The following is a 57005-nucleotide window of genomic DNA, read 5'->3' on the forward strand; positions in this document are numbered from 1 at the left end:
CCGTCTCGCACGTGATTATGAACGGCTGCCCGAAACCCTTGCAGGACTTCATTTCGTGGTCTTCGCAATGCTCATGCTCGTTCACGCAGTGCCAGTACTTCAAAGTGCCTAACACGCTCTAGTGTCGGTTCAACATGACTTCTTCAATGAGTATGCCGATCCTCTGGCTTCAGCCATCGACTCCGCCAGCCGCTTCGTCTTTGAAGGTTTGCCTTTATACCGAAAGCAAGAAGTAGAAGAAGGATTCGAGCAGCTCGCGTTTGATGACCCGATTTTCATGTATGTGTATAAAAAGGGCGAATATTTTGAGTCAGGCCCGACGGTGCACGTGCCGGACTGGGTCGATGGGTTGTACTTTAAAGACAGTGACTGGGCGCTTCACGAAGCGTTCTTCTCGGGAAGCGGAGAACTCTCGGACGGTGAGCGCGATCTTCGCCGAAGCGCTCTGCGTAGCAGGTTGGGGTTGCAGGACGGCGTCGGCTCACCGACAAAAAATACAGCTGACACGACGGCTCTCACCGGCGAAATTGATCGGCTCAAAGCGGAATTGGACGAAGCGAACGCAAAAGCCGCATCGCTGCAATCGGAAGCGCTGAAAGGAAAAGCTCGAACAACAGCGCTGAAGCTGATCGGCGGCCTTGCGATGGTCGGCGCTGAACTCGATATTCATAGCGGTAAGATTGAAGGCATTACTGACGTTCTCCGCGATCTTTCTCTGAAGGGCGTCAACGTGACTGACGACACGTTGCGGGACTATCTCAAGGACGCAGCCAGCGTCATCGGCAAGCCGAATTCTAGATAATCACGTGCCGAAATTGTGGTCCGATACCCGATTTCGGCCTTAGATATGTAGAAATCGGGTAGTGAGTCAGAATTTCGGGATTGCTCCTAATAATCTTCAATAACCTCTAGCCATACACAACGTTTCCCAAATTCGGAGAACAGTATGGCTAGTCCCTCCCAAGCCGCTACCGCGGCACAAACGCTTCCGCTGGTCGGGCAGTCCCGTTGGGCGCAGCTCGAACCGTTCCTGCCTGTCTGTCGCGAGACTTGGCGCACGATGTGTCGGGAAGGCCGCGCGCCGGCCCCGATTCGCCTGAGCGAACGCTGCACTGTCTGGGACAACACCCAGATCCATCGGTGGCTCGCTGATCCACTCGGCTATACCTCGAACGCTTCCTGAGGCGCGCCATGACGACCGCCCAGGGACGCGCCATCCGTTCGCGCCACGCTGCTCATCGGCAGCGCAATATCGGCTCAATCCGACTTCACTCATGGTCGGTCCGGGCCTCTCTCGCTGAAGCGCCTTTGATCGGCCGCCCGCTCGTCGACCACGCCCGTGAGCTGCGCATCCACGCGCTCGGCGATCTGATGTGTGCGGCGAAGACGAAGCCATTTCGGGCCGTTTGCTGGCGCCTGATGCGTGCTGAGATCCTTGCTCGCAGCGAGGCGCAGATTAGCCTTCTGGAAAGCGTGCGGCGGCTTTCGTGATGGCCGATTTACCCCAACCGCTGACGCCGACGGACTGCGATCTGCGCGACTTCACATTTATGCCCCTCGACGTCGTGCGCCTGCGTGACAGCGAAATTGCGGTCGTGTCTGAAGGCGACGAATTCCGTTGTGCGGTTTTGCTCTGGTGTGCGTCGTGGCATCAGGTCCCAGCGGCCTCGGTTCCTGACGACGATGTCGTTCTCGCTCAGTTGGCAGGCTTCGGTCGAGTAATTCGTGAATGGAAGAAGGTCCGCGACGGTGCGTTGCGTGGCTGGATTAAGTGCGTCGATGGGCGTTTGTATCACCCGGTCGTCGCAGAGAAGGCAAAGGAAGCGTGGTCTGGGCGCGTCGCTTACCGAGAGAAGAAAGAGGCGGACCGTCTGCGGAAAGCCGCCGCACGTGCAGCACAGAAGGCGCAGGACGAAGCTTACCTGTCCTCGCAAAATCCGTCGGACAACTCTAGCTTGTCCAGTGGACAACATGATTATGTCCAGCGGACGTCCGAAGAACGTCCAGCGGAAAAGGCTCTGAAAGAGACAGTAGAGAGGGAGAGGGACAGTGGAGAGGGACAGTTAACTACAAACCCTACAAGAGCTAACGCTCTTGCCGCTGACGCGTCGCCCGATCCGAAATCGATGATCTGGAAAATCGGCGTGCGGTTGCTGACGACAGCGGGCAGCAGCGAAAGCAGCGCCCGATCGTTCCTCGGACAGCACGCGAAAGCTGGCGAATCAAAGTTGGCTGAGGTGATCGGTTATCTGGCAGCGAATCCGAAGATTGAGCCCAAGGCGTACATCGCAAAGGCGATGGCGCCCGAGAAGCAGGAGCTGGCATTTTGAAAACTCTCATTGACTATGGCATCGACGTGACTGGCAAGCACGGCGAGGAAGTCAAGACCACGTGTCCGCAATGCTCGTCATCGCGAAAAAAGAAAAACTATCCGTGCCTGAACGTGAACACCGAAAAGGGCGTCTGGAATTGCTGGCATTGCGGATGGTCGGGCACGCTTCAGGGAGGCGAATGGCAAAAGCCCGAACTGCGCAAGGTCTACTCGAAACCGGCATTCGTGCCGGCAGCTGTGCCTAGCGACGGACTTGAATCGTGGTTTGCGAAGCGCGGCATCGGCGCTGAAGTACTCAAGCGCAACCGGATCTCAAGCGGCACCGAGTATTTTCCGCAAGTCGAGGAAGAGCGGAATTGCATGATGTTCCCGTACTACCGCAGCACGGACGTCGTGAACATCAAGTACCGCACGCGTGACAAACTTTTCCGCATGGCAGCCGGCGCCGAACGAATTCTCTACGGCGTGAACGACATTAACCCGGAAATCCTTGTTTGGGTCGAGGGCGAAATCGACAAGTTGTCGGTGGAGATGACCGGCATTCTCAGTTGCGTCTCGGTGCCGGACGGCGCGCCGGCGCCCGATTCGAAGTCCTACAGCAACAAGTTTGATTTTCTCAACGACTCCGCATTGACGCCGGTCAAGCTGCACGTCATCGCAGTCGATGCGGACGCGCCCGGCGCACGGTTGCAGGACGAATTGGTGCGGCGCCTTGGCCGCCACAAGTGCCAAGTGGTGGTCTGGCCGGAGGACTGCAAAGACGCAAACGATGTTCTGCTCAAGCACGGTGCCGACGTTCTGGGTGGATGCATTGAAAGTGCCCGTTGGCTGCCAATCGAAGGGACGTACCAGGTCGATGACTTCCGCGCGTCGTTGCGCGAGCGTTTCGCATACGGCGCACCCAAAGGCGCTTCGACAGGCTGGAAGTCCATGGACCCGTTCTACAACGTCATGACCGGCGAATGGACGCTCGTCACTGGGATACCTGGCTCTGGCAAGAGCGAATGGCTCGATGCGCTAACCGTGAATCTTGCAAAGGAGCATGGCTGGACGTTTGGCATCTTCTCGCCGGAAAACCAACCGCTCGAATACCACGTCGACAAGATCGTCGAGAAGTACGTCGGCAAACCGGTCGAGCAAGGTGCGACCGAGCGCATGACGGTGCAAGAGCATGAAGACGCTATGGATTGGGTTCGAGACCACTACACATTCATCCTTCCCGAATTGCCAACTGTCGACGGGTTGCTTGAGACGGCACAGGCCCTAGTGCTCAGCCGTGGTATCCGAGGTCTCGTCATCGACCCATGGAACGAGATCGATCATTCCCGAGCTGCTGCCATCAGCGAGACCGAGCATATCTCGCAATGCCTCTCGAAGATTCGACAGTTCGCACGTAACAACGGCATGCACGTGTGGGTAGTTGCGCACCCGCGGATCTTGCGTAAGGAGGATGGGAAGTACCCGGTCCCCACGCCTTATGACGTAGCCGGCTCAGCCCATTGGCGCAACAAGGCGGACAACTGCATCACGGTGCACTGGGACCAGGTCAAGGGCGGCGAAACCGTTCAGGTTCACGTCCAGAAGATTCGGAAGAAGCAGAACGGCCGCATCGGCATGGTTGAACTCCGATACAACAAGGTCGTCGGCCAGTACTCGTGTGAACCCAACTATTACCCACTGAGCGCGCGGCGCTGAAGGAGTCTTGCAATGAACCGTATAGAAGGTGTTGTGTCGGTGGACTGGAACATCGTGATGAAGCTTTTCGACTATCAGTTCGAGCGCGTTGGTGGGTGCATGCCAGTGGAGGACCAGACCGCGGCCATCGCGAGGAATTACGCGACGCTGCAACGACAGATTGATGACGGGCTTTGCGAATGGCGGTGCATTGATCCATACGACATAGCGGATTGGGCCTCGGTTCTGACTCCCGTCGAATTCGGCGCATGGCAGGACATACGTTCGGAAGGTCTGCCGCTATGGCCGCGGTTGCCCGTTGGCGACATGGTCGTGAGTTTCGGAAATCCGGCGCTGAAGGTCGCGCTGCAATGTGGTGACGATGAAGAGTCGGCGCGCGTCGCTCATTGGCTATCGCAAACCGGATGGCGCGTGTTCCGGGCGACTGCGGCGCAGTGCACCCGGGTCATGGAGACGCCCGCCGACGTTCGCGAGCGAACCGGCAATGTCAGCGATGCTTACCGGGCCCGTTACCTGGCCCAGACGCTCGCTGGGACGGTTCAGGATCTGCGCCATGCATTGATCGCCGCGGGAGTGCAGTTGTGAACGCCTCACTACTTCACGCCTGGGCCACCGATTTTAATTTTCGACGCCGCGTTGCATACGTTGACGGCAGGTTGAAGTGTGTCGAGCACGCCTTTGCTCAGCCCGGCCACCGCGCTGCTGCGCGTTCGACGCTCGTCGGCAAGATCCGGCCTCTGCGTGAAAATCGCGCCAGCATGTTCGAGCAATTGCAGCGCCAACTTTATCTGAGCAAATCCCGACGCAATCCGCTCAGCGCAATCATCGGGAAGGGGTGCGACCGACCGAATCGTTTCAAAGGATGGTTCGCTCTGAACAATCTCACGCATAACGTCAACAAGCATGAGGTATTCATGAGCCTTGGGATCCGCTTCGAGAAAAGTATCAAGCGTCGTGCAAACATTTCGAATTTTATTTATTTGAAATGCCAGAAGCGGTGCAAGTTGAGCGGCTGCAAGTCTTGCTCGAATGTTCTGATCGCGCGTCTTTTCACGGGATGTCTTAAAGGCAACGAAGAGCGCGACCATGGTGGCCGCGACCGTGCCAAGCGCACTGAGCACCGTCCAGAGATCGGGGCCACCTTCTTTGCGCGTGGTATTCCAACCAATCTGGAAGATCGCCTCCAATGCCAACAGTGCCGCGCATGCAAGCAGCGCGTCCCATGCGAAACCACGTTTCATAAATTTCCCCGTTATGTCTTGTCGCGGGAGATTCTGCCACGGCGCGCTAAGTTTATTGGTTCTCACCACCACTACGCGCGCGTGCGCGCGAGCCTTAAGTCATCAACGCGCATGCTGCGGCGCTTTGGACATTGATCGGGGAACACAAAATGGAAAAGTTCGACAAACAGACAATCGATGAGCAGGCGGAGCGGTGGGTGTGGTGGTGTAACACACGGCGCTATTTTGCGCCAGCCGTAAAGTCCAATATCCTTGCTCGTCTGCAACCTCGTCGGTTGCGCAGTTGCGAACCGGATGCCTTCATGGATGCGGAGATGCCGTACTTCAATATGGCGGTACACGCCCTGTGCGAGCAGCCTGAGCATAAGGTCGAGGCCGCCTGTTTCGTCGGCGTGCATTGGTACAACGTCAACATCAAGGAGCTAGCCCGGGAGCAGGCATGCGCGCGCGGCACCGTCTACAACCGTGCGCGTGCGTTTGCGAAACGTGCCGAGCTACTCTCGCGCACCATACGGCGAGTTCACGAATCAATGACGGCCGAGAAGTGTTCAAATTTAATTGATCAAAATAGTTCGTGCATCGATTGAACACTTCATCTTAAAATCCGCAGTTATTAGTCAGTCTCCCTTATTGCCTACAAAGCCCGCAAAGCGAAAGTCGAGCGGACTTTTTTGTTTAGTGTTTGCACGTGGACAGTTGATCTTGAATTTTGTCTCGACGCTCAGCAAGGGCCTCACGCTGTCCTGGCCACGACCCGTTCATCGTAAGTTCGATCGACTCGATCTGACGTTCCATGAAGGCGCATGGGTCCAACTGTTTCAATTGTTCCTTTAGAGTAACGTTGTCGGCAGCGATTTGCTGTGCGCTTGCGTTCAGTGAGGCATATGATTCGCGCCATTTTCCTATTTGATCTTGGGCGTCTTTCAGCCGCGCCTCACTGATGGTCGCAGCGGACGTTTGCTTTGAAAAATTGTCCCGCAACTCGTTTATTTGGGCTTGGTATTTCTCGCCTCCTGCGTCGATTCCGGTAGTGCGACCAAATTGATACGCGACTGTAGCGAGGCCGAAGGCGATCGTAAGCGCAGCCACGGCGCGTTGCCATGTTGAGAAGAGCCCGCCTTTGTCGTTGCCAACTGTGGGTGACGCCCTTTGGGCGGTTGCGCCGTCGTCTGCCATGGAAAATTCCTCCTGTTTTACCGATATGTTTTATCGGCATCCTTCATTTAGAACTTGAGGGCGGAATCACATCTCCTCGATCGAGGTGGCTTTTTCGTTTACCGCCAGTCAGCGCAGGTCGGCTGCGCAGTGTGAGACGGGCTGGCAATTCTTCCGCAAGCCGTGAGTGCGGTAACCGCGGCAGTCTCGGACGTTCTGGAAGTCGTGGGTCTCCGCCGGCATGCCGGAACTCTGCACGACGCGGGCCGCGGCACCTTTAACCCTTGGAGTGAATGATGAGCGATCCGATTGCACAAGCAGCAGAAGCATTGAGCGCCGCGCCGAGTAGCACTGAGCCGCAGGTCGTCCAAGCTGCTGAAGTCCCAAACGTCGATGTCAGCATTGCGCCCGCTGGTGCTGCTACGCCTGCCAGTACCGGCAATGTTCTGGTGAACGAGGCGCCGACAGTTGACGCCCCAAACGTTGCTCCCGCTGCCGACGCTGGCGCGCCCGAGGCTGGCGCTGCTCCTGTCGGTGGTGGTGAAGAACTCCCGCGCGAATCGCACCTGATGCTGCTTGAGGCGAAGATCGCCGGCTTCCGCTCGAAGCTCGCCAATGCTGAACGTGTCGCGCTCGATGAGTTTGAGGCGATCATCGTGCATGTGAAAGCGGTGCTGTAATGGCCGGTCGCCCGAGCAAGTACAAGGCTGAGTACGCCAAGCAGGCGGCGAAGCTGTGTTCGCTCGGCGCGACTGATGCTCAATTGGCCGATTTCTTCGAAGTGGCAATCTCCACGGTTGCTCTGTGGAAGGTCCAGCACCCAGAATTTTCGGACGCCATAAAGGTTCCGAAGGCAGAGGCTGACGAGCGCGTTGAGCAAAGCCTGTTCCGGCGTGCGGTTGGGTATGAGCATGATGAGGTGGATATTCGCGTTGTCGGCGGTGAAATCGTCGAGACGCCAATCCGCAAGGTATATCCGCCTGACACCGCTGCCGCAATCTTCTGGCTGAAGAACCGGAAAAAGGAAGAATGGCGCGACAAGCTTGATCATGAGCATACGGGCAAGGATGGTGGCCCGATCGTGGTTGCTGCATCGCCGCTAGACGAGCGCCTGTGAAGCTAAACCCGAAGCAGGAAGCCGCCCAGCACGTGCTTGCTGGCGACGCGACGCACATCATGCTCTTTGGTGGCTCGCGGTCTGGCAAGACGTTCCTGCTGGTGCGCAACGTCATCATGCGCGCACTCAAGGCGCCGGCCAGCCGGCATCTGATCGTTCGTTTCCGCTTCAACCACGTAAAGAATTCGATTGTGCTGGACACCTTCCCGAAGGTGATGCGGCTCGCGTTTCCTGGCGTCAAGTACACGCTGTCCAAGACGGACTGGTATGCCGAGTTCGAGAACGGCGCGCAGATCTGGTTCGGCGGCCTGGACGACAAGGAGCGCACCGAGAAGATTCTCGGGCAGGAATACGTGACGATCTACCTGAACGAGTGCTCGCAGATTCCGTTCGGGTCGGTCGGCATCGCTATCACGCGTCTCGCTCAGAAGGTCGAGCAGGTTATCAAGGGCGGCGTCAGCGGTCTCATGAAACCGCGTATGTATTACGACTGCAATCCGCCGAGCAAGGCGCATTGGGCGTATCAGATATTCGTGCAGAAGCGCGATCCTGACACGCGATTGCCTCTGCCACGCGGTGAGGACTACGCGTATTTCCAGATCAATCCGCAGGACAACGCTGAAAACCTTTCTGAGGGCTATCTCGACACGCTGAAATCGTTGAGTGCGCGCCTCCAGAAGCGCTTTCTTAAGGGCGAGTTTGCGGATGCGACGCCAAACCAGCTATTTGCCGACGAGACGATCGACAAGTGGCGTCATATGGAAGGTGCACTGCCTGACATGGTGCGCGTGGTGGTTGGCGTGGACCCGAGCGGTTCCGGTGATGCGGACAACGCGGACAACGACGCCATCGGCATCTGTGTTGGCGGTCTTGGCATCGATGGCAATGCCTATCTTCTGGAAGACTGCACGGTCAAGGCTGGCCCGGCGACGTGGGGAAAGATCGCCGCGGATGCATACGACCGGCATGCCGCTGATGTTGTCGTTGGCGAGACCAATTACGGCGGCGCAATGGTCCAGCACGTGATCCAGACGGCGCGGCCGCGAACCCATTACAAGCAGGTCACCGCGACGCGCGGCAAAGCAGTACGGGCCGAGCCGTTCTCCGCTCTCTACGAGCAGGGCAAGGTGCGCCATGTCGGCGAGTTCCGCTCGCTTGAGGACGAGCTAACGGCGTTCTCGACGGTTGGCTATATGGGCGAACAGTCGCCGAACCGCGCTGATGCATGGATCTGGGTACTGACCGAACTGTTCCCGGGCCTCGTGCGGGCTCCGAAGAAAGAAGCGAAAGCTAAACCGAGAATCAGACACGCCGGCACGTCCGGCACGGGATGGATGGGATAACGATGGAATACACATTGCGTGCCGTGAACAACGGCTGGATTCTGTCTGTGGCGCCCAATCTCAGTGATAGTGCCGCACCGTTCGGCGAGTTCGTGTTTTCCAATCTCCGCGAAGTTGCAACGTGGCTCGCTGAGCGTCACGGCGAACCGATGCCGCTGGAATACTGAACATGGCGCGCAAACGCAAAACCGACGACGCTGAATCGAGCGGGCTGGACCCGATCGTCAAGGAAGCAAAGGAGCGTTTCGCCCGTTGCGAGGACGCTGAGTCATCGTTCCGCAAGCTGTTCGTCGAGGATATGAAGTTCGCAAACGGCGACCCGGATAACAACTGGCAATGGCCTGATCAGATCCGCCAGTCGCGCGACGGTGATCAGCGGCCGTGCCTGACGATCAATAAGGTGCGCCAGCACAATCTGCAGATCATCAACGACGCGAAGCAGAACAAGCCGAGCATCAAGACTTTGCCGATCGACGGACAGGCTGATGTGCAGATCGCCAAGATTCTTGACGGCATCATGCGTCACGTCGAGTACAACTCGCACGCTGAGATCGCGTATGACACGGCGACTGAGTTTGCGGTTCAGGCTGGCTTGGGCTACTGGCGCGTGATCACTGACTATGCGCATGACGGCTCATTCGAGCAGGAAATCTTCATCCGTCGCGTGAAAGACCCGCTCAGCGTCTATATCGATCCGGACATTCAGTCCGCGGACGGTGCTGATGCGAAGTTCGGCTTCGTGTTTGAAGACGTGCCGAAAGAGGAATACGAGGCTCAGTATCCGGACGACGATCCGGCGAGCGTCACGTTTCCGATGGAATCGACTGGCGATCCGTGGCTGGAGAAAGATCACGTGCGCGTGTGCGAGTACTTCTATCGCGCTGAGAAAAAAGACATGCTGGTCAATCATCCGGTCAAAGGACCGATGAAGCTGTCCGAAGTCGAGGACGAGGAGGAGCGCAAGTCGCTGCTTGACGACGACAGCGTGAAGAAGCGCGAGATCTCCGAGCCGCATTTCAAGTGGTGCAAGATTGCCGGTGACAAGATCATCGACCGCAAGGAATGGCCAGGCCGTTATCTGCCGATCGTGCGCGTGGTCGGAGAGGAAATCACGATCAACGGCAAGGTCGAGCGCAAGGGCCACACGCGCAACATGAAAGACGGCCAGCGCATGTACAACTACATGACATCGGCCAACGTCGAATACATCGCGCTGCAGACCAAGACGCCTTACGTCGCGCCGGCCGAAGCCATCGAAGGCTACGAGGACGAGTGGGCGAACGCGAACAAGGACAACAAGGCGTATCTGCCTTACAACGGGGTCACAGAGGACGGCCGTGAAATTCCCCGCCCGCAGCGCGAGCAGCCACCTGTAGGCGCATCTGCGTATCTACAAGCTATGCAGACGGCGCAGCAAGAGTTGATGATGACCAGCGGCCAGTATCAGGAGCAGTTCGGCGCGCCGTCGAATGCCGATGCTGGGGTTGCCATCGCTGCACGTCAACGCCAGGGCGACAAGGCGACGTATCACTTCATCGACAACGTTGCCCGCGCCATTCGATACACCGGCCGCATTATGGTTGACCTGATCCCGAAGATCTACGACACGCAGCGCGTGGTGCGGATCGTCGGTGAGGATGGCAGCGAGGACTTCGCGCAACTGAACCCGGAGCAGTCGCACGCAGTGGGCACGCCCGATGGTTCGCCTGCTCAGCCCTCCAGCGACATGACGCCGGAGCAGGCCGCCCAACTGATCTACAACCCCGGCATTGGTCGCTATGACGTGACTGTCGAGGTCGGACCGAACTACGAAACGCGCCGCCAGGAAGCGTTCCACGCGCTCACACAGATCATGTCGCAGGATCAGGACCTGATGAAGGTGGCTGGCGATCTGCTGTTCAAGGCCGCGGACTTCCCGATGGCTGATGAAGTCGCCGAGCGTCTGCATCGCACGATCCCGGCTGCAATTCTGGGCGAAGGTCCGAGCCCGCAAGAGCAGGACATGGAGCAGAAGATGCAGCAGATGGGCCAGATGATCGAGCATCTGACTGCTGAGCTTCAAAACGCGCGCGCCGGCCGCGATCAGCAGGAAGTAAACATCAAGAGTTACGACGCGGAAACGAAGCGCTTGCAGGCACTTGGACAACCGCTCGATCCAAACCTCGTCGCTCACGTGGCGACAGGTGTAGTGATGGACATGATGCAGACCGGAGCGCCGGAAGGTAGTGCGCCACCTGATCCAACCCAGCAACAGCAGCAACCCTCCAGCCCGCCGAGCGCGGGCTTTTTAACGCCCGCTCAACCTCAATAGGTGCTCGAAATGGCCGGTTACACAGGAATTCTCCAAGACATCGGCAGCACGACGCCGATCATCGGTATGTACCGCATCCTGCAGACGCTCGCGCCAGTCTCAGTGGCAGCAAACACAAGCGCCGAGCAAACGTTCACCGTCACCGGCCTGGCAGTCGGTGATTCGATCGACGTGAATAAGGCATCGCATCAAGTCGGTCTGTCGATCGGAAATGTGCGCGTCTCCGCGGCAAACACGCTGGCAATCCAGTTCGTGAATACGACCGGCAGCCCAATCGTGCCAACGACCGAGCAATACATCATCGGCGGTCAGCGCTAAGACCCAGCAACACAGCTTTCCCGAAGGCCCGTTTCCAGCAATGGAGCGGGCCTTTTTTCATTCAGGAGAGGAAGTTGAACCAAGAAACATGGCGTCAGGTCGTCGGATTTTAGGGCTTGTATGAGGTGAGTGATATGGGCCGAGTTCGCAGGGATGCTCCGGGACAGGCCACCCGAAGCGGGCGCATCAAATCGCAGGTTATCGACAAGGGAGGCTATTGCCGTGTCGGTCTCTCATCTGGCAACCGGAAAACGAGACTGAAGCGAGTTCATCGGCTCGTCGCAGACGCGTTTGGTCTCGGCCTTAAAGATGGCCTTGAGATCAATCACATCAATGGAATCAAGGACGACAACCGAGTTGTGAATCTGGAGGTTGTCACCCGATCAGAAAACGTGAAGCACGCATATCAGGTGCTCGGCGTAAAGCCGAATGTGCCAGGTGTGTTGCCTGAGCGTGATGAAAAGGGTCGCTTTTTGAAGAACGCGTAGCGGTGCGCCTTCACCGCGCTTAAATCCTTGGATACGTCCATGCAAATCGAAGAGAACGCTTCAACCGAAGTAGAGAACGTCACGCCTACGGCCTCCACGGAACAGGCGCAACAGCCCGCATCAGAAGTCAGCACGGAACCGGGCGCCGGGAAATCCGCAGAGCAGGTCGAGCAGACGCAGCAGGAAAAGCCCAAGAACGATTGGGTCCAACGCCGCATCGACCAGCTCACGCGGGAGAAACACGAGGAAAAGCGGCAGCGTGAAGCACTCGAAGCCCAGTTGCGGCAGTACCAGCAGCCGGCGGAGAACTCGCAGCAGTCCCAACCGCGGCAGATGAGCGCCGACGAAATCCGGGCTGAAGCGAAGCGCCTCATCCAGCAGGAGAAGTTCGACGACGCCTGCAACAAGGTGTTTGACGCCGGCAAGGGCGAGTTCGGCAACGAGTGGGATTCGTCGCTGCGCACGTTCCAGATGCTAGGCGGCGCATCACCTGAGTTTCTGGAAGCCGTCACTGCGATGGATGCCGGTCACAAGGTCTTGCATCACCTTGGGCAGAACCCGGAAGTCGCTGAACGCCTGCTGTCCCTTCCTCCGTTGCGCATGGCGCTTGAACTGGCCCGTCTTGAGACGAGCGTCGGTCAGGCGAAACCCAAACCCGTTTCCAACGCCCCCGCACCGATCAACCCGATCGGCGGACGGTCTGCGGCTGTCGAGCCCGAAGAGTTCGCGACCGCAGCAGAGCAGATCGCGTGGTGGAAGAAACACGGCTCCAAATGAGGCTGAAAAATGGCTAATACCCTTCTTAATACCAGCAAGATTCTCGACAAGTCTCTGATGATCCTTGAAAACAATCTGGCCTTCTCGGGCCGGGTGAACAAGGAATATAGCGACGAATTCGCCGTCAAGGGCGCGAAGATCGGTTCGACGGTGAACGTGCGCAAGCCGGTTCGCTTCGTCGGTACGACCGGCCCCGCGCTTGCGGTGGAAAACGTGGTTGAAACCGTCGTGCCCGTCACGCTCGACACGCAGTTTCACGTTGACTTCACGTTCTCGTCGCAGGAACTGACGCTGAACGTCGATGAGTTCGCCGATCGCTACCTGAAGCCGGCAATGGCGACCATCGCGAATAAGATCGACTTCGACGGTCTCGGTCTGTACACGACTGTCGCCAATCAGGTTGGCACTGCAGGCACCACGCCGAACGACATCGCAACGCTCTTGGCAGCCGGCACGCGTCTGGATCAGGAAGCGACGCCGCGCGATGGACAGCGTACGGTCGTGTGGGATCCGGCTGCAAACGGTTCGATGGTGAAGGCTGCTGCCGGCCTGTTCAACGCTCCGCGCCCGATCAGCGATCAGTACGAAAGCGGCATCTTCGTGCCGGCGCTGGGCTTCGACATCGGCATGGATCAGAACATCCGTCAGGCGACCGCAGGCACGCGTACCAACGGCACCGTCTCGGGCGCAGGTCAGACGGGTAGCACGCTGCTCGTGACCGGCTTGGGCGCTGCTGGAACGGTTGCCGCTGGCGATACGTTCACGATCGCTGGTGTGTTCGCGGTCAACCCGCAATCGCGCCAATCGACTCGCGTGCTGCGCCAGTTCACCGTCACTGCGGCTGCGACCGCTGACGGCTCGGGCAATGCAACGCTGTCGATCTTCCCGGCGATCAACACCGCTGCGTCGAACCAGCAGTACCAGACGGTCTCGGCCGGCCCGGCAAACGCTGCTGTGGTTACGTGGGATGTGGCTGCGAACACGCAGTACACCGTGAATCTGGCGTATCACAAAAACGCCTTCACGCTCGCCACGGCTGACCTGCAGATGCCGGAAGGCGTGGACTTCGCCGGCCGCCGCAATCACAAGGGCATCTCCATGCGGATCGTTCGCCAGTACGCGATCGGCACCGACACGTTCCCTTGTAGAATTGATGTGCTTTATGGTTGGCGACCCATATACCAAGAGCTTGCGTGCAGAATCGCAGGCTAGTGGTATTGTGTAGGAATCCATATAGACCGTATACTAGAGGTTAATTCTCTTGTGTGAGGTCTATATGGACACGTGTTGCATTCAGGATTGCAGCAAGCCGGCCAAGTCTCGACAGATGTGTTCCATGCATCTGAAGAGATTGCGTGATGGTCGGCCTCTAAACGCTCCAGTTCAGCAGCAATATCATGGACTCTCGAAGCAAGAGAGATTCGAGAAACGATTCAAGATCGATGAGTCTGGGTGCTGGATTTGGCAGGCATCGTTGAATAGCAAGGGTTACGGGCAATTCAATCTAAACGGTGACCGCGTTATCCCCGCTCATCGTGCATCGTGGTTCATTTATAAAGGTGAAATACCGGCGAATCCGGATAGCGCCTATAACACGCACTATATTTGCCACAGATGTGACAATCCTTTATGCGTAAATCCTGAGCATTTGTTCCTTGGTTCTCAGCAAGGGAACATGGACGACAAGATGTCGAAAGGCCGACATGGATACGGAATTTCTGTCGGCGAGAAACATGGGAATGCTCGTCTTACCGAAGATCTGGTTCGGGAGATTAGGGCAAGCAGTGAAACGGATGTGCAGTTATCCAAGCGCCTAGGAATATCGCGCGCAAGCATTTACGCAGCGCGGCGACGGCAGACATGGAAACACGTCACCTGAGACGCAAGACAAACAAGCGGGCCCACTTCGGTGGGCCTTTTTCATTTCTGGAGCCGAAATGTTTGGAGTTTGCGGCCCATATATTCCGTTGGAGTTCCTGCTGATGCCTTATACCTACACTGAGTTCCCGAAATGGACTAAGCACACATCAGGGAAAGAACAGATCGTGCATTCGCGCGAGGAACTGGAGGCATTGGGCGAAGGCTGGTCCGATGAAAAGCACAATCCGCCGAAGGTGCATATCGACTCCGAAACGTTTCAGCATTACCCGAAGTGGGTCGGAGACAAGCTGGTGAACAGCGCCGAGGAAGAAGCCGCGCTTGCTCCGGTCGAACCGGAAAGCGACGAGCGCACCATGCTGATCCAGATCGCCGAAGAAAAGGGCGTCAAGATCGACAAGCGCTGGTCGGCTGAGAAGATCCGCGCGGCACTGGAGGCAGCGTGACGACCGGAACCGATCTGATCACGCTCGCGCTGAAGGACATCGGCGCGCTCGGTATCGGCCAGTCTATCTCTGCTGAGGACACCGCCGATGCGCTGGCGACGCTGAATATGATGCTCGGGCAATGGGCCGCAGAGCGTCTGAGCGTCTATCACCTGATCGACACTGCGCATCAGGCGAACGGATCGGTTTCGTACACGGTCTATCGTCAGATCGTCAAGGATGCATCGGGCGTCACGATCTGGGATCAGGTTACGGAAGATTCGAACGCAGGGCTCACGGGCAACATCACGGATGCGAAGTTTGTTGCTGGCGTCGATTTCACGCCAGGAACCACGGTAAGCCTGACATTGCCGGTAGCTCCTGGTGCGTCTACCAACATGTGGACCTTCTTCGATGCAGCGTATCAGGCCGATGACCAGATTCTATCGCTGGTAGGAACGGCGCTTACCTTTGTCTCGCCGATCCCGATTGGCGTGCAAGAAGTGAACATCAAGATCGGTACGACTATCGCGGTCGGAACTCCAGGCTCAGGAACGGTCACTGATGCAACGGTCGCGTCGGGCGCGAATATCGATAGCTCGAAGCTTTCGTTCCTTCAGGAGGGTTCCGGCGCCGTCGCGCGCACCGTGCGGAGCAAGCTTCGGGACTGGCTGAGCGTGGCTGACTTCGGCGCGATCCAGACTGCCACTGACAACGCGACCGCTTTCCAGCTTGCCGCAAACGCCTGCAATGCATTAGGTGGCGGAACGGTATTTGTTCCTGCCGGCACATGGAAAATCGCCTCGACGATTACTACATACCCCAACGTTGAGTTTGTGGGGGCCGGGCAGTTCGCGACGTTCATCGTGCCGACTACGAGCAATATGACGTTGTTTTCTCTTGTGAATTCGGTAGTCACACAGACGTATGTCGCTTTCCGTAATCTGTCGATCGCACCGACCGCCTCAGGCGTTACCGGTATCGCACTAACGCTCTGCAACTTTACTGCAATAGAGAACATCGATTTCATAGGCTGCGTTCAAAACTTCGTCATTGATCGCGGTTATTTCCACACTATCACCAAGATTGTTTCGAACGGCGTTCCGGGTCTTCCAGCTGGATCTGCAACGCTCACCAGTACTGTCGACACAGACTACGTTTTCCATGCAAATATCAGCGACTACAAACTTGTTAACAACAGCAGCGGAACGAATTCGACGGGACTTTATATGCGCCGAGCCATCGACTTCGAAGTCGACAACGTGCAGGCATTTGGCGCTACCACGTGTACGGTTCTATTGATTGAGAACGATAGCCAAGGGGTCAAGATTAAAGGCCTTAATGTGGCTGGCATCGCCGCTGGAATTACACTGCAGCAGGGCGCCGGGGTTGCAGTATTCCCATCGTTTACGAGTGTCTCAGCGAGCGGTATTGACCAGCCGACTGCATTCGGTATGCACATTAACGGCGCAACATATACGACTCTTACGGACGTTATGTTTACTCCAAGCGCATCGTTTACCAATATCCCCGCGTTGTTCATGGAGAACGATCTCAATACGATTGTAAACGGTTGCCAATTCTTCGGTTGGTCTTCCTCTCCGAGTGGTACAGGTATTCAACTCTCAGCATCCAAGAATGCGATTGTTCATAACAACGCATTTGACCAGTGTCACATCGGCGTTGGATATGCCAATACACCGACCGGAATATCGTTAAAGGATAATCAATTTACAAATACGCCGAATCCTATAGCTGGGAGTTTTACTGGTTCCAATAACCGTATAGGACCTAGTCAGAACGGTTTGTCTCCGAGTTCATTTGTTACGCCGGTTCCGACATTCCCTGCGTCCGGTACTCCATTCACCAATACGACTGCGTTCAGTTGCCGGGTGTTCATCAGCGGCGGTGCATTCACAGCCATAAGTCTTGCTGGCGTTTCAATGACTGCTATAGGGTCCTGGTTTGGCGAAGTCCAGCCAGGAGAGTCAATTACGATCACGTATACGTCTCTTCCGGCCTGGTCATGGGTCGGCAAATAAGAAATTCACTACGGGGGTTTGTGCAAATGGAACATTACAAGGAAGCCGCTGTTGCAGCAGCTAAAGCATCGCCCGCGTGGCTGGGTGTCTACATCACGCATGCAGCGGATAGCATCACGATTTCAGGCGTCGCGGCTGTTGCAGCAACCATCTATAGCGTCGTGCAGACCTATATCTCGATCCAGCGTTATCGGAGGGGAAATGAGCAATTTCGATGACGCTTTCACAGCCTTGATTGGCAATGAGGGCGGCTATTCAAATAACCCCGCTGATCCGGGCGGTGAAACCATGTGGGGGATCACTGCTCGCGTCGCGCGCGGCTGGGGCTATACCGGCGACATGAAAGACCTGCCGCTCGATACCGCAAAAGCCATAGCGAAGAAATTCTATTGGGATCCGTACCAATGCGACCAGTTCGACCCACGCATCGGCTTTCAGGTGTTTGATGCGGCCTACAACGGCGGTCATCCGGCTCAGTGGTTGCAGCAAGCAGCCGGCGTCACTGCTGATGGTGTGATTGGCGCGATCACGGCGGCGGCGGTGCGCGCGGCCGATCCACTGAAGATCGTCATCCTATTCAACGCCTCGCGCATTGCCTATTACACGAGCCTTGGCACATGGGAAAACTTCGGCCGTGGCTGGTCGAATCGAATCGCCAGCAACCTTCGGAGGGCCGTGGCATGAGTGCATGGATATCAGCATTGAACGTCGTCAAGACACTCGCGCCAACCTTAGCCACAGCTTTAGGTGGACCGCTCGCTGGCGGGGCTGTGATGGCCTTGGAAAGCGTATTTGGCATTACGCCTAAGCCTGACGCTTCGACGGATGACCGTCAATCGACGCTCGCCGCGGCCATCAGCGGCGCCACGCCTGAGCAATTGGCCGCGATGCGCGCCAAAGACCAGGACTACGCACTTGCGATGGCTCAGGCCGGTTTCAAGGATACCGAGACGCTCGCATCGCTTGCCGTGCAGGATCGGGCCAGTGCGCGTGCGATGCAGATCAGCACCAAGAGCCTGACCGCACCGTTCCTCGCGATGTTCGTCACGTTTGGCTTCTTCGGCGTGCTGGGAATCATGATGTTCTGCACGCTGCCGCAAGCCACGCATGACGCGTTGATGTTGATGCTCGGTTCGCTCGGCACAGCGTGGACGGGCGTCATCGCTTACTACTTTGGCAGCTCAGCGGGTAGCGATAGGAAAACGGAGTTGCTTGCTCAATCCACGCCGGGGGCGCCGCAATGAACCTCATCAAAAACTATCTGCTGAACATCCTGAAATGGATCGACATCGGCGTGAACGTCATCTTCCTGTTTGGCGCGAGCAACGAAACCATCAGCGAGAGATCGGCCAAGGCCCGCAATGCTGGGCGCAAGTGGGGTTGTTTGCTTTGTGGGCTGCTTGACCAGGTTAATCCTGGGCACTGTGATAACGCGCTTACGTCAACCATCGGCGGCGACGCCATCATTCCTGACGGGAAATAACCATGAAACGACTGCTTACCCTTCTGGCGCTCGCATGCGCCGCGGCCACCACCTTCGGGGCAACTCTCAACCCGATTCAGTTGCTCAATCCTGCCGGCTCTACTTCGGGTCAGGCGATCGTCTCGACTGGCGCATCAAGCGCGCCGGCGTGGGGCAACGTCACCGCAACCTCATTGGCCGCGCAGGCAGCGAACACGGTTGTGGCTAACGTCACAGGCTCGTCTGCCAGCCCAACCGCAGCAGCAGTTCCCAATTGTTCAGGCACTTCGTCTGCATTGACCTATACAGGAGGATCAGGTTTCAGCTGTAATGCCACCATCAATGCACTGACTTTGGGAGGCGCCACCTTTGCATCGCCTGGTCCTATCGGCTCGACGTCGACCAGCAGCGGGGCATTCTCGTCGGTTAGCACGCCATCTGCGACTATCGGAGGCGGCACGATCAACAATACAGCTATTGGCGGTTCGTCGGCCTCGTCCGGCGCCTTCACGACGCTGAGCGCAAGCGGTAACGATGCGCTTCTATACACAAACACGAGCGGCCAATCGATCCCGAACAATGCGAACACGACAGTCACCACGTGGACAAAGACCTTCGATCGCGTCAATACGAACTTCAACGCATCGACGGGCATCTTTACGGCACCGGCAACCGGATTCTATCGCGTCGATGCCCAGGTGATGTTCAACAGCTCGACGACGGCCGTCGGCAATGACTATTCGCTTTCGGTCTTGGCGAACGGTGTCACGATCGCGATCGGCGACAGTCGCGCGGAATCGACCTCATCGATTTTCCGATCAATACAGGTTCACACTGTGGCGTCGCTTACGGCAGGGCAGACGATAGGCATACAGGCATTCCAGAGTACGGGAGTAGCCCTGACACTTTCAACGGCAGCCGGATTCTCATATCTGTCAATCCAGCGAGTTCCTTAAACAGGCTTCTGAAGCACGACCCAGAAATCGTTATGGTTCCTCCTGGTTTCATAGCAGCGTATGCACTGAAAATCGATATAGTTCATGCGCCACAATGTACCCAGGATCTGAAGCGTCGAAGCAGGCGTGAAGTACCACGAATGGACATCGACATATCCACCCTTGGCACGTTCGAATACGTCGATGGCCGTTTTTATGCGGCCATCAAGATCGTCGAACTGCTCGCCGTGATCACCGCTCCAATGCCGGAAGTGATCATTGTGCGCAGATAGCGCCAGGTGTTCTATTACTGACCGAAGGGAGTGCGTGGTACGGCCAGAATGATGCGCATCCAGCACTCCTGCTATCGTGCTTTCGGCCGTGAAGTGGTCATGACAGTAGCGCTTGTCTGGCACGAGGGCTAGGTAACAGCCACCTGGTTTCAAGGCAGTCGACACGTCCCTCAAATGCTTCACAAGATCTGGCTGGTGTTCCAGACAGTAGCTGCTGATAGCGAAATCAAACTGCTCGTCGACAATGCTCAGATCACCGTTTGGTGAGACGAAGTGGATATGCGGCGGTTCGGCGTCAGCATATCCGAGCGATCTGGCACGCTTAAGAAGATCGGCTTGAGATAGAACGTCGAAATACTTGACTCGCTCGCCTCGAAGAACGGGCGAGAAGAACGGTCCGATTTCAAGCGTCGATGCAGTTTTTGGAATCAGCCCAACAAAATCCTGACGGCTGCCAATCGAATTCGGCTGACGACCTTCGTGCACGCCGTACTGCGCATAGTGAGCTTGCGCCTGCGCGCTGCTCATCTGGCGCAGGTATTCATATGCCTGTCGGTAGAACGTCGCATCAAACTCTTCCGGGAAGTCAGCGCGCATAAGCGCTTCCGTTGGGAACTCTCGGGATTTCATGTCTATCTCTCTCATTTTATTTCTGTTTGTGCGAGAGATGTTACCCGGATTTCCAAAATGCGCAGGCGATAAGGATTTAGTCGTTTACCCTTGATTATGCTCAGTGTTTGGGCCGGCATGTGGGAGGCGCCATGCTGTTCAAAACACTGCGTAAGTGATTTTCCGTTTCTAGTATTTGCCAAAGACCAGTTGGCCCAAATGATCGGCCCAGTGTTGCATCATCTTCCTGCGCTCTGGCAGATATTCCGCATGCACGTAGGCTGCCGTTACCTGATTGCGCTCAGCATGCGCGAGTTGCCGATCCACCACGTCGCGGCTATATCCCAATTCGCGCAAGACGGTCGCGGCCAGGCCCCGAAATCCGTGGCCAGTCATGCGTGACTTGTAGCCCATACGATACAAGGCGAAGAGCATGGTGTTGTTGGAAATGGGGCCACGGCTCCTGCCTTGAACGCTGTAGAACACGTGCTTCTCGGCGCCGTTCAGCTTCCTCAACTCCACGAGTACTTCGAGTGCTTGTTTTGAGAGAGGCACGATGTGCGGATCGCGCATCTTCATGCGCTCGGCTGGAATCCGCCATTCGCAAGCCTTCTCGTCGATTTCGGTCCACTCGGCGTTGATCATTTCGGTCGTCCGCACAAATGTCAGCGCCATGAATTGAAGCGCGAGTTGCGTCACCCGATCGCCGGAGTAGGTGGCAATGTCATTCATGAGTTGTGGGATCTCGACCGCCTTGACGCGCGCCATATGTTTGACGCCGGCGCCTTTCTTCAGCACGGTTTCAGGATCGATGTCAGCGGCCGGGTTGCGTGAGCAGCGGCCGGTCATGATCCCGTACTGGAAAACGGCGCGGGATCGCTGCAGGACACGCTTGGCCGTCTCGCGTACGCCGCGGGTCTCGATTGCGCGCACGATTTCCAGCATATGCGGCGCTTCGATGTCGGCAATCGGCTTGGCACCGATCTTCGGGAAGGCGTCGACTTCGAGCGAATTGATCACCTTGCCGGCGTAGACCTCCGTCCAGCCAGCTTTCTGCGACTCGAACCATTCGCGTGCGACAGCTTCGAACGAGGAAACGGCTTCGAGCGCGCGGGCGCGCTTCACTTCCTTTTTTTGTTCGGATGGGTCGGTTCCGGCCTTCAAGAGCTGGCGTGCGGCGAGACAAGCCTTGCGCGCGTCGGCCAAGGACACTTCCGGGTAGACGCCGAATGACGCGAGCTTCTCTTTTCCGTCGAAGCGGTACTTCATGCGCCAATAGCGCGAGCCGTTCGGCATCACCTGGAGGTAGAGGCCCTTGCCGTCAGCGAGACGATAGGGCTGTTCGGCCGGCTTGGCCTTACGGACTTGAAGCTCGCTCAGAGGCGCGATTTGCTTGGGCATGATGTGGGGGTATCGAATTTGGGGGTATTCGGCGATATCCCCACCGATACCCCCAACGAATCTGGCTTGTGTTGGGAAAACGTGGGCAATGATGGCAGCAAAAAGCCCCGCAGCGCAAGGCTTACGGGGCTTTTTTGGGCAAACTTGGGTGACGCTGGGAAGCTATCTGGTCCCCCTGACAGGAATCGAACCTGTATCTAGCGCTTAGGAGGCACTTGTTCTATCCATTGAACTACAGGGAGAGGACCAAACCGGAATGATCACCGCAATCCCGCTACCGGACAAGGTCCGCGAGGATCGGACGAGTTCAGGTTCGCCAGCGAGCGCAGAGTATATCAAACCCGTCCGGGAGCGAGGAGAGCAGGAACAGCGCTACGGCGCCGTCCCATAAAGCAAGCGGCCCAGCAGGTTTAACCTGCTGGGCCGCGCGAACCGCCGGCTTCCTTGCGCAGCGGACTACCGCCGCGAGCGAACAATCCGGTCAACCCGCTTCAGAACTCCACCACCGCGAACTCGGCCTTGCCCACGTCGCACAGCGGGCAGCGCCAGTCTTCGGGAATCGCGGCGAAGCGCGTGCCCGGCGCAATACCTTCTTCGGGCAAGCCTTCTTCCTCGTTGTAGATCCAGCCGCAAATGAGGCAGACCCAGCTCTTATATTCAGTCACTTCAATTACTTCGCTCACGACGTACTCTTTTCCAATTCAATGCAATGATCCACGCAGTCTGCCCCTTTTTTGGGCATGGTGGCGACCCGCAATATTACCGGAATTTGTCAATCCGGCAGAAAACTAGCGATGCGGCAGCGCCGCAAAGCGCTCGACAATGCCCGGGACAACCCGGACCCCGTAGGGTGAACCGCGGGACGAACCGCGTCACACACTCCGTGTATGCTCTGATCCGCAGCTAGTCTTTTAGACCGGCGCGCCGGGGTGCCCGGCATGAATTGCGACGATCGGCCTCAGGTTACTGAGCGTGCCGTCGTCGCCGACATGGCCCGCACACGACTCTCGTTTCCCAAAAAAGGAGAAAAAACGATGCTCAAAAACACATGGTTGGCTGGAGCGGCATTGGCCGGATTGCTCGCGGTATCCGGCGTGGCGCAGGCCGCAAGCGTGTCGTTCGTCCAACCGGCGGACGGCGCGACGGTCAGTAATCCCGTCCACGTGGTGTTCGGTGTCGACGGCATGAAGGTCGCGCCGGCCGGCACGATGACGGAAGGCACGGGGCACCATCATCTGCTGGTGGACGGCAAGCCGCTGCCCAAGGGCGAGGTCATCCCGGCAAACGACAAGTCGCTGCACTTCGGCAAGGGCCAGACCGAGACCGATCTGACGCTGCCGCCGGGCGACCACACGTTGACGTTGCAATTCGGCGACGGCGCGCATCGTTCGTATGGTCCGGAATTGAGCAAGACCATCACCGTGCACGTGAAATAAGACGCCGCACGAGACGGCCGGGCGCGCGCCAACGCGCTCCGGCCATGCCAGCCGGCTTTTTCGCCCTATGCAGCGGTTTTTTCGCGTCTGGCAAGCCGGCCATTCGGCCTATCTCTTCCGGCAGACAGGCAGCCGCCCGCGCGCCCGGTACAATGAGCAGTTCCGACTCATCGCTGTCTTCTCCAATTCTCCATGTCGCTTTACACCATTACCGGAGCCCAACTGGCCTTCGGTCACGTCGCGTTGCTCGATCACGCGGATTTCTCTCTCGAAGCGGGCGAGCGCGTCGGGCTGATCGGCCGCAACGGCGCGGGCAAGTCGTCGCTGCTGAAGATCGTCGCCGATCTGACCAAGCCTGACGACGGGCTCGTCACGCGCCAGCAGAATCTGACCACGGTTTATGTGCCGCAGGAGCCGGAGTTCGACACGGACGACACGGTATTCGACGCGGTCGCCGCGGGCCTCACGCACGCACGCGCGCTGCTGGACGAATACGACGCGGTCGCCAATCAGCTCGCCGACGAGCCGGAGGGCGCCGAGCACGACGCGCTCATGGCGCGCATGAACACGCTGCAGTCGTCGCTGGACCATTCGGACGCCTGGAACTGGAGCACGCGGGTTTCGACCACGTTGCAGCAGATCGGCCTGAACGGCGAGGCGCGGGTGGGTTCGCTGTCGGGCGGCATGCAAAAGCGCGTCGCGCTGGCGCGCGCGCTGGTTGTGCAGCCCGACGTGCTGCTGCTCGACGAGCCGACCAACCACCTCGATTTCGACGGCATCCGCTGGCTCGAAGACCTGCTGGTCTCGCTGCGCGCGGGCCTGCTCTTCATTACCCACGACCGTGCGTTCCTCGACCGCGTCGCCACGCGCATCGTCGAACTGGACCGCGGGCGTTTGCTGTCGTATCCGGGCAATTTCAGCGCTTACCAGACCAGGAAGGCGCAGCAGCTCGAAGTCGAACAGGTGGAAGCGGCCAAGTTCGACAAGCTGCTCGCGCAGGAAGAGGTGTGGATTCGCAAGGGCGTCGAAGCGCGCCGCACGCGCAGTGTCGGCCGGATCGCGCGGCTCGTGGAGATGCGCAACCAGCGCGCGGAACGCCGCAACGTGCAGGGCAACGTCAAGCTCGACGTCGGTCAGGGCGAGAAGTCCGGCAAGATCGTCGCCGAATTGACCGACGTGACCAAACGCTACGGTTCGCGCACGGTGGTCGACAACTTCACCGCCACGGTCATGCGCGGCGACAAGATCGGCTTTGTCGGCCCGAACGGCGCGGGCAAGACCACGCTGCTCAAGATAATCCTCGGTGAACTGGCGCCGGACGAAGGCACGGTGCGCATCGGCACGAATCTGCAGGTTGCGTATTTCGACCAGATGCGCGCGCAGCTCGATCTGGAAAAGAGCCTCGCCGATACCATCAGCCCGGGCAGCGAGTGGGTCGAAGTCAACGGCCAGAAGAAGCACGTCATGAGCTATCTCGGCGACTTCCTGTTCGCGCCGGAGCGCGCGCGTTCGCCGGTCAAATCGCTGTCGGGCGGCGAGCGTAATCGCCTGCTGCTCGCGCGTCTGTTCGCGCGCCCGGCCAACGTGCTGGTGCTGGACGAACCGACCAACGACCTCGATATTCCCACGCTCGAACTGCTCGAAGAACTGCTCACGGAATACGACGGCACGGTGCTGCTCGTCAGCCACGATCGCGCGTTCCTCGACAACGTCGCGACCTCGGTGATCGCCTCGGAAGGCGGCGGCAAGTGGCGCGAGTACGTCGGCGGCTTTACCGACTGGCAGATCCAGCGCGATCGCTCGCAGCAGATGGCGCTGGAGGCGCAGAAAGAAGCCGGCAAGGAAGCGGGTAAAGACGCGGCGCCGGCCAAAGACAGTTCCGCGGGCCGCAATACGCAACGTGCCGCGAAGCTGTCGTTCAAGGAGCAGCGCGAACTGGAGGCGCTGCCGCAGAAGATCGCCGCGCTTGAAGCGGAGCAGAAAACGATCGGCGCGCAACTCGAAGACGGTTCCGTATTCGCCAAAGATGCGCAGGAAGGCACGCGGCTGACCGAACGCTACGCCGCGATCGACGAAGAACTGCTGATCGCGCTCGAGCGCTGGGACGAGCTGGAGAACCGGCGCAAGTGACGTGTGGGGGCGAGGCGGGACTGCGCGGCGTCACCGCCACCCCTTATCCAGACGGCTATTCCCGCGTGTCGCGAATTGCCGCCCGGATCGAAATCAGTAAAATACCCCGCGAACAGGCTTCCCCGGCGTTCGCACCCGCGTCGACGTTGCCCGGCCTAAGGGCCGGCTTCGAGCGGCCGTCGAGCGCGTCAACCGGAAGCCAGGCGACAAAACAGCTTGCCCGCACCACGGGCACCCCACCTAACCTCATTGTTTCGTTTCGCTTTTTTTGAAAACTCAACGCATTGTCCACGGACCTGTCCACAGCTCCTGTGGACAACGATGAACCGACGCATCCGAGTCAACCATGTCTACGAAAAAGCCAAACGCCGCGTATAGCGAAGCGTCGATCAAGGTGTTGAAGGGTCTGGAGCCGGTCAAGCAACGGCCCGGCATGTACACCCGCACCGAGAATCCGCTGCACATCATCCAGGAAGTTATCGACAACGCGTCGGACGAGGCCCTCGGCGGCTACGGCCGGCAAATCACGGTCACGCTGCACGCCGACCATTCGGTCTCGGTCGAAGACGACGGTCGCGGCATTCCATTCGGCCTGCATCCGGAAGAAGGCGTGCCGGTCGTCGAAATCGTGTTCACGCGCCTGCATGCGGGCGGCAAGTTCGACAAGGCCGCCGGCGGCGCATACACGTTCTCGGGCGGCTTGCACGGCGTCGGCGTGTCCGTCACCAATGCGCTTTCCACGCGCCTCGACGTGACCGTGTGGCGCGAAGGCAAGATCGCCGAACTGAGTTTCGCCAATGGCGACGTCGCCAAGGAACTCGAAGTGCGCGCCGCGGCAAAAGGCGACAAGAAATCCGGCACGCGCGTCACCGCGTGGGCCAATCCGAAATACTTCGATTCGCCGAACCTGCCACTCGGCGAATTGCAGCGTCTGCTGCGCTCGAAAGCGGTGCTGTTGCCGGGCGTGGAAGTCACGCTGATCAACGAGAAAACCGGCGAACAGCAAAGCTGGAAATACGAAGACGGTCTGCGCGGCTATCTGCTCGAAGGCATGAACGGCAGCGATCTGCTGATTCCGCTGTTCGAGGGCGAGCGTTATGTCGAAAACTCGCGTGCGAGCGAGGAGACTTTCGCGGAGGGCGAGGGCGCCTCGTGGGTCGTCGCGTGGAGCGAAGAAGGCCCGCTCATGCGCGAGTCGTACGTCAACCTGATTCCGACGCCCGCGGGCGGCACGCATGAATCCGGCTTGCGCGACGGTCTGTTCCAGGCGGTGAAGAGCTTCGTCGAGTTGCATAACCTGCAGCCGAAGGGCGTCAAGCTGCTCGCTGAAGACGTGTTCGCGCGCGTGTCGTTCGTGCTGTCGGCGAAGGTGCTCGATCCGCAATTCCAAGGGCAGATCAAAGAGCGCCTGAATAGCCGCGACGCGGTCAAGCTGGTGTCGTCGTTCGCGCGGCCGGCGCTGGAGTTGTGGCTGAACCAGCACGTCGAGCACGGCAAGAAACTCGCGGACCTCGTCATCAAGCAGGCGCAGGCGCGCACACGTGCCGGGCAGAAGGTCGAGAAGCGCAAGAGCTCGGGCGTCGCCGTGTTGCCGGGCAAGCTGACCGATTGCGAATCGACGGAAATCGGCCGCAACGAACTGTTTCTCGTCGAAGGCGACTCGGCGGGCGGTTCCGCGAAGATGGGCCGCGACAAGGAATATCAGGCCATCCTGCCGCTGCGCGGCAAGGTGCTGAATACGTGGGAAACCGAGCGCGACCGGCTGTTCGCCAATAACGAAGTGCACGACATTTCGGTGGCGATCGGCGTCGATCCGCATAGCCCGGACGACAAGGTCGATCTGTCGAATCTGCGCTACGGCAAGATCTGCATTCTGTCGGACGCTGACGTCGACGGTTCGCACATTCAGGTGCTGCTGCTCACGCTGTTCTTCAAGCATTTCCCGCAGCTGATCGAGCGTGGTCACGTGTGCGTGGCGCGCCCGCCGCTGTTCCGGGTCGACGCTCCCGCGCGCGGCAAGAAGCCCGCGCAAAAGCTGTATGCGCTCGACGAAGGCGAACTCGAAGCGATTCTCGACAAGCTGCGCAAGGACGGCGTGCGCGACACGCAGTGGTCGATCAGCCGCTTCAAGGGTCTCGGCGAAATGAGCGCGGAGCAGTTGTGGGACACCACCATGAACCCCGATACGCGGCGCCTAACTCCTGTCGCGCTCGGCGAACTCGACTACGACGCCACGGTCGCACGCATGACCATGTTGATGGGCAAGGGCGAAGCGGCGTCGCGGCGCAGCTGGCTGGAAGAAAAGGGCAACGAAGTGGAAGCGGATATCTGAGCGCCTTTTAAGGTGCACTCACTCCGCACGAAAACTTCACGCCAAACACGGATACGGAATCTAGATGGACGACGATAACACTCTCGACCTTTTCACCGAGCCGCCGCCCCCGGAAGGCGACTTTCTCACGCTCGGCAATTACGCGGAACGCGCGTACCTCGACTATGCGGTGAGCGTGGTCAAGGGCCGCGCGCTGCCGGACGTGTGCGACGGGCAAAAGCCGGTTCAGCGCCGCATCCTGTTCGCGATGAACGACATGGGCCTCTCCGACAACGCGAAGCCGGTCAAGTCGGCGCGCGTGGTCGGCGACGTGCTCGGCAAGTATCACCCGCACGGCGACCAGTCCGCGTACGACGCGCTGGTGCGCCTCGCGCAAGACTTCTCGATGCGCTATCCGCTGATCGACGGTCAGGGCAATTTCGGTTCGCGCGACGGCGACGGCGCGGCGGCCATGCGGTACACCGAAGCGCGCCTCACGCCGATCTCGAAACTGCTGCTCGATGAGATCAATCAGGGCACGGTCGATTTCATGCCTAACTACGACGGCTCGTCCGAGGAGCCGAGGCTGTTGCCGGCCCGCTTGCCGTTCGTGTTGCTGAACGGCGCGTCGGGCATCGCGGTGGGTTTGGCCACGGAAATTCCGTCGCACAATCTGCGCGAGGTGGCGGCTGCAACGGTTGCGATGATCCGCAATCCGAAGATTTCGCACGCGGAATTGATGCAGCACATCGCCGGGCCGGACTTCCCGGGCGGCGGTCAGATCATTTCGAGCGACACCGAAATTTCCGCCGCGTACGAAAGCGGCCGCGGCAGCCTGAAGGTGCGGGCGCGCTGGAAGATCGAAGAACTCGCGCGCGGCCAGTGGCAACTGGTGATCACCGAATTGCCGCCGAATACCGCGGCGCAGAAAGTGCTCGAAGAAATCGAAGAGCAGACCAACCCGAAGATCAAGCTCGGCAAGAAGGCGCTCACCCCCGAACAGCTGCAAACCAAGCAGACCATGCTGGCGCTGCTCGATGCCGTGCGTGACGAGTCCGGCCGGGACGCACCCGTGCGCCTCGTGTTCGAACCGAAGTCGAGCCGCATCGACCAGACGGATTTCGTCAACACGCTGCTCGCGCATACGAGCCTCGAATCGAACGCGTCGCTCAATATGGTCATGGTCGGCGGCGACGGCCGGCCGCGTCAGAAGGGCTTGAGCGAAATCCTGCACGAGTGGATCGCGTTCCGTTTCGCTACGGTGACGCGCCGCACGCGTCATCGTTTGACGAAGGTCGACGACCGGATTCACATCCTCGAAGGCCGGATGATCGTCTTTTTGAATATCGACGAAGTCATCCGCATCATTCGCGAGTCGGACGAGCCGAAGGTCGCGTTGATGGCCGCGTTCGGCTTGTCCGATCGCCAGGCCGAAGACATTCTTGAAATCCGCCTGCGTCAGTTGGCGCGGCTCGAGAAGATCAAGATCGAGAAGGAACTGGCAGAACTGCGCGACGAGAAGGCCAAGCTGGAAGAACTGCTCGGCAGCGAATCGGCAATGAAGCGCCTGCTCATCAAGGAAATCGAGGGCGACGCCAAGCAATACGGCGACGAGCGCCGCACGCTCATCCAGCAGGAAAAGCGCGCAACGTTTGAAGCACGCGTGGTCGACGAACCGGTCACGGTGGTGGTGTCGCAGAAGGGCTGGGTGCGCGCGCTGAAGGGCCACGGGCTCGACGCGGCGGGCTTTACCTTCAAGGCCGGCGACGGGCTGTACGCGGCCTTCCAGTGCCGCACGCCGGACACGCTGGTCGCGTGGGGCAGCAACGGCCGCGTCTATTCGGTTGCGGTCGCCACGTTGCCGGGCGGCCGTGGTGACGGCGTGCCGGTCACGTCGCTGATCGAACTGGAGTCGGGCAGCCATCTGATGCATTACTACGCGGCGTCCGCGGATCAGGCGTTGCTGCTCGCTTCGAGCAACGGCTTCGGCTTTATCGCCAAGGTCGGCGACATGGTGAGCCGCGTGAAGGCCGGCAAGTCGTTCATGACGATCGACGCGGGCGCCGCACCGCTCGCGCCGATGCCGATGCTGCCGGATGCGACGCACATTGCGTGTCTTTCCTCGGGCGGGCGCCTGCTGGTGTTCGGCCTCGACGAGATGAAGACGCTCTCCGGCGGCGGTCGCGGCGTCACCTTGATGGCGCTCGACGACAATGAAACGCTCGCGCAGGCGCTCGCCATCAACAACGCGGGTGTCGTGTTGATCGGCACGCGCCGTGGCGGCCGCGTGGATGAAGAAAAGGTGAGCGGCGCGGCGCTCGCGCCGCATATCGGCAAGCGGGCGCGCAAGGGCCGCACGCCCGAGAGCAAGATGAAGCTCGAAGGCATGCGTCCGGTGCTGGCCGTTTAACAAAGCTTGACGAAGGAACACGGCGAGCGTCTGCTAGCATGCGAGGCGCTTGTCGTGCGCGGTATCAAATCGGGGCGCAGCCTGGCCATTGCGGTGGGCATGCTGCGATAACAACTACAACACGACGTGAAAGCCACGAGTGCAGCGGAACTGCGTGCGGACTGCGTGGTCGAATGGGCTCTCAAGAAAACGCCGGGTCGTCGCGCGTTTTCCGCCCCGTAGAAAGTCCCCTTGGGGGATTGCCTTCGCCGGGGGCCTGGCGCGAGGCGCCGCGTTTGAGCGCATTTCATTCAATAGCCGCTGCTAATAGCACTCTGCACAAGCGGTGTGGCGTCGTCGGGAGAGGAAAACAACATGAACAAGGCTATCGAACTCGCGCTCTTTCTACATCTGCTCGCGGTTGCGGTGTGGGTAGGTGGAATGGTGTTCGCCCATTTCTGTCTGCGTCCGGCGATTGCCGATCTCTCGCCTCAATTACGCTTGCCGTTGTGGGAATCGGTGTTCGGCCGCTTCTTCAATTGGGTCGCCGCGTCAGTGCTGGTGATTCTCCTCACCGGCGGATTTCTGCTCATGCAATTCGGCGGCGGCCATGCCACCTGGCCGCTGCATGCCATGGCCGGTCTCGGCATCGTGATGATGCTGATCTTTGGGCACATCCGGTTTGCCGTGTTCCCGCGCATCCGTCGCGCGGTGCAGGCGCAAAAATGGCCGGATGGCGCGCGGGCAGTCGGCACGATCCGTCGTCTGGTGCTGATCAATATCGTGCTCGGCGTGGTGACGATCGGCGTTGCGGTGCTCTCGCGCGGCTTCTGAACCCGCTACGCTAATTGAAATCCGCTAGGTGCGCAGCGACACCGCCGCGCGGCTAGCGGGCACCAAGCGCGGCCTTCTCCACGCACGCCGCCGTCTATATCAGCTCGCCATACGCGAGCCACAACCCGCACACCGCAGCTACGGTCCTGTACACCGGCGCACACCGCCGTCTAAATCAGCGCGCCGTACGCGAGCCACAACCCGCACACCGCCGCCACCGTCCCGTACACCACGTACACCGGCACCTTCAGCTTCGCGAAGCACATGCCGGAGAACAGCGCGGTCATCAGATAAACCGGGCTGAACGGCACATGCCCGGCAATGCGAAGCACGGCCACAGCGAGAAACGCGGTAGTGACCGCGCGCAGCATCCGCATGCCGTGCTCGAATCGCGGATTGGCCTTCAACTGATGCAGATGCCGTTGCGCAAGCACGACGAGGCAACCCGACGGCACGAATAGCGCGAGCGTGGCAATCAGCGCACCCACCCAGCCATCCACCAGATAGCCAAAGAACGGCACCACGTTTAGCAGCGGCCCGGGCGATAACGGCGACAACGAGAACGCCAGTGTGAAGTCGTTATCGGAGACGCCGATCGCCGGCGTGACGAACAGCGTCTTGAGCACCGGCAACGCCGAGAAGCCACCGCCGAACAGGGTCATGCCGGCGCCGGCGAGCCGCGGCCACAACAGCGCCAGGTCATAGCGATGGGGCAGCGGCAGCGCGAACAGCACGAGGAATCCGCACAGGGCGGTCAGCATCTGCCAGTCGCCACGCGCCAACGAGACGACAAGAGGCGCGTTGCGAACCGGGCTCACCAGCCAGCCGGTGCCGAAGGCCGCGCCCAGCATGAGGACATACGCCGCCGGACTGTGCGCATAGAAGAGCGCGACGCAACCGAGCACCGTCGCGAGCCATTCGAGCTTGCCGCGCACCAGCGCGCGCGTCTGCTTGTACCAGGTGATCGCGATCAGCGTGGCCAGCACGACGCTGAAGTGATTGAGCAAGGTTTGCGAGGCGGCGGCGCGCACGAGCGGCGTGCGGTAGAAGATCGCGAACAGCGTCATCAGCATGAAGAAGGGCAGCACGCTGGCAATGCCCGCGATCCAAGCGCCGGCGCGTCCACGCAGCGCATGCCCCAATTGCACGGCGACATTGCAGCCCACCGGGCCGGGCACCATCCAGGCGAGAGCGATCAGATCGGAGAAGGCGACGCGCGAGAGGCGGCCTTTGCGCTCGACGTAATGGTTTTCGAGTTGCGCCATGAGGGCGAGGCCGCCCCATGACAACGCCGACAGGCCGAACACGACCCGGAACAGCGTCCATAGCGGTTCCCGTTCCCCTCGTCTGGCAGCATCCTGGCTCGTGGTCGTCTGCATGGCGCCGCAAGCGCCCGGCAGGCGGGCGCCGTCCTGTGAGATCTTCTTGGTGATTCGACGCGGCCGGTAGCGGCATCGCGCTGTGACCAGTACAGCGAGAATGTAGCGGGTTTGCGGCGTCGCGGGTAGATCATCCGCGACGACCCGTGTGGCCCGTGGCGTTCAGGTGCCGGTGCTGGACACGCTGGTGGTGCTGTCGGTCTCGTTCCCGGCGCGCCGGGCAGGGACGGTTAAGCCGCAGACGCCGAAGCGCTCGAGCAGCGCCGGAATCGCGTCCACCGGCACGGGACGCGAGAACAGGAAGCCCTGCGCCTCGATATGGCCGAGCGCGGCGAGCCAGGCAATCTGCTCTTCGGTCTCCGTACCTTCGACCACCACCGTGAGCCCGAGCGAGCGTGCCAGGTTGACGATCGCGGTGACCATCACGCAGACGCTGCGGTCGCCTGGAATTGCCTGGATGAACGAACGGTCCACTTTCAGCGTGTCCACCGAGAAACGGTTCAGGTACGACAGCGACGAGTAGCCGGTGCCGAAATCGTCGAGCGCGATGCGCACGCCGAGGCGCTTCAACGCGAAGATTTTCTCCGAGACGAGTTCGGGATATTCCATCATCGCCGTTTCGGTGATTTCAAGTTCGAGGCGGCGCGCGGAAATGCCGCTTTCCTCGATGGCGTGCGAGATGGTTTCGTACAGGTCGCCGCGCCAGAATTGCACCGCCGAAATGTTCACCGCGAGCGACAGCGTGTCGTAGCCCTGTTGCTGCCACAGCGCAAGTTGACGGCAGGCGGTTTCGATCACGAAGTCGCCGATCGGCACGATGAGGCCGGTCGATTCGGCAACCGGAATGAACTCGTTGGCCGGAATCAAGCCGTGCTGCGGATGGTTCCAGCGCACCAGCGCCTCGAAGCCGGTGATGCAGCGGCGCGCCAGATCGATCTTCGGCTGATAGGCGAGGAACAGTTGCCCTTCAGCGAGCGCCACGCGCAATTGCTGCTCCCACTTCATCAGATGATCGGCGCGATGCGACAGTTGCGGTGAGTAGAACTGATAGCAGTTCTTGCCCGCGTCTTTCGCGCTGTACATGGCGAGGTCCGCTTTTTTCAGCAGGTCGATCTCGCTTTCGTTGGCCACCGAGTAGAGCGCGATGCCGATGCTCGCATGCAGCACGAACGAACTGCCGCGAACTTCGAACGGTTTGTCGAACGCTTCGGCCGCGGCTTCGGCCAGCTTGACGGCGCGCTTCTCGACGTCCTCGCCCTTGATCACGACGACGAACTCGTCGCCGCCGATGCGGCTCAACGCGCCGCCGTCGGCCACCGCGGCGGCGAGCCGCGAGGCTGTCATTTGCAGCACGATGTCGCCGGCGTTGTGGCCGAGCGTGTCGTTCACGGTCTTGAAGTTGTCGAGGTCGATAAAGAGAATCGCGAGGTGGCCGAGGTTGGCCGGCTGCGCGACGTCGTGCCGCAGGCTTTGCAGCGTCGCGTAGCGATTGCGCAAGCCGGTGAGCAGATCGTATTCGACGAGGTGAGTCATCTCGCGCTCGCGGCCGAGCAGCTTGCCGATCAGGCCGGTCGCCACGGCAAAGAAGCTCAGCATGGCGAGCGAGATGAAGCCTGCCATCAGCAGATAGACGTTGCGCGTGTGGTTGTAGTCGGCGAATTCTTCCGCTTGCGACAAGCCCACCAGTACACCGAGCGGATAGCCGTCGATATGCCGGTACGACACGATGCGCGTGACGTTGTCGATCGAATCGACGTAGGTGCCCGACACATGCTCCGAGGTCGGATAGGAGCCGCTTGCGGAGAAGGCGCCGCTCGCGGTGTCGGCGGTACCGGTGCGCCGCGCGAGCACGGCGCCGTTGTCGGAGATCACCGCGATCACGCCTTCACGGCCAATCGCCGCGTTGTTATAAAAATCGCTCGTGAAATAGCTGGGGTCTTCGGAGACCACCACGACGCCCGCGAACGAGCCGTCCGGATGATTCAAACGCCGTGTCATCTGCAAAGTCCAGTGGCCGGACACGCGGCCGAGCACGGGCTTGCTGATATACAACTGATCGTCGTTCTCGTGTTCGTGGACCTTGAAGTGTTCGCGGTCGGACAGGTCGATGCGCTTGGGATTGAGTTCGGCCGTGTTGGCGATCAGCGTGCCGTGTTCGTCGATCAACGAAACTTGCACGAGCGTTTCGCTTTGCACCACACCTTTTTCCACCGTGCTCGCGAGATCGAAATGATTCGGCGTTTTCTCGAACTCGAACTTGACGAAGCGGGTGATCTGGTCGACCTGGTGAATCGCCTTGACCGTGTGCTGTTCCAGTGCCGCGGAGAGAATCGCGGCAGAGGCCATGGCTTCACGATAAGTGGCTTCCTTCTCGACCGACAGACGCGCGAAGATCACTGTCCAAAGCAGGATCAGGACCAATATGCCGAGCGCGGGAATGGCGAGAAACGCGCGACGGCGCGACACCGCGGGGTCGCGGCGGGATTTGGCTTCGCGCTGGTCTGAGAAGCGGGATTGGCTCATCGGGCGGCCCGTGCCTGGGTGCCGGCCGGTAACAAACGCGCGAGAATTGACTGCGCTAGATTCATGGGTGGCTGCATGGTGACCAAGGTGCCGGGACTGCTGCGCAGAATAAAGGAGCGTGGCGCCGTGCCTGACCATCCGCGGGTCATCGGGTACGTTTCGATATTACTTAATGCCACTGGATTAAGGAAGGGTCCGGGCATCGGGTATACGCGGGCGCGGCAAGCCGCCCCATGGGGCGAATCTGGCAACCGGCTTGGCCCGCCTTGAAGGCGCGGTGTGGCGGTCGTACTCGAGTATTTCATCGGCAATCGGCGCTCCGGCGCTTCGGTGCTTCGGCATTCAGGTGTGCCAGGCCTTTCCCCATGCACCGCGCATTCAATCGCACACGATGCGGCATTCTGTGGTCGAGCGTGGCAAGGCGGGATGAACCCCGGCCTCGTTACGGTTGCGAGCCGGTGTCCACGTTCGCGCTACGCAAGTAGCGCGCCGGTCAGGGCAGGCGGAAGGTACCGTCGACGATCGTCACCGACGAACCGCCAACCCATGTCTTGCCGCGTTGTCGAAGGGGGCTTGCCTCGGGGCGTGCATCGTCGTAGTGCACGCACACCTGGCCGGCACGGCCGAGCGCGGTGCCTTGACGCACCGAATAATGCGCGCCGGGGCGCAACTGCTGGGCGCTCAGGAGGCCTGCGAGCGCCGCATTGGCGCTGCCGGTCACAGGGTCTTCACCCATGCCGAAGCTGCCTCCGGACATCAGGCAGCGCACCTCGAAGGTGGCCGGGCCATCGGCCTCGTGCGGGCCATAGACGGCGAGCCCGTGGGTATTCACGGAATGCACGATCTCGGCGAGTGCGGCGGCATCGGGTTCCAGCGCGAGGCACTCGCGCGCCGAATTGACGCGCACCACGAGCCACGGCGCACCGTTGTCGACCGCGCAGGGTGCCGCGCTGAAATCGATCGCATCGCTACGCAAAGCCGCAGACAGCGCCGCGTAGCGATCCTTAGCAAGCGGCGTGACGCGCGCGGGCGGCGCAGCGAAGGCCCACGCGCCGAGCGGCTCGGACAGCGCCTCCAGTTCGACGAGCCCTACGCCGCACTGCTGCACGAGCTTGCCGGCCTGCTTCGGCTGATAGCCGCTTTCGAGCAACGCGTGCGCGGTGCCGAGCGTCGGATGACCGGCGAACGGCAATTCGCCATGCGTGGTGAAGATGCGCACACGATAGTCGGCGGCCGGGTCGGTGGGCTTCAACAGGAACGTTGTTTCCGACAGATTGGTCCAGTGGGCGATGGCCTGCATCTGATTCGCGTCGAGTGTGTCGGCGTCGAACACGACGGCAAGCGGATTGCCTTTGAATGGCACCGACGTGAATACGTCGACCTGTTTGAAACGGACAGTGTGAGCGGGCATGGGGCGCGGTCCGGCGAATCAAACGAATGAATAGGGTTGGCGGATTCTATCCGCTGACGGCGGAACGATCTACCTCACCACAAATGCAAAACGCGCCGCGGGTGGCTGACACCTCGCGACGCGTTTCGTTGCGCACTGCGCCGGGCGAACCGGCAGCCGTTGCGGGCCGCTCCTGCCATGCGGCTCGCGGGTTCGAGCGGGTTACTCCACTTCGGCGATCAGCTCGATCTCGACGCACGCGCCGAGCGGGATCTGCGCGACGCCGAATGCCGAGCGCGCATGCTTGCCACGTTCGCCGAACACATCGGCGATCAGTTCGGACGCGCCGTTGGTGACCAGATGCTGTTCGGTGAATTCGAGCGTCGAGTTGACGAGACTCATCAGCTTGACGATGCGCGTGACACGGTTCAGGTCGCCCACATGCGCGTGCAGCGTGGCGAGCAGGTCGATAGCGATGGAGCGCGCGGCGGCTTTGCCTTCCTCGGTGGTGAGGGTGGCGCCGAGCTTGCCGACCCATACCTTGCCGTCCTTCTTGGCGATATGCCCGGACAGATACACCGTGTTGCCGCTTTGCGCGCTCATCACATAGGCGGCTGCCGGCGCGCCTGCGCTCGGCAATTCGATGCCCAGTTGCTCGAGCTTGTCGTACACATTCGTTTGAGCCATGTTGAGTCCTTGATCAGTAGTGAAGTTCGGTTGACGCGAGGCGGGCGAAGACCGCGCTAAAAACGCTCAGATCTTCGCGCGAATCAGCGCGGCGAGACGCGACACGCCTTCGTCGATCTTGGCCGGCGGCACCGTGACGAACGACAGACGCAGCGTGTTGTGTTGCGCCTCGTTCGCGAAGAAGGGGCCGCCTGGCACGAACGCGACGTTCTGAGCGACCGCTTCTTCGAGCAGCTTCATGCTGTCGATCTGCGCGGGCAGATTCACCCACACGAACATGCCGCCTTCCGGGCGGTTCCAGCTGACACCTTCCGGCATGTAGCGTTCGAGCGAGGCGAGCATCGCCGCGCATTGATCGCGATACAGCTCGCGAATGGTCGGCACGTGCGTGTCGAGAAAGCCGTCCTTGATCACTTCGTACACGATGCGCTGGGTGAAGCTCGGCGTGTGCAGGTCGGTGGCTTGCTTGGCTTGCACGAGTTTGAAGATCAGCTCTTCGGGCGCGATGATGTAGCCGACCCGCAGACCCGGCGCCAGCACCTTCGAGAACGAACCGAGGTGGACGATATGGTCCGGCGCCATCGACAGCATGGTGGGCAGCGGTTCGCCCGCGTAGTCGAGCGCGCCGTACGGATCGTCTTCAATGACCGGGAACGGCGCGGTCTTCGCGAACTCGGCGAGCGCGCGGCGGCGCTCGACCGGCAGGCGGCGGCCCGTCGGATTCTGGAAATTGGGCTGGGCGTACAACAGGCGCGCGCCGGCGGTCAGTTCGGGCGTGAGCGCTTCGGGGATGAGGCCCTGGTCGTCGGTCGGCACTTGCACGTAACGCGGCTCGTACATCGAGAACGATTGCAGCGCGCCGAGGTAGGTCGGCGTTTCCACCAGGACCGGGCTGTCCGGGCACACCAGCACTTTGCCGAGCAGGTCCAACGCCTGCTGGGAGCCGGTGGTGATCAGCACCTGGCTCGGGCGAATCTGTGCGCCGTTGACCGAATAGCGCTTCGCGATCCATTCGCGCAGCGGCAGGAAGCCTTCAGTCGCGCTGTATTGCAGCGCCGCGGCCGGCTCGTCGCGCAGAATGCGGTCGGCTGCCGCGCGCATGCGTTCGGCCGGGAAGGTAGCCGGCGAGGGCAAGCCACCCGCGAACGAAATGACTTCAGGCCGCTCCGTGACCTTCAGAATCTCGCGGATCGCCGAGCTCGTGAGCTTGCGTGCGCGTTCGGACAGTTGCCACGTGGGGGCTTTCAAGTCGCTTTGGTCCATGGTCTCCTCTGCTGGTACTGGAACCGGTCAAAACTTCGATTATCGCGCGAGTCGGCGACCCGCGCGCGCTGCTTATTTAAGGGTCCGTAGACCGTCGGGTGTTTCAAACTCGGCGACGAGCGCCGGCGCGCCTTCCGTGGGCTGCAACTCGATCAGATGCGCCGCACCCAGCCACCGCAGTTGCGCCGCCACCGCCTCGGCTTGCGGATGCACGCCCTTCAGGGACTTTAGCGTGATGCCCGTTTCCGGCAGCACCGCCGACGGATGCCGCACCGTGTCCCACTGAATCAGCGACGGCAGCACACTGTCGCCGACGCCTTGCCAGGCGGGGAAGGCGCCGTCGTCGGGCACGGTCAGGCCCCAGGTGAAATCGCCGCGCGTCATCGGAATCACCGGAGCAATGCGCTGCGGATACTGCGCTTGCCACGTCGGGAGGTGTTTCGGCCGCTCGACCCGGGCGACCCAGTGCGACAGATACGGCCCGTTTTCGAGCCGCGCGTGCGTGGCCGGGTCGTCGAGGGCGAACAGGCGGGCGCGCGGCGCGTCGCCGCCTGCAGGCCCATTGTTCGGTGACGCGGCCAGCGGATCGATCGCGATCACTTCCAGATACACGCCGCCCCACAGGTTCAGCAGGCGGTTGTGCGTGCGCATCAACGGATGCGCGCCGCCGCCGGCCGGGGCGACGCCAAGCGTGTCGGCGACGTACTGCGTGCCCTCGTCGAGGGTGCGGGCGGAAATCACGAGGTGATCGAGGCGGAGCGGGTGAGCAGTCATGACGGATCGAGGAAACGGTTTCTGCGGTAAACCGGTACGTGCCGGGTGTGGCGGCAGCGTTGCCGGGGCCGTAAGCATAACCGTTTGCCGGATCGGCGGGCCATGCGGATGGCGTTTCGGCAGGGTTTTGCCGGATCACGCGAGGATTCCGGCATGACTCTCCAACGCCCCGCCGGACTGCGTCCCATCCTTTGCTTATCTCAAATGTAGCGGCGCCCACCGGCACAGTAACGGTACAATCGATTCGATACTGTTCGGTACAGTTGGAGCCCGTTATGTCCGTCCCGCTTGCCCAGATTCCCGCCCCGCACAACACCGCGTCGCTGACGCTGGTGGAGCAGCTCGTCCAGTGGGCGCGCCGCCGTATCGAGGAACGCGTGTTCCGCCCCGGTATGCGCATGCCGTCGATCCGCAAGCTCGCGCTCGACAAGGGCGTGTCGCGTTTCACCGTGGTCGAGGCGTACGAACGGCTGGTGGCGCAGGGTTTTCTGGAGTCGCGGCGCGGTTCCGGGTTCTATGTGCGCGAGCGGCTGGCCGCCGCGGCCTCCGCCGAGATTCATCGGCTCGCCGAGGCAGCCCCCGCGCCCGCCACCATCGACGTGGTCTGGCTGCTGCGCAACATGCTGCACACGGGCGCACGTCCGGAGCGCAGTCCCGGCCTCGGTTATCTGCCGGCGCGCTGGCTCGACGGCGATCTGATCACCAACGCGCTGCGCACTCTCGGCCGGCAAAGCGGCGCGCAAATGCTCGGTATCGGTACGCCGCAGGGCTTCCTGCCGCTGCGCCAGCAGTTGCAGACGCGGCTGGAAGAGTTGGAGATCGGCGCTTCGCCGGATCAGATCGTGATGGTGTCCGGCATTACCCAGGCCATCGACCTGATCTCGCGCATCTACGTGAAACCCGGCGATGCGGTGATCGTCGGCGATCCGGCGTGGTTCCAGATGTTCGGGCGCTTCGCCTCGCAGGGCGCGCGGCTGGTCGGCATGCCGTACACGCCGGACGGCCCCGATCTCGATGCGCTCGAGTCGCTCGTGCAGACCTGGCGGCCGAAAATGCTGGTGATCAATTCGGTGCTGCAGAACCCCACCGGCACGTCGCTCACGGCGGCCCAGGCGTTCCGTATTCTGCGTCTTGCCGAAGCGTACGACTTCATCGTCGTCGAGGACGATATTTACGGCGATCTGTGTCCGCCGAGCTATCCCGGCACGCGGCTCGCGAGCCTCGACCAGTTGAAGCGCGTGATCTACCTCGGCAGTTTCTCGAAAACGCTTGCACCGAATCTGCGAGTCGGCTTCATTGCCTGCTCGCCCGAGGTGGCAATCGCGGTCAGCGACCAGAAGATGCTGGTCGGCATGACGAGCCCGGAACTGAACGAGCGTGTCCTGTACAAGATCCTGACCGAGGGCCACTACCGGCGGCATGTCGAGCGCCTGCGCGTGCGGCTCGACGGCGTGCGCGAGAAGTCCGTGCGGATGCTGGAGAAGACCGGGCTGAAGCTGTTCCTGACGCCGATGGCCGGCATGTTCCTGTGGGCCGACACAGGCGTCGATGCCGGCGCGCTGGCGGCCGCCGGCCACGAAGCCGGCTTTCTGCTCACGCCCGGCAGCCTGTTCTCACCGCAGCAGTCGCCGACCACCTGGATGCGCTTCAATATCGCCAACTGCGGCGACCCGGAGCTGGCGACGTTTCTGTGCCGCTATCTCGACAGCGTGGCGCGGCGCGCCTCTTGAAACCGCGCCGGCTCGCCCCCAATTAGGCGGACGATCCGGCGTACCGCGGCTCGCGGCTCCGGCGGCCGGCTCACCGGCGGCCGGCGGCACGCCGGCGGGCAGCCCGCAACGAACGGCGCCGCGCCCGACTTGAACCCCATTCGCAACAGAGAGGAAGTCCGACCATGGCACAAGAAACCATGAGCTTTCAGGCAGAAGTGAAACAGCTTCTGCACCTGATGATCCATTCGCTGTACAGCAACAAGGAAATCTTTCTGCGCGAGCTGATTTCGAACGCGTCCGACGCGGCCGACAAGCTGCGCTTCGAAGCAATCGAAAACAGCGCGTTGTACGAGAACGATCCGAATTTGCGGATTCGCGTGTCGTACGACAAGGCCGCACGCACCATCACGCTCGACGACAACGGCATTGGCATGAGCCGCGACGAAGCGATCGCCAACCTCGGCACGATCGCGCGCTCGGGCACCAAGGAATTCTTCGGCAAGCTCTCCGGCGACCAGCAGAAAGACGCGGCGCTGATCGGCCAGTTCGGCGTGGGCTTCTATTCGGGCTTTATCGTCGCGGACAAGATCACGGTCGAAACGCGCCGCGCCGGTTTGCCGGCCTCGGAAGGCGTGCGCTGGGAAAGCGCGGGCGAGGGCGATTTCGCGGTCGAGCAGATCGAACGCAGCGCGCGCGGCACGACCATCACGCTGCATCTGCGTGCCGATGAAGACGAACTGCTGTCGTCGCATCGTCTGAAATCGATCATTCAGAAGTACTCGGACCACGTCGCGTTGCCGATCCTCATGCAGAAGGAAGAGTGGGACGCGGAAAAGAGCGAGATGGTCACGAAGGACGAAGACGAGACCGTCAATCAGGCCAGCGCACTGTGGACACGTGCGAAGAACGAGATCACCGACGAGCAGTACAAGCAGTTCTATCAGCACCTCTCGCACGACCATCAGGATCCGCTCACGTGGACGCATAACCGCGTCGAAGGCCGCAGCGAGTACACGCAATTGCTGTACGTGCCGACCCACGCGCCGTTCGACATGTTCAATCGCGATTATCGTGGCGGCCTCAAGCTGTACGTGAAGCGCGTGTTTATCATGGACGACGCCGAGCAACTGCTGCCGGCCTATCTGCGGTTCGTGAAGGGCGTGGTCGATTCGGCGGATCTGCCGCTGAACGTGTCGCGCGAAATCCTGCAGGAAAGCCGCGACGTGAAAGCGATCCGCGAAGGCGTGACCAAGCGCGCGCTGTCCATGCTCGAAGAGCTGGCCAATTCGGATAACGAGGCGGACAAGGAAAAGTACGCTGGTTTCTGGAAGGAGTTCGGCCAGGTGCTGAAGGAAGGCATCGGCGAAGACTTCGCCAATCGCGAGCGGATCGCGAAGCTCGTGCGCTTTGCGTCGACGCATACGGACACGCCGGAGCAGACCGTGTCGCTCGCCGACTACGTCGCGCGCATGAAGCCCGAGCAGACCAAGATCTACTACGTCACCGCCGACACCTGGCAAGCCGCGACCCACAGCCCGCACCTCGAAGTGTTCCGCAAGAAGGGCGTGGAAGTGCTGCTGCTGACCGATCGCGTGGATGAATGGATCCTGTCGTTCCTGAACGAGTTCGAAGGCAAGCCGCTGCAAAGCGTGGCGCGTGGCGACCTCGATCTGGGCGCGTTGAACGACGAGGAAAAAGAGGCGCAGGAAAAGGTTGGCGAAGAGTTCAAGCCGCTCGTCGAGAAGATGAAGGAAGCGCTGAAGGACAAGGCCAAGGACGTGCGCCTCACGTTCCGCCTGACCGACTCGCCGTCTTGCCTCGTTGCCGACGACGGCGAAATGAGCGGCTACCTGCAACGCATGCTGAAGGCCGCGGGCCAGCAAGCGCCGTCGTTCCATCCGATTCTCGAAGTGAATCCGGAACACGCGCTAGTGAAGGGGCTGCATGCGGACAGCGCGAATTTCGACGACTGGTGCCATCTGCTGTTCGATCAGGCCTTGCTCGCCGAAGGCGGCGCGCTGGAAGACCCGGCGAGCTTCGTGAAACGTACCAATGCGCTGTTGCTGGCGCGCGCGAACCAGGCGTGAGACGAGCCTGATTCCGCGGCGTTGCAATAACGCTTGTGGTTGAAAAATGCGCTGCTTCGGCAGCGCATTTTTTTTATCCGGCGCGGCAATGTCAGGACCGCTTCGGTGCTCTCAAGCCAGGGGCTTAACGCGCGGGAGCCGCGGCCTCCACATGGCGTACTTGCGAGAGCACGCAGCCGGCCAATTCCTTTGCCTCGTGACACGCGGCATGATCGGCCAGCACTTTCGCCGCGAGACTGCCGATCGCCTTGCTGGTCTGTTTCGACGTGTGATGCTGCGCCAGTGCCGATCCCGCCAGTTCCTTTTCCAGTTGCGCGACACCCGCGCGCCGCAATACGACAGCGGCTAGATGAGCGATGCGGTCGGACGTTTCCTTCGATTTCGCAGTGTTCAAGTGTTGCTCCAAGTTGTGATGGGTTGATCTGATCGGCCGGTGGGGCTGCGCCCGGGCATCGGTCGAAATTAATTATGGTTAACTAACTAAACAGAAGCAATGGCATTAAATTGAGATTGGTTTGTGAGATGCCAATGCTCGGCTTTATCTTATGATCGCGCGATTTTTATTCGGAGGCTTAAAGGATTATTTGGCGATCTTTAAGCGCCGCTAGCACTAGATCTTATTTTTGCGACTACGCACTCGCCCGCGACAACCACGCTCCTCATTCCCATGCCCGATTCCGCCTTGGCCGTTCCTCTCGATTCCGTTCATCTCCTGTGGTCGATCCTGCGCGAGCAAGGTTTCGATGCCGCCGCGCGGCGCGCGGCCGAATTAGCCGCGGCAGGCGTCACGCCGCAATTGCATGCGGACCTGTGTGCAATTGCGGCGCATTTCGAAGCGGCGTATCACAGCGCGTCGCAGGCGCAAGCGTGCGCGAACGGGGCGCGCCATGCCCGGCTCGCGCTGTTTGCCGACGCGCTCGGTCAGGCCGAGGCTGCGCAGCGTCACAGCGAGTTGGCGGTGGCCGCACAGCCGCTCGAGGCGACGCTCGACTGGGTGGCCTGGCTGATCGATGACTGCGGCGCGCCGTCGGCGGCTGTACCCATGCTGCGAGTCTATGAGCGTCGAGCGCCGCGGGACGCGCGCGCGCCGTGGTGTTTGTCGATCGCGTTGGCCGCACTGCCCGGGGCGGACGCGCGAGCCGAGCGTCGCGCGGCGCTGCTGCGGGCCTATGCGCTCGACCCCGCGATCGATCCGGCGTTGCCGTTGCAACTCGCGTTGGCGTTTCGCGAGATTCGCGACTGGCCGATGGTCGAGCGCGTCTGCCGCGAGAGTCTTGCGCGTCATCCCGGCGATGCGGAAATGGCGTGGCAACTCAGTCACGCTCAATGGCAGTGCGACGACCTGGCAGCGGCGGAGGCCACCATGCGCGCCGTGGACGCCGCCGCGCCTGGCAATGCGGACGTGCTGGCGGCAATCGGCATGTATCTCGGCGAGCAGGCGCGCTTTGAGGAGAGCGAAGCGGCGCTGCATGCCGCGCTCGCGCTCGATCCGTCGGGGGTGCAGGCCGCGGTCGATCTCGCCGATCTCGAACTGCGGCGCGGCGCCTGGTCGAGCGCGTGGCCGCGTTTCGAGGCGCGTCTTGCGCGCGAAGACCGCGAACAGAACAACGTCGTCAGCCTGATGGCGCGTTTGTGCCCGCGCTGGCGTGGTGAAGCGCTCGGCGGCAAGACGCTGGTGGTCCACAGCGAGCAGGGCAGCGGCGACGACATCCAGATGGTCCGCTTCATTCCGTTCATGGCCGCTCGCGTTCGCGACGAAGGCGGCCGGCTGGTGCTCGCCGTGCGTCGTGCGTTGCAACCGCTGTTTGCGCGTTTCTACGCCGATTGCGTGTCGATCGAAGACGGACCGCTCGGCTCGCCAGACTACGCGTTGCCGATGATGAGCCTGCCGCTCGTGCTTGGCCTCCATCCGGAGCAGATCCGCGGCACGCCGTACCTGCGGGCCGATGCAGCGAAGGTGACGGCGTGGCGCGAACGGGTCGGCGCACGCGCGCCCGAGGCGAAGTGGCAAATCGGCCTCGTCTGGTCGGGCAGCCCGACGCATCGGCGCGACGCCAAACGGTCGATTCCGCTTGCGGCACTGGCACCGCTGCTGGCGCTGCCCGATGTCGTATTCCATCCGCTCACGCCCGCACGCCATGCCGATGTGGCGGCGCTCGCCGCGCAGGGTTATCGCCTGTGCGACCTGACCGATGGCTACGAGCACGGTTTTGATGACGTGGCCGCCCATCTTGCCGCGCTGGACGCGGTGGTAACGATCGACAGCGCGCCATTGCATCTCGGCGGCGCATTAGGGCATCGCGTAGTGGCGATGCTGGATCACGTCTCGCACTGGTCGTGGGGCACGCAGGAGTCGCAGTTCTGGTACGACTCCGTCGATCTGTTCCGGCAGCCGCAGCCTGCACAGTGGGCGCCGGTGGTCGAGCGGGTGGCGGCGCATCTTGCGGCCATGATGTCACAGGACCAGAAAGCCTAAGCGGCGCAGACCATTGCAGATAAAGCAATTCACGCAACTGATTGATCGATGTAGATGCACGAAACAGACTTACTACTCAGCACCTCCTTCTCCGACGATGTCGCCGCAATCACAGCACATGCCGACGCCTGCTTCGCCGCGGGGCGTCATCTCGAAGCGATAGCCGACTACCAGCGGGTCCTCGCCGAACAACCGCAAAACGTCCATGCGCTCCACCGTCTCGGCCTCGCATCTTTCCGTGTCGATCAAACTGAGCGGTCGCGCGAATATCTCGATCTGGCATTGAACCTCGCGCCTGAGCGCGCGGATATCTGGGAGCACCGCGGCTTGATCGCCGCGCTGGGCGGCGAGCTGATCGTGGCCGAAGCGTTCTACCATCGCGCCATGAGCCTGGGTGGCGGCACCGCGAGCCTGCATCGCAATCTGGCCGACTGCCTGAAGCTTTCGATGCGTCTCGCCGAGGCACGCGGGCACTACCTCGAAGCGCTCGAACTCGAGCCGGCATTGCATCATGCGGTGCGCGCGCTGGCGCGAATCAGCACGCAGCTCGAAGGTCATCAGCACGCAGCGGACTACTGGCTGCGTGCCTGGCGGCTCGATTCGACTCATCTGCCCGACGCGCTCGAATTGATTGCGGCTCTGTGGCAAGCGCAGCGCGGCGACGCGATCGACGGCGTGCTCGCCGAGTTGCGCACGCGTTTCGCGGCGGACGCATTCGCGCTGCAACAGGTGGCTTACACGCTGAATGGCGTGGAGCGTTTCAGAGACGCGATCAGCGTCGCCATTCAAGGCATCGGCGTCGATCCGTATAACGGCTGGCTGCATCACAACGCGTCGTTTGCGTTCAACATGCTGGGCGAATTCCCGGCCATGCACGCGCATGCTGTCGAAGCCGCGCGGCTGATGCCCGACCATCCGCTGATGCAATTCAATCTGGCTGCCGCGCAATTGCGCGCGGGCGACTTTAAAAACGGCTGGAAGCAATACCGTTGGCATGAGGCGTTGCCGGAAAATCGCAATCTGGCGCGCCCGAATTTTCCAGAGTGGCGAGGTGAGCCGGTGGCGGGTCGCCGCTTTCTGCTCGTTGGCGAGCAGGGGCTTGGCGATCAATTGCAGTTCTTGCGCATGGCCGACTGGTTGCATCGTCTTGGCGCGCAAGTGGATGTCTGGGTCGAGGTACCGCTGGGCGAAGTCGCGCGCCTCGCGGCGGGTGTGCATGCCGCGTGGACCACCGCGCCGCCCGGACCGTACGACTACTGGTGCCGCATGCTCAGAATGCCGGAGCCCATGAATCTCGATCTGCCGATGTTGCCGCTCACCACATCTTATCTGCGTGCATCGCCAGCCCAAACGCAGCGTTGGCGGAACCGCCTCGACGCCCTTGCGTCGGTCGGTGCGTGCGGCCCGTCTGCAAAGCGCGTCGGCATTGTCTGGGCCGGCAATCCGGCGTACGGGCTCGATCGCTACCGGTCCATTCCGTTGCCGCAATGGCTGCCGGCTCTGGAGCAAACCGGCGTGAGCTGGTTTTCGCTGCAAAAGGGCGAGGCGCAAAACGAGGCGGTGACGTGGCGCACGGATCTCGGCATGCACAGGCTTGGGCCCGAGATCGGCACGTTCGCCGATACGCTCGCGATCGTGCAGTTGCTCGATCTGGTCATCACGGTGGACACCGCGGTTGCCCATCTGGCCGGCGCGTGCGGCACGCCGGTCTGGGTGCTGGTGCCGACCTTCACGGACTGGCGCTGGATGACGGAGCGTGACGATAGTCCGTGGTATCCGTCGGCGCGTCTGTTCAGGCAGCGCGAGTTGGGACGGTGGGATACGGTGCTCGATGAAGTCGCGCGAGCATTGCGCGATTTTGTCGCTAGCTGAGAGCGCGGCGCGTTCTGGCGCGAGCAGGGCGGCGAAAAAGTGGAATGATCCGAAATCGGCAATCCAGCCGAGGTGCTTCGCGACCCGCGTCGTAACAGATGAAATCCGCTGAAGGAAAGGGCGTGCGCGGCGGGGAAGGATCCGACGGCCGCGCCGTTATAATCCGACACCATGTCTATCCGTTTCGTTGCCACCGACGCCCACTGGCGCGTCGCTCCCTTGCCCGGCTTGAGCGCCGCGCAGAAAGACTGGTTGACCCGTGGTGGTTCACTGACCGCGCATCTGCGTGCGCTTGGCGCTGTCGAGGTACGCGTGACGCATGAGGGTGTCGCGCTTCCGTGGGCCGACGAGAGCGCCGCGCTCGGTCTCGCGCCGCGCGCGCCGGTGTGGGTACGCGAAGTCGTCCTCGCGGTCGACGGCGTGCCGTTCGTGGCGGCACACAGCATCGCGCCGCTCGCCGCGAGCGCCGGCGTCTGGCAAGCCATGCGGCGCTTGCGCACGCGGCCGCTGGCCGAGTTGCTGTATAGCGACAGCAGCGTGGCGCGTTCGTCGCTGGTGAGCCGCAGATTGACTGCGCGGCATCCGCTCTATCGCCTCGCGGCGCGCGCGGTCGAAGGCTTGCCGCCGCACGCGCTGGTCGCGCGCCGCTCGGTGTTCGAGCGCCACGGCACGCCGTTGATGGTGACCGAATGCATGCTGCCGGCGCTATGGGCGCATCTGGCGGGCTTGTCTCACGCGAGCCGGTCGGACGAGTGGCTCGCGCATCCGCGCGTGCGCGAACACGGCCGTCCGCTCGAGCACACCGCCTCGCGCGCGCATCCCGCCTCGCGCGCGACCGACGAGCGGCGCCGCTGATGCTGCGCGGCTTTCCTCCCGTCGCAGCGGCGGATACGCATACGCTGATTCTCGGCAGCTTTCCCGGCGAGGCGTCGCTCGCCGCGACACAGTATTACGCGCATCCGCGCAACCAGTTCTGGCGGCTTCTCGGCACCGTGCTCGACGAACCGCTCGCCGAACTCGCCTACGAAGAGCGTTTGCGGCGCGTGCTGGCTCACGGCATCGGTGTGTGGGACGTGCTCGCCGCCTGTACGCGCGAAGGCAGTCTCGACGCGGCGATCCGCAATGCCAGTCCGAACGATTTCGCTTCGTTGCGCGAGCACGCGCCGAAGCTCGCGAAAGTCTGCTTCAACGGCAAGACGGCGGGCCGCTTCGCGCCGGTGATCGGCGCCGCGGGCTACGCCACCCTGGTATTGCCTTCGTCGAGTCCGGCGAATGCTATGCTCTCGTTCGACCAAAAATTGCGTCTTTGGCGCGACATCCTTACATGACGAAATTGATCAAGCGCGCTTCCGCTGAAGCGCGTGCCTTCCGCAACCGTGACGCTGACGCCGCCGGCGGTCGTCCTCAAAAGCAGAACGAGCAGAAGCTCCCGCGCGGCAAGAAGCGCGCTTCGCACGACGAAGATCTGCAGGACGCGCCGCAAATCGAAGCGCCGCGCAAACCCCGTTTCGCGCCGGTGACGTTCTCGGAAGAGGGCGGCGTGCGCTTCCTGCATTTCGGCACGGAGTGGGTTCAAGGCGCGATGCGTCTGCGCAAGCCGGATCACATCGAACTCGAATACGCGCAGCAGATGATGGCCTGGCTGCTGTTCATCGAAACGCCCAGGCGCATCGTCCAGCTCGGTTTGGGCGCCGCGGCGCTGACCAAGTTCGCGCACCGCTTCCTGAAGCACGCGAAGGTCGAGGCGGTGGAAGTGAACCCGGCAGTCGTGGTGGCCGCGCGAACCATGTTCGAACTGCCGCACGACGACGCGCGTCTGAGCGTGCACGAAATGGATGCATGGGACTTCGTCAACGACCGCGCCAACCACGGCACGATCGGCGCGCTGCAGGCCGACGTCTACGACGCGACCGCGCGCGGTCCGGTGCTCGACAGCGTCGGCTTCTATCGTGCGGTGCGCGCGTGTCTGACCGAAGCGGGCGTGGTGACGGTGAACCTGTTCGGCGATCATCCGAGCTTCGTGCGCAACATGAAGCGTCTGAACGAAGCCTTCGACGGCCGCGTGGTCGCGCTGCCGGAAGTGCACGACGGCAACCGCATCGCGATCGCGTTTTCGGGGCCGCCGCTCGAGGTCCCGTTCACGGCGCTGCAAACGCGCGCCAAGCTGATCGAAACCGAACTTGGTTTGCCCGCACGCAAGTGGATCAAGGGCTTGCAGGAATCGACCGGACAGACCGGCGCCGCGTTCTCGATCTGATCTGGTGTGCCGAAGCGGTCGGACTCGCACGAGCCGGGTCCGGCCCGAAGCAGCACAGAGGCGCAATTGCCCCGTTGCCGCTCCCTTCGCCGTTGCGCCCACGCGACGGTTGCCTGCAGCACCATCCATTACGCATTGAGTAGCCGGTCCGCGTCTCCGTGACGCGGACCGGCGGCCTGTCAGAGCCAGGCCGCACGGACTCTCCCGCGCCCCGCCTCTTCGCATCGACACGTCCATTCGGACACCCCGCCACCGATCCCGAAAGCACGGTCGTGCTCGGGTCGTCCCTGCTTGACCGGGCGTTCGCGGCTCCTATACTCTTTCGAAGCTTTCGGGGCGCCCGTTGGCATTCGCGAGGCGACCCCTCGCTGCGGGATCCACCACCCGTCAAACACGGGCCAACATTTCAATAATAGGGAAGAGGAGACGTCATGGCTCACGACGCCGACGCGAACAAAGCCAGCAAGCACTGGCTCTGGTTGCTGCTGTTGCCCTGGATCGCAATGATCTGGGTGCCGTCATATAACAAGGTCGAACCGGTGCTGTTCGATTTTCCGTTCTTCTACTGGTATCAGCTCCTGTGGGTGCTGATCAGCGCCGTCATCACGGCGCTCGTGTACTTCAAGACCAAGACGCGCTCGAATGGCCGTCCGCAAGGGGGCGCACGATAATGAACGCCACAGCAACTTTCGTCTTCGTTCTGTTTTTCATCGGCGTCACGATTCTCGGCTTTATTGCGGCCCATTGGCGGCGTGGCGACCTCGCGCATCTGGAAGAGTGGGGCCTTGGCGGCCGGCGCTTCGGGACCATCGTCACCTGGTTCCTGCTGGGCGGCGACCTGTACACGGCGTACACCTTCATCGCCGTGCCGGCGCTGGTGTTCGGTGCGGGCGCAACCGGTTTCTTCGCGCTGCCGTACACGATCCTGATCTATCCGTTCGCGTTCGTCGTGTTCCCGAAACTGTGGAGCATCGCCAAACGTCAGGGCTACGTGACATCGGCGGACTTCGTGTCGGCGCGCTATGGTAGCCGGATGCTCGCGCTGGCGGTCGCCGTGACCGGTATTGTCGCCACCATGCCGTATATCGCGCTGCAACTGGTGGGTATCGAAGTGGTGATCGGCGCGCTCGGTTTCGACACCAAGGGCTTTGTCGGCGATCTGCCGCTGATCATTGCGTTCGCGATTCTCGCGGCCTACACGTACACCTCGGGCCTGCGCGCGCCGGCCATGATCGCGGTGGTCAAGGACATCCTGATCTACATCACGATCTTTGCCGCGATCATTGTGATTCCGCCGCAACTGGGCGGCTTCGGCCACATCTTCAGCATCGTGCCGCCGGCCAAGCTGTTGCTGAAGGCGCCGGACGTCTCCAGCCTGAACGGCTACAGCGCGTACGCGACGCTCGCGGTGGGTTCGGCGCTCGCGCTGTTCCTGTACCCGCACTCGATCACGGCGGTGCTGTCGTCGAAGTCGGGTAACACCATCCGCCGCAATATGGCCATGCTGCCGGCCTACTCGCTGGTGCTCGGCCTGCTCGCGCTGCTCGGTTTCATGGCGCTCGCCTCGGGTGTGAAGGACATGCCGGAGTTCGCGCCGTACTTCAAGGCGTTCGGCCCGAACTTCGCGGTGCCGGCGCTGTTCCTGCATTACTTCCCGTCGTGGTTCGTCGGCGTGGCTTTCGCGGCAATCGGCATCGGCGCGCTGGTGCCGGCGGCGATCATGTCGATCGCGGCAGCGAACCTGTACACGCGCAACATCCACAAGGAGTTCGTCAACCGCAACATGACGCATGAGCAGGAGACCAATGTCGCCAAGCTGGTCTCGCTGATCGTCAAGGTCGGCGCGGTGGCGTTCATTCTCGGTCTGCCGCTCACGTACGCGATCCAGTTGCAGCTGCTCGGCGGTATCTGGATCATCCAGACGCTGCCGGCGATCGTGCTGGGTCTGTACACGCGCGTGCTCGACTATCGCGGCTTGCTGGCCGGCTGGGCGGTCGGTATCGCAACCGGTACGTGGATGGCGATTTCGCTGAAGCTGGCCGGTTCGATCTTCACGATCCACCTGTTCGGCATGGCGATTCCGGGCTACGCGGCGGTGTGGTCGCTGATCGTGAACCTGGTGGTGTCGGTGGTGGTGAGCCTACTGGTGCGCGCGACCGGCATGCAGCGCGCCGAAGACCGCACCCGTCCGGAAGACTATCTGGACGTGGTCGAAAGCTAAGCACGACTAGCTTGCCTTGTTCCGCGTGACGGGTTCGAGAGCCTGAAAAGCGCAGCGCCCGCAGACGAAAGTTTGCGGGCGTTTGTCTTGATGGCATTGTGTTGCCGATGTTTGTCTTGATAGGGCACTCCAGGGCAGGATAGCGGAACCATCCTTTACCGCATCGAGCGCGCCGCTATGGCTTCTGCCGATTCCCACACTTTGATTCCTCGCCGCTCGGCGCTCAGCCGGATGGTTCGAGCGGTGACGTCGCCGTACTACCGTTATCGCCACGCCAAAGTGCTGCACAGTCTGCGCGTCGGCGTGGCCATGCTGGTTTCGATTCTGGCGACCACCGGTATCGATATTCCGCACGGCATCTGGTCTTCGGTGACACTGCTGGTGGTGATCGGCGGCTTGCAGCACCACGGCAACATCCGCAAGAAGGCGACCGAACGGGCGGCGGGCACGCTGCTCGGGGCGACGATCGGGCTCGGCCTGATCCTCCTGCAAAACCTGACCGGCTCGCTGCCGCTCACCTATGTGCTGATGTCGATCGTTGCGGGCATTTGCGCGTGGTTTGCGATCGGCTCGTCCGGGTATATTGGGCTCTTGACGGCCATCACCATGTGTATCGTCGCGGGTCACGGCGACAACCTGATCGACGTCGGCCTGTGGCGCACGCTCAATGTGCTGATCGGCATTGTGATCGCGTTGGCGTTTTCGTTTGCGCTGCCGTTGCATGCCACCTATTCGTGGCGCTACGGCATCGCGGCCAATCTGCGCGAATGCGCGCGTATCTACACGCGCCTGCTGGAAGGCGAGACGATCAGCGAGGAAGAGCAGGTCAAGCGCTTTCTTGCCATCAACAAGCGGCTCGTGCAATTGCGTTCGTTGATGCCTTCGGTGGCGAAGGAAATCGATGTGCCGCAAGCGAAACTCGAAGAGATTCAGCGGCTGCACCGCTCGGTGCTCAGTTCACTGGAGTTGCTGGCCACCGGCCCGCTGATGCACGCCGACGCCGTAGCGCGCGCCGCCTATGCCAGGCAATGCGGCGCGGAGGTGAGCGCCGTGCGCGCGATACTGCTGGCCATGGCGCGTGGTCTGCGCTTTGGGCGGGCGACGCATTTCGGCATTCCGGCCGCGTCGCCGCTCGCGCAGCGGCACGGCGACGCGGCGCTCAAACTGCCGGCCGAACTTCAGGGGCCGTATTGGCTCGGGCAACGGCTTGCCGAGCAGGTTGACCGGCTGCGCGAGCAGTTGCTGGAAACCGAGGCGAACTGGAACATCGAACGGAATTCGCGGATGCCGGCGAGGGGTTAGGCTGGTGGAACTGACGAGGCGGCCGCGCCGGGTGCGATGAACCGTACTGCGCGCGATAATCCGCACCAGGCACGATAAGACGCGCTCCACGAGAGCGCCCGCCGTGACGCCGCGCTCAACCTTCCGGCAGCGTCACCATCCACATCAGACCGAAGCGGTCCACTACCATTCCGAAGCCCTTGCTCCAGAAGGTCGGCTGGAACGGCATCATGACCTGGCCGCCGTCGGCGAGGGCCGTGAAGTACTGTTCGGCGGAGGCCGTGTCGTCGGCTGTCAGCGAGAGGCTGAAACCGTTCATCGAGCCGGCAGCGGGATCGCAATGGCCGTCGGAGGCCATCCAGTCGGTCGAACCCATCCGCACGTTGGCGTGCATGATTTTCTCTTCGAGACCGGGGCGCGGCTGGTTTTGCGGATCGGGCGGCGCCTCCTTGTAACGCATCTTGAAGGTCACCTGGGCGCCGAGCTTCGCGCAGTAGTAGTCGAGCGCTTCTTCGCAACGCCCGTTGAAGAATACGTAGGGTTGAACCTGCATGATCGTCTCCCGGAATCGAGGTCAGCGGCGCCGATATCGCCCGCCAGGACTGGCGGGAAAGCACCTGTGAAGACGATTGTAGTCGCCGCTCAAACGGCAATTGTGACTATATGTCGTAGGGTGGGGCGCCGCACGCCACTGCCACACGCGGTCCTCGCAAACCCGCCGGTAAACGGCGCGCGGCCCTGAATCGTGAGATCCAGGGCCGCGAGTTCCGAGCGCCGGCGTTGAGCGCGGCGCGAGCGAGGCTTAACGCAGCGCGTCGATCAGCTTTTCCAGCTTGACCGCGTCCGCGGCGAAGGCACGGATACCTTCGGCGAGCTTTTCAGTGGCCATGGCTTCGTCGTTGACGAGGAAACGGAACGACGATTCGTCGACCGGCACGCGTTCAATGTCCGTATCCTTGGCGAGGTCGGGCGACAGCTTGCGCTCCACTTTTTCGGTGCTGTCCTGTAGCTTTTGCAGCAGATCCGGACTGATGGTCAGCAGATCGCAGCCAGCCAGTTCCAGAATCTGGCCCGGCGTGCGGAAGCTCGCGCCCATCACCTCGGTCTTGTAGCCGAACTTCTTGTAGTACGCGTAGATGCGGCGCACGGATTTGACGCCCGGGTCATTGGCGCCGCCGTCTTTGGCTTCGTCCCACGCGCTGCCGGCGTTCTTCTTGTACCAGTCGTAAATCCGGCCGACGAACGGCGAGATCAACTGCGCGCCCGCTTCGGCACAGGCCGCGGCCTGGGCGAGCGAGAACAGCAGCGTCATGTTGCAGTGGATGCCTTCCTTCTGCAGCACTTCCGCCGCGCGGATGCCTTCCCACGTGGAGGCGAGCTTGATCAGCACGCGTTCGCGGCCGATGCCGTGTTCCTTATACAGCGCGATCAGTTCGCGGCCCTTGGCGATCGAGCCTTCCGTGTCGAACGACAGGCGCGCGTCGACTTCGGTCGACACACGGCCCGGAATGATCTTGAGAATTTCGGTGCCGAATGCGATCAGCAACTGGTCGATGATCGCGCCGACCGGCTTCGACGCGTGCGCCTTGACGGTCTTTTCGAGCAACGGCTTGTAGTCGTCTTTCTGCACCGCTTTCAGAATCAGCGACGGATTGGTGGTGGCGTCTTGAGGCTTGTATTGGGCAAGCTGCTGGAAGTCGCCGGTATCGGCCACGACGGTGGTGTATTGCTTGAGTTGGTCGAGTGCGGTTGTCATGTTCGAGCCTTCAGGGCGCTCGTGCGCCGTGGTTCAGGAGAAATGAGATCGCCGCCGGTCTGAAAGACAGATCAGTTCCGGCGGCCGCGGGTCACGCTGCAGCATTGCCCGCCATGTTGCCGGGAAACGCTGCCGGATGCTTCTATTCTATGGCGATCGCCTGATGCAGTGTTGACACTTGGCCACGGCAATCCGTTCAAACGGATTTCGAACGGCAGTTGCCCGCCACCGTTGATGTGACGACGTGCAGGGCATTGCCGCCCATTATGCCGCCGCAGCGCACCATGGGCCCTCAGGCGCGCCGCGCGTTCAATACCAGTTGCGTCACCACGCCCGCCACCAGCCCCCAGAATGCTGAGCCGATGGACAGCAGCGTGAGCCCCGAGGCGGTCACCATGAACGTGACCAGCGCCGCCTCGCGTTGCTTCGCGTCCTGCATGGCGTTGGTGAGGCCGCCCATGATCGAGCCGAACAGCGCCAGCGCCGCGACGGAGACCACCAGCGCCTTGGGCAAGGCCGCGAACAGCGCGGCGATGGTCGCGCCGAAAATGCCGGCGATCAGGTAGAAGATGCCGCACCAGACCGCGGCGGTGTAACGCTTGTCACGGTTTTCGTGCGCTTCAGGGCCCGTGCAGATCGCAGCGGTGATCGCCGCAAGATTGATGCCGTGCGAGCCGAACGGCGCGAGCAGCAGCGAAGCGATGCCGGTGGTCGAAATCAGCGGCGCGGAGGGCGTGCTGTAGCCGTCCGCGCGCAGCACGGCGATACCTGGCACGTTCTGCGACGCCATCGCCACGACAAAGAGCGGAATCCCGATGCTGACGCTGGCCGCCACCGAAAACGCCGGCATCGTGAACACGGGATGCGCCAGCGCGACGTGAAAGTGACTGAAGTCGAGCAGCCCGAGTGCGCCGGCGGCCGCCGTGCCGACAATTAGCGTCGTCACGATCGCATAGCGCGGCGCGAGCCGTTTGACGACCAGATAGGTGAGGAACATGGTCAGCACGAGCGCGGTCTGGAACTGCGCGGCGCGGAAAATCTCGATGCCGATCTCGAACAGGATGCCCGCCAGCAAGGCCGAGGCGATGCCCGCCGGAATTTTCCTCATCAGCGTATCGAACCAACCGGTCAGGCCGACCAGGGTGAGCAGCAGCGCGCACACGATAAACGCGCCGATGGCCACCGCGTACGGCACATGCGGCAGCGAGGACACCAGCAGCGCCGCACCGGGCGTCGACCAGGCAATCACGATCGGCGCGCGATAACGCAGCGAGAGGCCGATCGTGCACACGGCCATGCCGATCGAAAGCGCCCAGATCCATGACGAAATCTGCGCATCGGTCAGATGCGCGGCCTGGCCCGCCTGGAACATCAGCACGAGCGAGCTGGTGTAGCCCGTCATCATCGCGACGAAACCGGCGACGATGGCGGACAGCGAGGTGTCGGCGAAGGGATTGAGGCGCCCAGGCGGTGTCGCGGCAGGGGACAAATCGGGCGATGACAGCGGACTCATGCAGATACTTTCTTATCGTGGAGGGTAAAGCGTAAAAATGTGACCGGACTATTTACTCAGCGTGCGCATGGCGGTCTCTAGGCCGGCCAGCGTGAGCGGGTACATGCGGTGCCCGAGCACTTCGCGGATCGCACTGACCGACTGCCGGTACGCCCACAGGCCTTCCGGTTCGGGATTGAGCCACGCGTGATGCGGGAAATGATCGGCGAGACGGCGCAGCCAGACCGCGCCGGCTTCGGCGTTGTTGTACTCCACCGAGCCGCCCGGCTGCAACACTTCGTACGGGCTCATCGTCGCGTCGCCGACGAAAATCAGCTTGTAGTCGGGCGTGAATTTATGCAGCACGTCCCACGTCGGCATGCGCTCGGCGTGACGGCGGCGGTTGTTCTTCCACAGGAAGTCGTACACGCAGTTGTGGAAATAGTAGAACTCGAGATGCTTGAACTCGGCTTTTGCGGCGGAGAACAGTTCTTCGGTGCGCTTGATGTGATCGTCCATCGAGCCGCCCACGTCGAGCAGCATCAGCACTTTTACCTTGTTGTGGCGCTCGGGCACCATCTTCAGGTCGAGCCAGCCGGCATTCGCGGCGGTGCTGCGGATCGTGTCGGGCAGGTCGAGTTCTTCGGCGGCGCCTTCGCGGGCGAAACGGCGCAGGCGGCGCAGCGCGACCTTGATGTTGCGCGTGCCGATTTCGACCTGATCGTCGTAATCGCGATAGGCGCGGGCTTCCCAGACCTTGACGGCGGTGCGGTTGCCCGCCGCGTCGCCGCCGATGCGCACGCCTTCCGGGTTATAGCCGCCATTGCCGAACGGCGACGTGCCGCCGGTGCCGATCCATTTGCTGCCGCCTTCGTGGCGCTCCTTCTGTTCGTCGAATAGTTCCTTCAGGCGC

The 57005-nt window shown here is 61.4% G+C and carries 55 protein-coding genes, 1 tRNA gene and 1 pseudogene (1 of these 57 running past the window's edge); 40 read left to right on the forward strand and 17 right to left on the reverse strand.

Annotated elements, in window-relative coordinates; all coding sequences use genetic code 11:
• The 7 genes and pseudogenes from AC57B1_RS00615 to AC57B1_RS00645 form a co-directional block, all read left to right on the forward strand.
• Positions 1 to 112, forward strand: a pseudogene (locus tag AC57B1_RS00615) (IS5/IS1182 family transposase); the annotation flags it as partial.
• A 9-nt stretch (positions 113 to 121) separates the two neighbouring features.
• Positions 122 to 802: a hypothetical protein gene (locus AC57B1_RS00620; protein ID WP_496416266.1), complete on the forward strand. Its 681-nt coding sequence runs from the start codon at positions 122 to 124 to the stop codon at positions 800 to 802.
• Between the two features lie 144 nt (positions 803 to 946).
• Positions 947 to 1183, forward strand: a complete 237-nt coding sequence (locus AC57B1_RS00625) for a helix-turn-helix transcriptional regulator (RefSeq protein WP_496416267.1) — start codon at positions 947 to 949, stop codon at positions 1181 to 1183.
• 8 nt (positions 1184 to 1191) lie between these two features.
• Positions 1192 to 1491, forward strand: a complete 300-nt coding sequence (locus AC57B1_RS00630) for a hypothetical protein (RefSeq protein WP_496416268.1) — start codon at positions 1192 to 1194, stop codon at positions 1489 to 1491.
• Positions 1491 to 2330 (forward strand): DUF1376 domain-containing protein, encoded by an 840-nt coding sequence (locus tag AC57B1_RS00635; RefSeq protein WP_496416269.1) that lies wholly within the window; start codon positions 1491 to 1493, stop codon positions 2328 to 2330. Before AC57B1_RS00630 ends, AC57B1_RS00635 begins: the two co-directional genes overlap by 1 nt.
• 362 nt (positions 2331 to 2692) lie before the next feature.
• Positions 2693 to 4027 (forward strand): DnaB-like helicase C-terminal domain-containing protein, encoded by a 1335-nt coding sequence (locus AC57B1_RS00640; protein ID WP_496416270.1) that lies wholly within the window; start codon positions 2693 to 2695, stop codon positions 4025 to 4027.
• Positions 4028 to 4039: 12 nt separating this feature from the next.
• Positions 4040 to 4612: a hypothetical protein gene (locus AC57B1_RS00645; protein ID WP_496416271.1), complete on the forward strand. Its 573-nt coding sequence runs from the start codon at positions 4040 to 4042 to the stop codon at positions 4610 to 4612.
• A gap of 8 nt (positions 4613 to 4620) precedes the next feature.
• On the opposite strand, the gene AC57B1_RS00650 is transcribed toward AC57B1_RS00645, so the two are convergent.
• A complete protein-coding gene (locus AC57B1_RS00650) occupies positions 4621 to 5268 on the reverse strand; it encodes a hypothetical protein (protein ID WP_496416272.1) in 648 nt (215 codons plus the stop codon).
• Positions 5269 to 5417: 149 nt separating this feature from the next.
• On the opposite strand from AC57B1_RS00650, the gene AC57B1_RS00655 reads away from it, so the two are divergent.
• Entirely contained in the window at positions 5418 to 5855 is a 438-nt protein-coding gene (locus tag AC57B1_RS00655) for a hypothetical protein (RefSeq protein ID WP_496416273.1), read from the forward strand.
• Between the two features lie 88 nt (positions 5856 to 5943).
• Here AC57B1_RS00655 and AC57B1_RS00660 read toward each other — a convergent pair whose 3' ends face one another.
• Positions 5944 to 6444: a hypothetical protein gene (locus AC57B1_RS00660; RefSeq protein ID WP_496416274.1), complete on the reverse strand. Its 501-nt coding sequence runs from the start codon at positions 6442 to 6444 to the stop codon at positions 5944 to 5946.
• Positions 6445 to 6719: 275 nt separating this feature from the next.
• Between AC57B1_RS00660 and AC57B1_RS00665 the strand changes: the two genes are divergently transcribed.
• The 17 genes from AC57B1_RS00665 (at position 6720) to AC57B1_RS00745 (ending at position 19540) form a co-directional block, all read left to right on the forward strand.
• Complete coding sequence (locus AC57B1_RS00665) at positions 6720 to 7103, forward strand: hypothetical protein (protein ID WP_496416275.1); 384 nt, start codon at positions 6720 to 6722, stop codon at positions 7101 to 7103.
• Positions 7103 to 7540, forward strand: coding sequence for a terminase (locus AC57B1_RS00670; RefSeq protein ID WP_496416276.1), 438 nt, complete (start codon positions 7103 to 7105; stop codon positions 7538 to 7540). Before AC57B1_RS00665 ends, AC57B1_RS00670 begins: the two co-directional genes overlap by 1 nt.
• Positions 7537 to 8883, forward strand: coding sequence for a phage terminase large subunit (locus AC57B1_RS00675; protein ID WP_496416277.1), 1347 nt, complete (start codon positions 7537 to 7539; stop codon positions 8881 to 8883). Before AC57B1_RS00670 ends, AC57B1_RS00675 begins: the two co-directional genes overlap by 4 nt.
• A 2-nt stretch (positions 8884 to 8885) precedes the next feature.
• Complete coding sequence (locus AC57B1_RS00680; protein WP_496416278.1) at positions 8886 to 9050, forward strand: hypothetical protein; 165 nt, start codon at positions 8886 to 8888, stop codon at positions 9048 to 9050.
• A gap of 2 nt (positions 9051 to 9052) precedes the next feature.
• A complete protein-coding gene (locus AC57B1_RS00685; protein WP_496416279.1) occupies positions 9053 to 11194 on the forward strand; it encodes a portal protein in 2142 nt (713 codons plus the stop codon).
• On the forward strand, positions 11195 to 11512 hold the full coding sequence (locus AC57B1_RS00690; RefSeq protein WP_496416280.1) for a hypothetical protein: 318 nt from the start codon (positions 11195 to 11197) through the stop codon (positions 11510 to 11512).
• A gap of 125 nt (positions 11513 to 11637) precedes the next feature.
• Entirely contained in the window at positions 11638 to 12000 is a 363-nt protein-coding gene (locus AC57B1_RS00695) for an HNH endonuclease signature motif containing protein (RefSeq protein WP_496416348.1), read from the forward strand.
• Positions 12001 to 12039: 39 nt separating this feature from the next.
• Positions 12040 to 12777: a hypothetical protein gene (locus AC57B1_RS00700; RefSeq protein WP_496416281.1), complete on the forward strand. Its 738-nt coding sequence runs from the start codon at positions 12040 to 12042 to the stop codon at positions 12775 to 12777.
• Positions 12778 to 12786: 9 nt separating this feature from the next.
• Positions 12787 to 13989 (forward strand): P22 phage major capsid protein family protein, encoded by a 1203-nt coding sequence (locus AC57B1_RS00705; protein ID WP_496416282.1) that lies wholly within the window; start codon positions 12787 to 12789, stop codon positions 13987 to 13989.
• Positions 13990 to 14113: 124 nt separating this feature from the next.
• The gene (locus AC57B1_RS00710) at positions 14114 to 14656 is read left to right on the forward strand and encodes an HNH endonuclease signature motif containing protein (protein ID WP_496416283.1); all 543 of its coding nucleotides are present in this window, start codon (positions 14114 to 14116) and stop codon (positions 14654 to 14656) included.
• A gap of 103 nt (positions 14657 to 14759) precedes the next feature.
• Complete coding sequence (locus AC57B1_RS00715) at positions 14760 to 15101, forward strand: hypothetical protein (RefSeq protein ID WP_496416284.1); 342 nt, start codon at positions 14760 to 14762, stop codon at positions 15099 to 15101.
• Entirely contained in the window at positions 15098 to 17122 is a 2025-nt protein-coding gene (locus tag AC57B1_RS00720; RefSeq protein WP_496416285.1) for a right-handed parallel beta-helix repeat-containing protein, read from the forward strand. The genes AC57B1_RS00715 and AC57B1_RS00720 overlap by 4 nt, the downstream gene beginning before the upstream one ends.
• Positions 17123 to 17148: 26 nt before the next feature.
• The gene (locus AC57B1_RS00725) at positions 17149 to 17340 is read left to right on the forward strand and encodes a hypothetical protein (protein ID WP_496416286.1); all 192 of its coding nucleotides are present in this window, start codon (positions 17149 to 17151) and stop codon (positions 17338 to 17340) included.
• On the forward strand, positions 17324 to 17806 hold the full coding sequence (locus AC57B1_RS00730) for a glycoside hydrolase family 108 protein (RefSeq protein ID WP_496416287.1): 483 nt from the start codon (positions 17324 to 17326) through the stop codon (positions 17804 to 17806). The genes AC57B1_RS00725 and AC57B1_RS00730 overlap by 17 nt, the downstream gene beginning before the upstream one ends.
• 89 nt (positions 17807 to 17895) lie before the next feature.
• Complete coding sequence (locus AC57B1_RS00735) at positions 17896 to 18366, forward strand: hypothetical protein (protein WP_496416288.1); 471 nt, start codon at positions 17896 to 17898, stop codon at positions 18364 to 18366.
• A complete protein-coding gene (locus tag AC57B1_RS00740; protein ID WP_496416289.1) occupies positions 18363 to 18605 on the forward strand; it encodes a hypothetical protein in 243 nt (80 codons plus the stop codon). Before AC57B1_RS00735 ends, AC57B1_RS00740 begins: the two co-directional genes overlap by 4 nt.
• A 2-nt stretch (positions 18606 to 18607) precedes the next feature.
• The gene (locus AC57B1_RS00745; RefSeq protein WP_496416290.1) at positions 18608 to 19540 is read left to right on the forward strand and encodes a hypothetical protein; all 933 of its coding nucleotides are present in this window, start codon (positions 18608 to 18610) and stop codon (positions 19538 to 19540) included.
• Here AC57B1_RS00745 and AC57B1_RS00750 read toward each other — a convergent pair.
• From AC57B1_RS00750 to AC57B1_RS00765, 4 genes are all read right to left on the reverse strand, one after another.
• Entirely contained in the window at positions 19537 to 20442 is a 906-nt protein-coding gene (locus AC57B1_RS00750) for a class I SAM-dependent methyltransferase (RefSeq protein ID WP_496416291.1), read from the reverse strand. The two genes, AC57B1_RS00745 and AC57B1_RS00750, sit on opposite strands and share 4 nt — an antisense overlap.
• Positions 20443 to 20610: 168 nt before the next feature.
• On the reverse strand, positions 20611 to 21822 hold the full coding sequence (locus tag AC57B1_RS00755) for a tyrosine-type recombinase/integrase (RefSeq protein WP_496416292.1): 1212 nt from the start codon (positions 21820 to 21822) through the stop codon (positions 20611 to 20613).
• A gap of 167 nt (positions 21823 to 21989) precedes the next feature.
• A tRNA-Arg gene (locus tag AC57B1_RS00760) sits at positions 21990 to 22064 on the reverse strand.
• A gap of 249 nt (positions 22065 to 22313) precedes the next feature.
• On the reverse strand, positions 22314 to 22505 hold the full coding sequence (locus AC57B1_RS00765) for a rubredoxin (RefSeq protein WP_007175738.1): 192 nt from the start codon (positions 22503 to 22505) through the stop codon (positions 22314 to 22316).
• A 351-nt stretch (positions 22506 to 22856) separates the two neighbouring features.
• On the opposite strand from AC57B1_RS00765, the gene AC57B1_RS00770 reads away from it, so the two are divergent.
• From AC57B1_RS00770 to AC57B1_RS00790, 5 genes are all read left to right on the forward strand, one after another.
• The gene (locus AC57B1_RS00770; protein WP_496416293.1) at positions 22857 to 23258 is read left to right on the forward strand and encodes a DUF4399 domain-containing protein; all 402 of its coding nucleotides are present in this window, start codon (positions 22857 to 22859) and stop codon (positions 23256 to 23258) included.
• A 192-nt stretch (positions 23259 to 23450) separates the two neighbouring features.
• The gene (locus AC57B1_RS00775; protein WP_091796178.1) at positions 23451 to 25388 is read left to right on the forward strand and encodes an ATP-binding cassette domain-containing protein; all 1938 of its coding nucleotides are present in this window, start codon (positions 23451 to 23453) and stop codon (positions 25386 to 25388) included.
• Between the two features lie 346 nt (positions 25389 to 25734).
• Positions 25735 to 27720: a DNA topoisomerase IV subunit B gene (locus tag AC57B1_RS00780; protein ID WP_408345084.1), complete on the forward strand. Its 1986-nt coding sequence runs from the start codon at positions 25735 to 25737 to the stop codon at positions 27718 to 27720.
• Positions 27721 to 27784: 64 nt separating this feature from the next.
• Positions 27785 to 30109, forward strand: coding sequence for a DNA topoisomerase IV subunit A (parC, locus tag AC57B1_RS00785; RefSeq protein ID WP_091796174.1), 2325 nt, complete (start codon positions 27785 to 27787; stop codon positions 30107 to 30109).
• 354 nt (positions 30110 to 30463) lie between these two features.
• Positions 30464 to 30922, forward strand: a complete 459-nt coding sequence (locus AC57B1_RS00790; RefSeq protein WP_012432243.1) for a CopD family protein — start codon at positions 30464 to 30466, stop codon at positions 30920 to 30922.
• A gap of 170 nt (positions 30923 to 31092) precedes the next feature.
• On the opposite strand, the gene AC57B1_RS00795 is transcribed toward AC57B1_RS00790, so the two are convergent.
• The 6 genes from AC57B1_RS00795 to AC57B1_RS00820 all read right to left on the reverse strand — a co-directional run bounded on the left by AC57B1_RS00795 (position 31093) and on the right by AC57B1_RS00820 (position 38938).
• The gene (locus AC57B1_RS00795) at positions 31093 to 32301 is read right to left on the reverse strand and encodes a chromate transporter (protein WP_091796172.1); all 1209 of its coding nucleotides are present in this window, start codon (positions 32299 to 32301) and stop codon (positions 31093 to 31095) included.
• A gap of 162 nt (positions 32302 to 32463) precedes the next feature.
• Positions 32464 to 34824: a bifunctional diguanylate cyclase/phosphodiesterase gene (locus AC57B1_RS00800; protein WP_496416294.1), complete on the reverse strand. Its 2361-nt coding sequence runs from the start codon at positions 34822 to 34824 to the stop codon at positions 32464 to 32466.
• Between the two features lie 493 nt (positions 34825 to 35317).
• Entirely contained in the window at positions 35318 to 36235 is a 918-nt protein-coding gene (locus AC57B1_RS00805) for a PhzF family phenazine biosynthesis protein (RefSeq protein WP_408345093.1), read from the reverse strand.
• A gap of 201 nt (positions 36236 to 36436) precedes the next feature.
• A complete protein-coding gene (locus AC57B1_RS00810) occupies positions 36437 to 36901 on the reverse strand; it encodes a RidA family protein (protein WP_091796166.1) in 465 nt (154 codons plus the stop codon).
• A 66-nt stretch (positions 36902 to 36967) separates the two neighbouring features.
• A complete protein-coding gene (locus tag AC57B1_RS00815; RefSeq protein ID WP_408297173.1) occupies positions 36968 to 38164 on the reverse strand; it encodes an aminotransferase-like domain-containing protein in 1197 nt (398 codons plus the stop codon).
• Between the two features lie 72 nt (positions 38165 to 38236).
• On the reverse strand, positions 38237 to 38938 hold the full coding sequence (locus AC57B1_RS00820; RefSeq protein ID WP_496416295.1) for a VOC family protein: 702 nt from the start codon (positions 38936 to 38938) through the stop codon (positions 38237 to 38239).
• A gap of 275 nt (positions 38939 to 39213) precedes the next feature.
• Between AC57B1_RS00820 and AC57B1_RS00825 the strand changes: the two genes are divergently transcribed.
• Both AC57B1_RS00825 and htpG read left to right on the forward strand, forming a co-directional pair.
• Positions 39214 to 40668, forward strand: a complete 1455-nt coding sequence (locus AC57B1_RS00825) for an aminotransferase-like domain-containing protein (protein WP_496416296.1) — start codon at positions 39214 to 39216, stop codon at positions 40666 to 40668.
• A 164-nt stretch (positions 40669 to 40832) separates the two neighbouring features.
• Positions 40833 to 42737 carry a molecular chaperone HtpG gene (htpG, locus tag AC57B1_RS00830; RefSeq protein ID WP_496416297.1) on the forward strand — a complete coding sequence of 635 codons (1905 nt, stop codon included), beginning with the start codon at positions 40833 to 40835 and terminating at the stop codon, positions 42735 to 42737.
• A gap of 124 nt (positions 42738 to 42861) precedes the next feature.
• On the opposite strand, the gene AC57B1_RS00835 is transcribed toward htpG, so the two are convergent.
• Positions 42862 to 43131 (reverse strand): hypothetical protein, encoded by a 270-nt coding sequence (locus AC57B1_RS00835; RefSeq protein ID WP_177205001.1) that lies wholly within the window; start codon positions 43129 to 43131, stop codon positions 42862 to 42864.
• 273 nt (positions 43132 to 43404) lie between these two features.
• On the opposite strand from AC57B1_RS00835, the gene AC57B1_RS00840 reads away from it, so the two are divergent.
• The 8 genes from AC57B1_RS00840 (at position 43405) to AC57B1_RS00875 (ending at position 52865) form a co-directional block, all read left to right on the forward strand.
• Positions 43405 to 45213 (forward strand): tetratricopeptide repeat protein, encoded by a 1809-nt coding sequence (locus AC57B1_RS00840; protein WP_496416298.1) that lies wholly within the window; start codon positions 43405 to 43407, stop codon positions 45211 to 45213.
• Between the two features lie 54 nt (positions 45214 to 45267).
• On the forward strand, positions 45268 to 47085 hold the full coding sequence (locus tag AC57B1_RS00845; protein ID WP_496416299.1) for a hypothetical protein: 1818 nt from the start codon (positions 45268 to 45270) through the stop codon (positions 47083 to 47085).
• A 171-nt stretch (positions 47086 to 47256) separates the two neighbouring features.
• Positions 47257 to 47940 carry a chorismate--pyruvate lyase family protein gene (locus AC57B1_RS00850; protein ID WP_496416300.1) on the forward strand — a complete coding sequence of 228 codons (684 nt, stop codon included), beginning with the start codon at positions 47257 to 47259 and terminating at the stop codon, positions 47938 to 47940.
• A complete protein-coding gene (locus AC57B1_RS00855; RefSeq protein WP_091796148.1) occupies positions 47940 to 48413 on the forward strand; it encodes a DNA-deoxyinosine glycosylase in 474 nt (157 codons plus the stop codon). The genes AC57B1_RS00850 and AC57B1_RS00855 overlap by 1 nt, the downstream gene beginning before the upstream one ends.
• The gene (locus AC57B1_RS00860) at positions 48410 to 49342 is read left to right on the forward strand and encodes a class I SAM-dependent methyltransferase (protein ID WP_496416301.1); all 933 of its coding nucleotides are present in this window, start codon (positions 48410 to 48412) and stop codon (positions 49340 to 49342) included. Before AC57B1_RS00855 ends, AC57B1_RS00860 begins: the two co-directional genes overlap by 4 nt.
• 431 nt (positions 49343 to 49773) lie before the next feature.
• Positions 49774 to 50013: a DUF3311 domain-containing protein gene (locus tag AC57B1_RS00865; RefSeq protein WP_007175718.1), complete on the forward strand. Its 240-nt coding sequence runs from the start codon at positions 49774 to 49776 to the stop codon at positions 50011 to 50013.
• On the forward strand, positions 50013 to 51563 hold the full coding sequence (mctP, locus tag AC57B1_RS00870; protein WP_408345116.1) for a monocarboxylate uptake permease MctP: 1551 nt from the start codon (positions 50013 to 50015) through the stop codon (positions 51561 to 51563). The genes AC57B1_RS00865 and mctP overlap by 1 nt, the downstream gene beginning before the upstream one ends.
• Before the next feature lie 177 nt (positions 51564 to 51740).
• On the forward strand, positions 51741 to 52865 hold the full coding sequence (locus tag AC57B1_RS00875) for an FUSC family protein (protein WP_496416302.1): 1125 nt from the start codon (positions 51741 to 51743) through the stop codon (positions 52863 to 52865).
• 115 nt (positions 52866 to 52980) lie between these two features.
• Here the strand turns inward: AC57B1_RS00875 and AC57B1_RS00880 are convergent, their stop codons facing one another.
• The 4 genes from AC57B1_RS00880 to AC57B1_RS00895 form a co-directional block, all read right to left on the reverse strand.
• On the reverse strand, positions 52981 to 53397 hold the full coding sequence (locus tag AC57B1_RS00880) for a VOC family protein (RefSeq protein ID WP_408183341.1): 417 nt from the start codon (positions 53395 to 53397) through the stop codon (positions 52981 to 52983).
• A gap of 249 nt (positions 53398 to 53646) precedes the next feature.
• Positions 53647 to 54600 (reverse strand): transaldolase, encoded by a 954-nt coding sequence (tal, locus tag AC57B1_RS00885; RefSeq protein WP_091796133.1) that lies wholly within the window; start codon positions 54598 to 54600, stop codon positions 53647 to 53649.
• Positions 54601 to 54892: 292 nt separating this feature from the next.
• A complete protein-coding gene (locus AC57B1_RS00890; protein ID WP_408345122.1) occupies positions 54893 to 56113 on the reverse strand; it encodes a benzoate/H(+) symporter BenE family transporter in 1221 nt (406 codons plus the stop codon).
• Between the two features lie 48 nt (positions 56114 to 56161).
• A protein-coding gene (locus tag AC57B1_RS00895) for a vWA domain-containing protein (protein ID WP_091796130.1) crosses the window boundary here: on the reverse strand, positions 56162 to 57005 show its 3' portion. Its footprint extends 332 nt past the window's final position; the window shows 844 of its 1176 coding nt (coding positions 333-1176); the start codon falls outside the window, past its right edge; it ends in the stop codon at positions 56162 to 56164.

This window comes from Paraburkholderia sp. BGA-UO-ETr-F21, assembly GCF_059567925.1.

Coding starts and splice junctions, on each gene's coding strand:
- mctP (WP_408345116.1), top strand. CDS start 50,013: ATGAACGCCACAGCAACTTTCGTCTTCGTTCTGTTTTTCATCGGCGTC.
- AC57B1_RS00875 (WP_496416302.1), top strand. CDS start 51,741: ATGGCTTCTGCCGATTCCCACACTTTGATTCCTCGCCGCTCGGCGCTC.
- AC57B1_RS00810 (WP_091796166.1), bottom strand. CDS start 36,901: ATGGCTCAAACGAATGTGTACGACAAGCTCGAGCAACTGGGCATCGAA.
- AC57B1_RS00750 (WP_496416291.1), bottom strand. CDS start 20,442: ATGAAATCCCGAGAGTTCCCAACGGAAGCGCTTATGCGCGCTGACTTC.
- AC57B1_RS00820 (WP_496416295.1), bottom strand. CDS start 38,938: ATGACTGCTCACCCGCTCCGCCTCGATCACCTCGTGATTTCCGCCCGC.
- AC57B1_RS00770 (WP_496416293.1), top strand. CDS start 22,857: ATGCTCAAAAACACATGGTTGGCTGGAGCGGCATTGGCCGGATTGCTC.
- AC57B1_RS00725 (WP_496416286.1), top strand. CDS start 17,149: ATGGAACATTACAAGGAAGCCGCTGTTGCAGCAGCTAAAGCATCGCCC.
- AC57B1_RS00825 (WP_496416296.1), top strand. CDS start 39,214: ATGTCCGTCCCGCTTGCCCAGATTCCCGCCCCGCACAACACCGCGTCG.
- AC57B1_RS00705 (WP_496416282.1), top strand. CDS start 12,787: ATGGCTAATACCCTTCTTAATACCAGCAAGATTCTCGACAAGTCTCTG.
- AC57B1_RS00715 (WP_496416284.1), top strand. CDS start 14,760: ATGCCTTATACCTACACTGAGTTCCCGAAATGGACTAAGCACACATCA.
- AC57B1_RS00800 (WP_496416294.1), bottom strand. CDS start 34,824: ATGAGCCAATCCCGCTTCTCAGACCAGCGCGAAGCCAAATCCCGCCGC.
- AC57B1_RS00755 (WP_496416292.1), bottom strand. CDS start 21,822: ATGCCCAAGCAAATCGCGCCTCTGAGCGAGCTTCAAGTCCGTAAGGCC.
- AC57B1_RS00890 (WP_408345122.1), bottom strand. CDS start 56,113: ATGAGTCCGCTGTCATCGCCCGATTTGTCCCCTGCCGCGACACCGCCT.
- AC57B1_RS00860 (WP_496416301.1), top strand. CDS start 48,410: ATGACGAAATTGATCAAGCGCGCTTCCGCTGAAGCGCGTGCCTTCCGC.
- AC57B1_RS00625 (WP_496416267.1), top strand. CDS start 947: ATGGCTAGTCCCTCCCAAGCCGCTACCGCGGCACAAACGCTTCCGCTG.
- AC57B1_RS00740 (WP_496416289.1), top strand. CDS start 18,363: ATGAACCTCATCAAAAACTATCTGCTGAACATCCTGAAATGGATCGAC.
- AC57B1_RS00855 (WP_091796148.1), top strand. CDS start 47,940: ATGCTGCGCGGCTTTCCTCCCGTCGCAGCGGCGGATACGCATACGCTG.
- AC57B1_RS00865 (WP_007175718.1), top strand. CDS start 49,774: ATGGCTCACGACGCCGACGCGAACAAAGCCAGCAAGCACTGGCTCTGG.
- AC57B1_RS00665 (WP_496416275.1), top strand. CDS start 6,720: ATGAGCGATCCGATTGCACAAGCAGCAGAAGCATTGAGCGCCGCGCCG.
- AC57B1_RS00635 (WP_496416269.1), top strand. CDS start 1,491: ATGGCCGATTTACCCCAACCGCTGACGCCGACGGACTGCGATCTGCGC.
- AC57B1_RS00685 (WP_496416279.1), top strand. CDS start 9,053: ATGGCGCGCAAACGCAAAACCGACGACGCTGAATCGAGCGGGCTGGAC.
- AC57B1_RS00745 (WP_496416290.1), top strand. CDS start 18,608: ATGAAACGACTGCTTACCCTTCTGGCGCTCGCATGCGCCGCGGCCACC.
- htpG (WP_496416297.1), top strand. CDS start 40,833: ATGGCACAAGAAACCATGAGCTTTCAGGCAGAAGTGAAACAGCTTCTG.
- AC57B1_RS00815 (WP_408297173.1), bottom strand. CDS start 38,164: ATGGACCAAAGCGACTTGAAAGCCCCCACGTGGCAACTGTCCGAACGC.
- parC (WP_091796174.1), top strand. CDS start 27,785: ATGGACGACGATAACACTCTCGACCTTTTCACCGAGCCGCCGCCCCCG.
- tal (WP_091796133.1), bottom strand. CDS start 54,600: ATGACAACCGCACTCGACCAACTCAAGCAATACACCACCGTCGTGGCC.
- AC57B1_RS00845 (WP_496416299.1), top strand. CDS start 45,268: ATGCACGAAACAGACTTACTACTCAGCACCTCCTTCTCCGACGATGTC.
- AC57B1_RS00650 (WP_496416272.1), bottom strand. CDS start 5,268: ATGAAACGTGGTTTCGCATGGGACGCGCTGCTTGCATGCGCGGCACTG.
- AC57B1_RS00795 (WP_091796172.1), bottom strand. CDS start 32,301: ATGCAGACGACCACGAGCCAGGATGCTGCCAGACGAGGGGAACGGGAA.
- AC57B1_RS00805 (WP_408345093.1), bottom strand. CDS start 36,235: ATGCCCGCTCACACTGTCCGTTTCAAACAGGTCGACGTATTCACGTCG.
- AC57B1_RS00680 (WP_496416278.1), top strand. CDS start 8,886: ATGGAATACACATTGCGTGCCGTGAACAACGGCTGGATTCTGTCTGTG.
- AC57B1_RS00850 (WP_496416300.1), top strand. CDS start 47,257: ATGTCTATCCGTTTCGTTGCCACCGACGCCCACTGGCGCGTCGCTCCC.
- AC57B1_RS00710 (WP_496416283.1), top strand. CDS start 14,114: ATGCATCTGAAGAGATTGCGTGATGGTCGGCCTCTAAACGCTCCAGTT.
- AC57B1_RS00775 (WP_091796178.1), top strand. CDS start 23,451: ATGTCGCTTTACACCATTACCGGAGCCCAACTGGCCTTCGGTCACGTC.
- AC57B1_RS00735 (WP_496416288.1), top strand. CDS start 17,896: ATGGCCTTGGAAAGCGTATTTGGCATTACGCCTAAGCCTGACGCTTCG.
- AC57B1_RS00840 (WP_496416298.1), top strand. CDS start 43,405: ATGCCCGATTCCGCCTTGGCCGTTCCTCTCGATTCCGTTCATCTCCTG.
- AC57B1_RS00645 (WP_496416271.1), top strand. CDS start 4,040: ATGAACCGTATAGAAGGTGTTGTGTCGGTGGACTGGAACATCGTGATG.
- AC57B1_RS00630 (WP_496416268.1), top strand. CDS start 1,192: ATGACGACCGCCCAGGGACGCGCCATCCGTTCGCGCCACGCTGCTCAT.
- AC57B1_RS00780 (WP_408345084.1), top strand. CDS start 25,735: ATGTCTACGAAAAAGCCAAACGCCGCGTATAGCGAAGCGTCGATCAAG.
- AC57B1_RS00700 (WP_496416281.1), top strand. CDS start 12,040: ATGCAAATCGAAGAGAACGCTTCAACCGAAGTAGAGAACGTCACGCCT.
- AC57B1_RS00730 (WP_496416287.1), top strand. CDS start 17,324: ATGAGCAATTTCGATGACGCTTTCACAGCCTTGATTGGCAATGAGGGC.
- AC57B1_RS00640 (WP_496416270.1), top strand. CDS start 2,693: ATGATGTTCCCGTACTACCGCAGCACGGACGTCGTGAACATCAAGTAC.
- AC57B1_RS00660 (WP_496416274.1), bottom strand. CDS start 6,444: ATGGCAGACGACGGCGCAACCGCCCAAAGGGCGTCACCCACAGTTGGC.
- AC57B1_RS00670 (WP_496416276.1), top strand. CDS start 7,103: ATGGCCGGTCGCCCGAGCAAGTACAAGGCTGAGTACGCCAAGCAGGCG.
- AC57B1_RS00655 (WP_496416273.1), top strand. CDS start 5,418: ATGGAAAAGTTCGACAAACAGACAATCGATGAGCAGGCGGAGCGGTGG.
- AC57B1_RS00880 (WP_408183341.1), bottom strand. CDS start 53,397: ATGCAGGTTCAACCCTACGTATTCTTCAACGGGCGTTGCGAAGAAGCG.
- AC57B1_RS00790 (WP_012432243.1), top strand. CDS start 30,464: ATGAACAAGGCTATCGAACTCGCGCTCTTTCTACATCTGCTCGCGGTT.